We start from the raw sequence: 54,685 nt of genomic DNA on the forward strand, positions 1-54,685 counted from the left end.
CAAGGGTTAATTAATTTCTATTTTTCGAAAGAAGGTGGTAATATACTATTTTTGCATGAATTATATGTCTATGCAATTAACCTATGAAAGGGGTTGTATCCTATGTCCTAGAAGGTGTGGTGCCGATAGGTCGTTACATGACTTAGGATATTGCCAATCATCTGTTGATCCAGGAATATCCTCCGTTTGCCTTCATCATGGAGAGGAGCCGGTGCTCTCTGGAGAGGTAGGGGTATGTAACGTCTTTTTCCAACATTGCAATTTGCAGTGCATTTATTGCCAGAACTACCAGATTAGCAATAACAAGATAAAGGAAGGCTCTGCCTATACGGTTTCGAAAGCTTCCGATGAAATTGAGCGTTTGCTCGATAAGGGGGCTACCATAGTTGGATTTGTATCGCCATCGCATCAGGTTATAGCTATGGTGAACATAGTAGAAGAGCTGCATAGGCGAAATAGGCAACCTCTAATTTTATACAATACCAACGGATACGATAGTGTAGATACTTTAAAAGAGCTTGAAGGAATAGTAGATATTTACCTACCAGATATTAAGTATGCTTCCAACGATCTTGGCGCTCTCCTGTCGAATGTGCCGAACTATTTTACGGTAGCATCTGCGGCATTAAAAGAAATGTATCGCCAAAAGGGGAGTTACCTGAGCCTCGATGAGCACAATGTTGCTGAAAGCGGCCTGATTATTCGCCATTTGGTATTACCTGGTTACATTGAGAATAGCAGGCACGTGCTTGATTACATAGCAGAGGAAATATCTGTAAATGTTCATGTTTCGCTTATGGCACAATTTGTTCCACCTTTAAGCTTACCTTCTGATAGTCCATTAAATTGCCTGCTTAGCCAACAGGATTATGCTAGTGTTGTGGAGCATTTTTATGCATGTGGGCTTCATAAAGGTTGGATGCAAGATATGGAAAGCGCTTTCACCTATACTCCCGATTTTACAAAACAACAGCCATTTGAGAACTAATTTTTAATTTATTGCACTTTTTTTAAGGTTTAAAGATGAAATATTTAACATTGTTCTTAAATTTACCTAGTTTCGTATTTAGTTCATCACTATAATTGACTTGACCATGAAAAGAATTGTGACAATAATCCTCGTTGCCTCCTTGTTTGCGGGGCTAGGAAGTTGTAATTACATGAAGAAAAAGGGGTGGATTAAAGATAAGAATAGCGAAATGGCTGCAGCAGCTAGGGTGGATAGCATACGTGCCGATTCACTTAAGCGTGTAGAGGCTCAGCGGATGGAAGCAGAGAAGGCTGCTAAGGAAGCAGCTGATTCGGCTGATGCTGCTGAAAAGGCTAAGTTGCAAGGTTTTCATGTTATCATTGGCAGCTTTAAGGTTGGACAATACGCAACTTCCTTTGCAAAAGAGGTAGAGACAATGGGCTATAAAACAACCATAGTAACCTCACCTAATGGTTTTAACTTAGTTTCGATAGGTAAGTATAACAACTATTCTGCGGCCTTCAAGGAAATTAGGCGTATAAATGAGGGTAGTGAAACGCCAATGGAAATGTGGGTTTATTCTGCCAATTAGTCAATGACTATTTAAATGCTTTTTCAGTTTTTGTTCAGTTTTTGTTCCCGACGTTGTCCTTCGACATTGTCGGGATTTTTTTTAAATAAGCGAAAACAATATGCGGTTTCTGAGTGGGCATGGTATATACATAACAAGGATAGCATTGGTCATCATTGCATGAATAATACGGCACGTTTACTTTCATACTGGTGGAATGTCACCTCCAAAGCCGATACTGGAGAGTCTGTAGTTTTAAGATAGTAGCATGATGGTATTTTTTGTGCGTAGGCTATCAAGGTATTCCGTTCCTTATTTTCCTTTCCATTCAAGAGATAAAAATTAAAAGCCCTGAACTTTCAGGGCTTTTAATTTTTATGAATTGCTTAGCTTGCTAGTTTTTAATATTGGGTAACTCCAGACCATAACCCTTCTTTCTATCTTCTGCCTTAAGCAGGAAGGCAAACAGCAGCGAGAGTATGCTCAGCGAGGTAAAAATTACCAAATCGAAGAAGTAATCGTACCGAAGGTTCAACTTAGTTTTTGCAATTATTGGGTAGATTGCTTCCGCTGTTCTCATTTCGATTTCCTTCTTGAACTTTCCTTTATCTTCTCCCTGGTTAATACCAGACAGAGCGATAGCTGTGTTTGCAGCAATACTGCTTTTTAGGCTTCCCATGTCAACCGATGAGGTTGGAACAGCCTCGTATATGGTATTTTGCACCAGCGAATCGATGGTGCGGCTGCTTGCTTTTTCGGCGAGCTGCGTAATTTCCTTACCGGTAAGACCGTAAGTTTTATCGGATAGCACCTGTAGGTAACCACTTGCAACGGCATCCTTTATAACCAGCTTGTTGGGGGTTACCTCCGGATTGGTTGCATTCAGAACTACACCCAACAGCAAAGGAATTGCCCACAGGCCAATATTCTGAATCCAGAAAATTACCGCATACGCGGTTCCGAGCTGCCTTTCAGGAATAATTTTGGGAACCGAAGGCCACATGGCGGCCGGAACCAACGAAAAACCGATTCCAAGGATGATTACCATTGCTGCTGCCAGCCACCATGCATTTAGGAAAGGAACGGTGAGGATACCGTGAACAAAAATCAGTATCAGCGCTCCAATAATCATGATTGTTGCCCCCTTTCCCTTCTTGTCGTAGAAAGTTCCAAACAGGGGGGTGAGGAAGATGGTACCAAAGGGGAGCAAGGCCGGAATTGCGCCTGCCAGGTTGGGGTTAACGTGGTACTTGTTAATCATCAAGTCGGTTGCGTAGAACAAAAACGGGAACACGGCCGAGTAGAACAGCACGCAGAGGATGGCGATATACCAGAAGCCCTTGTTCTTTATGATGAAGAGGATATCCTTCAGCTCGAAAGCCTCCTCCGCATCGTTTCCGTTGCTGCTCTGGGCTAGCGAAGCATCCAGCTTCTTATCCATAACCATGTAGATGATGAAGGCGGTTAGCGCAATCAGCATGAATACAAACGCTAGCAATACTGGAGAGGAGTAGGAGTAGGTTGTTGCCAGCGGCAAGGCAATGCCAAGCGCAACGGCGGTTCCCAAACGGGCAATGGACATCTGCATACCCATGGCCAGGGCCATCTCCTTGCCCTTAAACCACTTTACAATAGCCTTGGAAACGGTGATTCCTCCCGCCTCTGACCCAACGCCAAAGATTCCAAACCCAATTGCGGAGATTACTACCTGCGTTTTAATTCCAAAAATCATGGCGCCATCGGGGAACACGTGTATCAGCGCCCAGTAGTTAAGCCCGGTGCCAATAACCATCATTAGGGTGGCCATAATACCGGTAAAGCGGATGCCCATCTTATCGAGGATAATTCCGCTGAAGATCAGCATGAACAGGAAAACGTTGAACCAGGTGTAGGAGGAGGTATATATCCCGAAGTCGGAGCTGTTCCATCCTAAAATGCTCTCCAGCATCGGCTTAACCGGCGAAAGGGCATAGTTAAAATAGTATGCACCAAACATTGATAGCGATACTATTATCAGCGCGGTCCACCTCGCCTTTTTCGAGTCGCGTAATGTAGTAATCAGGTGTTCCATAAATACATCAGTTAATTGTTAATTTTTGGTTGGTAAATTTAGAAAATAAATTGAAGCAAAACCTATTATTACACTAAAGTTTCCCAACCTTGAAAACATTGAAATACAAGCCTAGGCGAGGGTAGAGACGTATTGAAGAATGATGTAAATTGCTAATTGTTAATTGGATAAAAATACTATTGTTGGTTTATAATTAGATTACTGCAAGTGAAACCAAAAATTCCAACTTGCCCGAAATGGAAAGTGCTTTGTGAAGCGTTGAGAAGATTTTGCAGGGAGATTTCCTACTTTATCTCAACCGTCACATAAAACTTTTTTTGTTTCAATATTATTTGTAAGACATTCTGCTCCTGTAAAGAAATTTAGATGAGCATATGAAAAAGGAGCGGGTTAAGCCCGCTCCTTTTTCATCCAAATATTGATTTTGGTCTATTCTTTAGGTCGAAATATAGTGGCTTCCCTGTCTGGTCCAACCGATATAATGGTTATGGGAACCTTAGTCTCAGCCTCAATAAACTTAACATACTCCATCAAATTTTGAGGTAGTTTGGAAACTTCATGAAATGAAGCTATCGGGGTATCCCAACCTTTGAATTCCTTATAAACAGGTTCAATTTTAGCCTCGATATCGTAGGGCAATTCTTGGGTTTCCTTACCATCGACCTTGTAGGCAACTGCAACTTTAATAGTGTGGAAGGAGTCAAGCACATCGGCCTTGGTCATAATTAGCTGGGTAACACCGTTGAGCATGATGGCGTATTTGAGGGCTACCAAATCGAGCCAGCCACAGCGGCGAGGGCGACCAGTAGTAGCACCAAATTCTGCTCCAATTTTCCGAAGTTGCTCGCCAGTGGCATTTTCTTGCTCGGTTGGGAATGGCCCGCTACCAACTCGAGTGCAGTAAGCTTTAAAGATTCCAAAGACTTCACCAACCCTGTTTGGTGCAATTCCGAGACCAGTGCAAGCACCTGCACATACTGTATTTGAAGAGGTGACATAGGGGTAGGAGCCAAAGTCGATATCGAGGAGCGAACCTTGAGCACCTTCGGCAAGAATGGTTTTATTATTCTCCAAATGGCGGTTTATCTCGTATTCACTGTCTACCAACATCATCGATCTAATTACCTCAATGCCTTGCATCCATTGTGTTTCGTATTCGGAGAGGTCGTAGTCGTAGTTGTATTGGCGAAGAAGATCTTTGTGCTTGTTAGTAAGAAAGGCATACTTCTCAGCAAAATTTTTAGAAAGAATATCCCCAATGCGAAGCCCGTTTCGGCCTGTTTTGTCCATGTAGGTTGGGCCTATTCCTTTGAGCGTTGATCCAATCTTAGTTTTCCCTTTGGCCGCTTCAGATGCGGCATCGAGTATCCGATGAGTTGGCAGTATTAGGTGGGCCTTTTTTGAGATGTAGAGCGTTTTCTCGGGTACTACCCCCATTGCCTGCAGTTTGCTGATTTCATCAGCAAATATTACTGGGTCTATCACCACTCCATTACCAATGAGATTTACCACCCCCGGCCTGAAAATGCCTGAAGGAATAGTGTGTAGCACATGTTTAATGTTGTTAAACTCAAGCGAGTGTCCTGCATTAGGACCTCCCTGAAAACGTGCAATAACATCGTAATGCCCAGCAAGCACATCCACAATTTTACCTTTACCCTCGTCCCCCCATTGGAGGCCAAGAAGAACATCTACTTTCATTCTCAACTCTGTTATTAGTATGGTGTAACTCTAATTGCTAACAATAGAAACTGTGCAATTGGTCCAACGATTGTTAATATGGAGGCTTTCTTATGATTTATTCGCGTTAGTGCCTGATCTTCAACACTATTCCGTTGGGAATTGCAGCCCAAGTTAGCGATTTTTTGTCAAATTGCCAGCATGTTTTTGAGCAGGGTAAAGGGATGTATCTTTTAGGACTAGCAAAGACCTGAGATCTAGATGATCGTCATTTTTTCTTGTCCATGCAATCCTTGCAGAGCCCATAAAAGTATAGGGAATGGTAAGAAATTCTGAAGTTCATAAGGCTGCCTGCCGTTTCCTGAATTTCCTGAATTCGGGGGTCACAAAACTCAATAACTGCGCCACAGTTGGTGCATATAAGATGGTCGTGCTGGCGGCATTCGTATGCTTTCTCGAATTGGGCCATGTTTTTGCCAAACTGATGCTTGGTAACTAGGCTACATTCCAGAAGTAGCTCGATGGTGTTATAGAGAGTTGCTCTTGAGACCCGGTAATTCTTATTCTTCATGAAGATGTAGAGAGTCTCAATATCAAAGTGCCCATCGCGAGAGTAAATCTCATCCAAGATGGCAAACCGCTCCGGAGTCTTTCGGTGGCCACGTTTTTCAAGAAAGTCGGTGAAAATCTTTTTTACTGTTTCTTTGGAATCGATGCAAATCATGGCGTTGCTCCTGCTTTTCAATATCCGAATGTAGTAATGTCACTACAAACCTAATGCTAATTTAGATTTATTTAAAGAAAGAACACCAAATATTTACAAAAAGTTTAGCGAGGGCAGCATAGTTTTGATCAATCTTCTATCTTTTCGATTCTCTTTACGGCATCAATACCCTTGATTTTCATGACGTTCATTATAAGATTGTTCAGGTCGCTAGCGCTATGAACATAGAGGTCGATAAAACCTTCAAAAATTCCATCATGGCTATCGATGTGGAGCTTGCGAATATTTACGTTTAATTCGTCAGATATTACCTTGGTAAGCTCTGCAACAATTCCTATGCGGTCGATTCCTCGAATCTCTATGCTTGTAAGGAAGGAGAGGATTTTATGAGTAGTCCACTTCACGGTAAGCATTTGGTCACCATATTGTGAGGAGAGCCTTACTACCTCGGAGCACTTGGTGTTATGAACAGAAACTTTCCCATCGCTGTCGATGAAGCCAATGACGTCGTCACCGGGAATGGGGTTGCAGCATTGAGCAATGCGATAATCGAGGTTGTCGTCGGAGATGTCTTTTAGAAGAAATGGTGTTTTTTTATCGATTTTTGTGGGCATGGTGGGGGTTGCCGCCTCAGAAATTTTGCGCTTTCTGGGGTTGTTGAAAAGTGATAGGCTCCAGTAACGAATCCATTTGTTCTGGGCGTTCTTTTTGAGGATCTTCTTCAGGTCATCAAGGTTAATAATGCCGGCGCCAAGCTTACTGTAAAGCTCATCTTTGGAGAGACATTCGTAGGCAGGAAGAAGCTTTCGAAATACACGGCTACTTGGCTTTACACCATTTTCAAGAAGTTTCTCCTCAAGCATCTTCTTGCCAACTCCAATTCTATTTTTCGTATCCGCCTTAAGCGAATTCTTGATGGCCTGCTTAGCTTTGGCAGTTGCGACAAATTCCAACCATTCTCGCTGTGGCCGTTGCAACTCTGCGGTAAGAATTTCTACTTGGTCACCGCTCTGCAGAGTTTGGCTGAGGGCAGCCAACTTGTGATTCACCTTGGCGCCAATTGCCCTGTTGCCTATTTCGGAGTGAATCTCGTAAGCAAAATCGAGCGCAGTGGCACCTGCGGGAAGTGTTTTGGTTTCCCCTTTAGGTGTGAATACATATATCTCAGCAGCGAAAAGGTTGAGCTTAAACTCGTCGAGGAATTCTAGGGCGTTCGATTGAGGGCTCGAAAGGGTTTCCTTTATTCGAGTAATCCACTTGTCAATCTCCGATTCATAGGATACGTGTTCCTTGTACTTCCAGTGTGCGGCAAATCCTCTTTCGGCAATGTCGTCCATACGCCTCGACCTGATTTGCACCTCAACCCACGTGCCTCCTGGTCCCATAACTGTGAGATGGAGCGCTTCGTAGCCGTTTGCCTTTGGGGTGCTTACCCAGTCGCGAAGCCTATCTGGTTTTGGCTTATAGATGTCGGTTATTATGGAGTATATATGCCAACATTGCGTTTTTTCAGGAATACCTGGATAGGGATCGAAAATGATGCGGATAGCAAATAGATCGTATATTTCCTCAAATGGAACATTCTTGGTTTGCATCTTCTTCCAAACGGAGTAGATGCTTTTGGGTCGGCCGCTTATCTCAAACTCAATACTGCTTTCCTCTAATTTTTGAATAATGGGAAGCGAGAACTTGTTGATAAACTGCAGGCGACTTTTTTCGCTTTCAGCAATTTTGTTTTTTATCTCCTCATAAATGTCTGGGAATCGATACTTCAGACTTAGGTCCTCCAACTCTGTTTTAATGGCATAGAGGCCGAGTCGGTGAGCAATTGGGGCATAGAGGTAGACTGTTTCGTTGGCAATTTTAATCTGCTTATGTCTTGGCATGAATCCAAGAGTGCGCAAGTTGTGCAACCGATCGGCCAACTTTATGAGCATTACCCTTACATCGTCGGTAAGGGTGAGCAGCATTTTGCGAAAATTTTCTGCCTGGAGGGAGGAGTTTTTGTCAAATACCCCAGATATTTTGGTAAGCCCGTCAATGAGTGAGGCAATCTTATCGCCAAACATGTTGCGCATGTCCTCAAGCGAATACTCGGTATCTTCCACTACATCATGCAGAAGAGCAACAGTAACAGATTTAGCTCCTAGGCCAATTTCTTGAGCACAAATTTTTGCGACTGCAATTGGGTGCAGAATATAAGGCTCGCCCGATTTCCGTCTAACTCCCCTGTGTGCTTCGTTGGCAAGATTGAAGGCTTTGGTTATCAGCTTTACATCTTCTTCTGAATTGCACCGAACGCAAGATTTTAAAAGGTCTTCAAACTGTTCCTGAATCAGCTTGCGTTCACTTTCAGTTTGGAGAGAATGCTCATCACTAACTTGTAATTTCATATTCTTGGTAAGGCTCGCAAAATATTACTGTTTACGGTAAACAACATTCACGGTTCCGTTTTTTTCCACCACATCACCATTAGGGAGAGTCACTTTTAGCAAGTAAATGTAAGATCCTGGTCTTGCAAATTCTCCATGGTTAATACGCCCGTCCCAACCGGTTGTTCCATCGTAAAGAAGCTTTCCGTTACGGTCGAAAACCTGAAGCGTGAAATCTGCCGTAAAACCAATAATTGGTTCGAATCTATTGCGCCGTTTATTGGTGGTCGGATTTATCATCTCACTCAATGGGTCAATTGCATCGGGCATTATTATGTCGGGTGTAATAACCGCACACTTAACTTGAGATTGGCTAATAGTTTGAATATTGTTCTTTTGCCAGTGTGCTTCAATTTTGTAGCACACCTCAGGGGCCATGTTTTGACCTTTGAGCGATGTGAGATCGTCGGTGTAAGTTTCAATGGAAAGGTTGTTGGCAAGTTCAATAAAGTCAGGATCGACGGAGGTTTTACGCCATACTGAGTAGCTGTAAGTTCCGCCCTGGCTTGGATAGGGTAGCCAGAAGAGAATGTTTTGTTCGCCGGCATTGCGTATGGTTAACGATTCACTACGGGCAGTGTCCGATTTTGCTACCACGTTGCCGCATGCGTTGGTGGCGGTGAGATAGTAGTAGTATGTTCGTCCTCTAGCCAAATTTTGGTCAGTAAATTCAACCTCAAACTTGTCGGAGAAGGTATGAATGTTGCTGAATAAGTTTGCGAGATTATCGCTCCTGAAAATTTCAAAATTGGTCACCTCTGTTTGACTGTCGATGTTGTAATGCAGCCTAACCTTTGTGTCCAGTGAAACAAGAGAATCAAAGGCAAGTGTTGCGGGAGGAAGGGGCATGTGTGTGAACTTGGAAAAGTGATTCGACCAAGAGGAGATGCTATCGACATCATCCTTGACGGCCAAGATGGCGAAATGATACCATTCGTTTTCGGTGGCATTTGTCAATGCGTAAGAGGTATCGGTGCCAGCTACAGTAGCTATTTTAACAAGGGAGCTCGGATTGAAGTTTTGAGCACCATTGCTGGAGTAAACGTAATAATGCTTGATGCGATTGCCCCAGCCAATGTATCTAGTCCATCGAATGTTTAGGGTGGCTTTGCAGCTGTCATACTGGGTAATGCCCCACATGGTTGTGTGGAGATCGGTGAGTTTGCTTGGTTCGGTTTTTCCCTTGGTCGCCATCTTGTAGGTTTCAGACTTCAAGGAGCCATCAACGTTTATATCGGTATAGGTAAAAACATTGCTAGCAACTGAGTCGATGGCAATATAGGCCATGTTGCCGAGCTGGTCTGTTTCAAGATGGTAGATAATATATCCGAAAATTAATGAATCGGGACTTGGGCTTCGGTTCCACCCCAAGGTAATACGACCAGTGGTGAGGTTGTTGGTAATATACTTAAAGACTGGAGGATCAGGTTTTTGCGCAAAAGCGCATTGCGTAATGGCGCTCAACAACAGGGCTACTGCTGTAACCCTAATTTGGTTCGTTACTTTTTTGTTTAGCCGGCGAACCCATGCTTGTGCTTGGTGTGCTTCCATGGCATACTATCCTACAATGCAAATTTTTAAATCGTTGGGCGAAAGATACTGCTGGGCAAGCAGTAATAGCTCATCTGCAGTGACAGCCGCCGTCTCCTTATAAGCCTCTGTAAGGTAGCTAAAATCTTGATCAAACATACTCAAACTTTCAAGAATTTCTGACAGCGCCATTGGGCCGTCCACGCTGCGAATCATCTCTCCCGCTATGTAGTTCTTAACTAGGACTAACTCTTCATCAGAAATTTTTTCAGTCCGCAAGCGTTCAATTTCTTTCATCACCTGATCGATGGTGTCTTGCTGATACTGTTTTCCGACCTCAGTGCTGATTACAATTATTCCTGCTTCCTTGAAAGGTACAAGTGAGGCGTATATCCCGTAAGTGTATCCTTTATCTTCCCTAATATTTTTCATTAATCGTGAGCCAAAATAGCCACCCAAAACTGTTATTAAAATACTCAGTTTTACGTAATCGGGATGATTTTGGGTTATGGAAATTTTGCCTATTCTGATGGCCGTTTGAACAGCGTTATCCTTTGTAAACGTAAGCTGCTTTTCCGATGCCGATGAGGGAATGGGAAAGCGTTTGGGCATGCCGGGCGTTGTCTTTAGCCATGCTGCATTGCCAAAAAAGTGTTCGAGTAGTGGTATCTGCTGGTGGCACGACTTTCCTGCTAGAATAATAAGACACTCTTCAGGCTTATAGTACTCTTTATGAAAATTGACTAGATCCTCGAGCATAAGTTTGCTATAGCTTTCTGGCGTAGCATATGAACCATAGGGATGCTTTTCACCAAAAAGCATTGCTTGGTGCTGCTCTCTTGCCAGATAGGCAACCTTTTGTCGCTCAACAGTTAGCTGCTGCATCCTCTTGTTAGTTAGAGTTTCAAACTGTTTAGCAGGGAATGTTGGGTATAAAAGGATCTCCTGCAGCAATGGTAGGAGATTCGGTACATACTTCCCCAAACAGTATAGCGAGATTCCTGCTTTGTCGCGGTCAATGCCTTGATCGGTATAGGCTCCATGGTATTCCAACAATTCTGCTAGCTGATTGGCCGTGTGACTTTTTGTTCCTTCTGTGAGCATCGATAGGGTCGTGGCTGCAACCAAAGGTTTAGTTTGGTAGCGCGTTCCAGCATTAAACAAAAAGGTAATTCGCAGCACATCCTGCGTGCCTCCTTCCACCATGTGAACAGGAATTCCATTGCTCAGCGTATGGCTATGGCTAGAAATTATATCCAGTGATTCAGGTAGGGAGAAAATGGGGGCTATAATTCTATTGAGCATGGCGGTCGTTTGAGTTTGTTTCAGGTAAATAATAGAGGATAGAACACTTCTCCGTTTTAAAGATGCTTTGTGAAACGCGGACGATGTCGGCAACGGTAATGTTTTGGTATAGTTCTACCTCGTGGTTGATAATGTCTGCATCACCAAGTAGCTCATAAAATCCAAGGTTCATTGCTTTGGAAAGAATGGTTACCTCCGAAAACATGATGCTTGATTCAAATCGGTTTTTTACCTTTTGCAGCTCATAGTCTGATGGTGGATTGGTGCTCATTCCAAAAAGTTCATCCCACAGCGCTTGCTCTGCCGTCTCCATAGTAACTCCATCGGCTAAACGTCCAGTAACAACCAGCAATCCCGGGTCAATATCGCCAGTAATAAAGGCATTTACTTCGGAAAAAAGTTGTCTGTTTTGAACACAGTTAACAAACAGCCTTGAGGACTTTCCGTTCGAAAGAATATCGGATATTAGATCTGTAACTTGGTAATCCCTGTTTTTTCTACCCGACATAGGAAAGGCCATGTAAATGGAAGAGTAGGGTACATCCCTGGTAACCTTGAGGTGTCGAGCCTCCGCTTGTTCTGGCTCAGGGGGTAGGTTGCGTGGTTTAACGTTGCGATGCTCAATGTTTCCAAACCATTTTTCTACAAGGCTAAAAATCTCTTCTGGGTTTACATCACCTGCCACCGTAAGAATGGCATTGTTGGGTGCATAGTGCGAGAAGAAAAAGTTTTTCACGTCCTCGAGCGAGGCATCTCTAATGTGATCCACTGATTTGCCAATGGTTGCCCACTGGTAAGGATGCACCTTGTAAGCAAGTGGGCGGAGCAATAGCCAGACATCACCGTACGGTTGGTTTAAGTAGCGCTGGTTGAACTCTTCAATAACGACGTTTCGCTGAACCTCCAAACTCTTTTTGGAGAAGGCAAGGCTTAGCATACGGTCGGACTCTAGCCAAAATGCAGTTTCTATATTTTCCTTGGGAAGTGTTATGTAGTAGTTGGTAAGGTCGTTGTTGGTAAAGGCATTGTTTTCGCCACCCACCAGCTGTAATGGTTCATCGTAGGATGGAATGTTAACCGAGCCACCAAACATAAGGTGCTCAAACAAGTGGGCAAACCCAGTTTTGTCCGGAGCCTCATCCTTTGAACCAACATTGTAAACAATGTTCACGGCAACGAGTGGTGACGAGTTGTCGGTATGTACAATAACAGTTAAACCGTTGGAAAGTATTTTTTTTTCGAATTCGATCATGCGTTAATGAGTAAAGTTGTATTTGCTACTGTTGGTCAAATCGTAAAATGCTACTTTGTAATCGTGAAGCAACTTGCCAAAGATTTCACCTGCTGGAAGTATTTCGGTAAGAAGCGCGGAGATTTGTCCTATTTCCAATTCTCCGTTCACCATATCACCCTCAAAGATACCTTTTTTTGCTCTCCCCTTTCCAAGCAGCTGCGATAGTTCTTCAGCCTTGGCTCCATTCGCTTCAGCCTGAGTTACACTTTCGAAGAAAGCATTTTTTATCAGCCTTACTGGTGCTAACTTTTTGAGACAAAGCATGGTGTCTCCCTCGGTAATGTCAATTACTTTTTGCTTGAATGCGGGACTAGCAGAGGATTCTTTTGCAACGGCAAATGCCGACCCGATTTGAACGCCATCGGCACCCAGAAGCATGGCAGCCAGTATTCCTTCTCCAGTACCAATTCCACCTGCTGCCAGAAGTGGAAGATTTGTTGCTCTGCGTACGGCTGGAATGAGGGTCAAAGTGGTGGTCTCCTCCCTGCCATTGTGACCTCCTGCTTCAAAGCCTTCAGCTACAATGCCGTCTACGCCGGCCTCCTCAGCTTTCTTTGCAAACTTGGCGCTCGATACTACATGCACTACCGTAACACCATTCTCTTTTAGCTTTGAAGTCCACGTTTTTGGATTTCCAGCAGAGGTAAAAACAATTTTAACTTTCTCCTCTATGACAATGTCTATTAACTTTTCCACTTCAGGGTAGAGGAGCGGTATGTTTACACCAAATGGATTTTGAGTTGCTTGTTTCGCCTTTTGAAGGTGTTCTCGCAGGGTGTCGGGATGCATGGAGCCAGCGCCTATGAGGCCAAGACCTCCGCTTTGGCTAACTGCGGTGGCAAGCTTATAGCCGCTGCACCAAACCATTCCACCTTGGATGATAGGATATTTTATACCAAAGAGGGTACAGATTTTGTTTGCCATGGTTAGTTTTTTTGCAAACTTACTAAAATAATAGTGTTGGGACCTCAGGCATCACGTGAGCATGTCGGGTAACATATTCACAAATTGGTTTGATAATGCTACCTTTGCTGTTTCAAATTTTTAATCTGCAATCTGTGCTGTTCCTAATATGATAAGGGTAAAAAGTGTGTTTATAAGATTGCTCTTTGTGCTACGTCGGACTGAGCCAAAGCGGTTAATCCTTATTTTGAGTTTTGTTGTAGGTATCTTAAGCGGGTTGGCTGCTGTTATTCTCAAGAACCTCATTCATCTAATACAGCACCTTCTTATCAGTTGGATTCCTATCGATCATGGGAGTTTGCTATTTCTTGCCTACCCAATGCTAGGTATTTTGCTTACCGTTTTTTTTGTTAAGTACTTTGTCAAGGATAATATTTCGCATGGCATAACACGCATTTTGTATGCCATATCGCGCCGCGACTCCCGCCTAAAGAGGCACAATACTTACACATCGATGGTGGCCTCGTCCCTAACCATCGGTTTCGGAGGCTCGGTAGGTTCTGAGGCACCGATTGTGCTTACCGGTGCAGCTTTGGGCTCGCAGGTGGGACAATATTTGGGTCTCGACTACAAAAAAATAACGCTATTAGTAGGTTGTGGTGCTGCTGGAGCAATTGCAGGGATTTTTAAAGCTCCGCTGGCAGGTTTGGTATTCACCTTAGAGGTGCTTATGCTTGACCTTACCATGGCATCTATTATACCCCTACTTATATCAGCGGTTTCCGCTGCTACCATTTCAAGTTTTTTGCTTGGAAGCCAGGTTCCTTTTGAGGAGAATCTTCTGGAACCCTTTCACATGTCCAACATTCCATTATACATTATCTTGGGAGTGGTTTGTGGTTTGGTTGCCTATTACTTCACCGAAACAACGTTAAAAATTGAACGCAGCCTATCTAAAATTGATAGCTGGGTAAAACGGTTGCTAATTGCTGGAGCCGCATTGGGGCTTCTTATCTTTTTATTTCCGCCACTTTATGGAGAGGGTTACGATACGCTAGAGGCCTTTTTTAATGGTCATGCAGTAAACGTTTTTGAAAACACTTTTTTCTATGCCTACCGAGATAATTTTTGGATAACCGTCATTTTCTTAACGCTAGTGCTGTTCCTAAAGGTTTTAGCTATGGCATTTACTAATGGCGCTGGTGGTGTTGGTGGTATATTTGCACCATCCCTATTCATGGGTGGTGTGGCTGGATTTGTCGTAGCAACTATCATAAATGCTACTGGCTTTGTGCAGGTTTCTGTGGTTAACTTTGCAATGGTTGGCATGGCCGGTATGATGTCGGGGGTAATGCATGCACCGCTGACATCAATGTTTTTAATAGCTGAAATTACGGGTGGTTACGAAATGATTGCTCCGCTGGCAATTACTGTCACACTTGCCTACATTACCATTATTTACTTTGAGCCTCACTCGTTGTATACCAAGAGGTTGGCTCAACAGGGCGACCTTATTACGCATCACAAGGACAAGGCGGTGCTCACCTTGCTTCGATTAGACAAAGTGGTCGAAAATGATTTCTTACCGGTTAACCCCAACGATACTTTAGGTGAGCTGGTGAAAATAGTTTCTAAATCGAAACGGAACCTTTTCCCCGTTCTGGATGATGATAAGCTGCTTCTTGGTATTGTGCTGCTCGATGATATTCGCCATATCATGTTTGATCCTGAACTTTACCATACCATGCTGGTAAAGGAGTTTATGACCCTCCCGCCCGAATGGGTGAGCCTTGATGAACCGATGGAATCGGTATTGAAGAAATTTGAGGAGACTGGAGCTTGGAATTTACCAGTTGTTACTAAGGGTGAATACCAAGGATTTGTTTCAAAGTCGAAAATATTCTCGGCCTATAGAAATATGCTGGTCCAGTTCTGTGACGAATAAGCCTAGTTAAGCGTTTGTAAAAATATTAAAGGGAGGGTAGCCATAAGGCATCCTCCCTATTTTATTTGCGTTAACGGCTTACTCGTCTTTTCCAAGAAGATGAAGCATGAATGCGTAGTTGAAAGCAACTTCGTGCAACGACTTGAACCGTCCCGATGCACCACCATGTCCAGCATTCATGTCAATTTTGAAAAGCAAGAGGTTGTTGTCCGTTTTCATATCGCGGAGCTTTGCAACCCACTTTTCCGGCTCAAAGTACTGCACTTGAGAATCGTAAAAACCACTGGTTACAAGTATATTAGGATACGCCTTCCTCTCAATGTTGTCGTAGGGTGAATATGATTTTATGTAGTCGTAGTATTTCTTTATTTTGGGGTCACCCCACTCGTCAAACTCCCTGGTGGTTAGAGGTATGCTTTCATCAAGCATGGTTGTAACTACATCAACAAAGGGAACTTCGGCAATTATTCCCTTGTATATGTTGGGATCCATGTTAGCAATGGCACCCATGAGTAAGCCTCCTGCACTACCTCCTTCGGCAAATAGTTTGTTGGAACTGGTGTAGCCTTGTTGTATCAAGTATTTTGAACAGGCGATAAAGTCGGTGAATGTGTTTTTTTTATGGAGAAGTTTACCATCTTCATACCACTGCCGGCCAAGAAACTGTCCGCCACGGACATGAGCAATGGCATAGACAAAACCACGGTCGAGAAGGCTAAGGTAGGAGGCACTAACGTATGGGTCAATCGTGAATCCATATGAACCATAGCCATAAATAAGAGTTGGGTTGGAGCCATCAAGTTTTATACCCTTGCGATAAACAATGCTTATTGGGATCATGGTTCCGTCTGGAGCTTTGGCCCACAACCTTTTTGCTTCATAGTTTTCAGGTTTGAATTTGCCCCCAAGTATCTCTTGCCGCTTTAGCAACTCCTTCACACCCGTGTTCATGTTCACTTCATAAGTTGAGTTTGGTGTTGTTAAAGAAGTGTAGCTATATCGGACTTTGTCGCTGTTGAAGTTTGGGGTGTAGTCAAGATAGGCGGTATAGGTTTCTTCACCAAAAGTTATTGTTTTTTCCGCTTTTGTTTTCCAGTTAATTATTCTAATGTTTGCCAACCCTTGCTTGCGCTCTTGGACTACTAAATAGTTTTTGAAAATGTCGATATTTTCGAGAAGAACGTCAGTTCGGTGGGGAATTACCTCTTTCCAGTGCTGCTTTTGAGGAGCTGCAATAGGCGTTTCCATCAGCCTGAAATTTTGAGCATCAAGGTTGGTTATGATGTAAAACTTATTTCCAAAGTCTTGGACGGAATAGAGGAGGTCTCGCTCTCGAGGTTGAACAACCGTAAATGGCATATCTGGGGTGTTGGCATCTACGTATTGATATTCCGTTGACATGGTTGAGAATGATACGATGTAGACGAACTTGTCAGTCTTGGATTTATCCAAAGAAAGGTCAAACGTTGAGTCCTTCTCGTAAAACACGAGCTTGTCATTCGCTTCGTTGGTTGTTGTTAATTTATGCTTAAGGATTTTAAAGGGACGTAGAGACTCGTCTTTGATACTATAAAAAATGGTGTTGTTGTCGTTTGCCCAAACTGTTTCCCCGGTGGTGTTCGCAATTTTTGTTGGAAGGAGCTTACCCGATTCAAGGTCCTTGAAATAAATGGTGTATTTCCGCCTACTCAATGTGTCTATACCATAGGCTAAAATATGGTTGTTGGTACTCACCGATAAATCGGCTACATCACAAAAACTATGTCCTTTAGCGAGGTCATTCACGTTGAGTAATACCTCTTCGGGTGCAGCCAAACTACCTCTCTTCCTACAGTATATGGGATATTCCTGATTTTTCTCAAATCGTGTATAGTAATAGAAATCTTTGTAGAAGTATGGCACGGTTGCATCCTCCTCCTTTATTCTTTCCTTCATTTCGTTGAAGAGTTTTTCTTGAAGATGTTCGGTTGGCTTCATCACTGCATCGGTGTAGACATTTTCGGCCTTGAGATTGGCAAGAACCATTGGGTTGTTGCGCTCGTTCATCCAAAAGTATGGATCAACCCGCGTGTCTCCCATAGTAACCATCATGTGGGGTATTTTCTCTGCAGTAGGAGGTTTTACTCTTGCACAAGAGAAAAGAATTCCACCAATTAGGAGCAGCGTGATAGTTTTTAGGTTAGCCCTTGTCATTGCCTTAGGTTGAGGTTAAAGAAAATTACAGATGCTGCGAATCGTCTGTCAACTTACCAAAGTTAGTGCAAGCGATGTTACGGGTCAAGTTTAACAGAGATTATGTTCTGCTTCCTTCCTGATTTCCTTGTTTTATTTCTGCTTGTATTTGAGCCTATTCCTCTCACCATAAATGGATGGAAGCGGTTAACCTGTGGTTTTGATGAGAACACTAGGCTTGCTAATTTGAAAACTTAAATAAAACTTCCCAAATTCGTTTTGTGAGGCATCCTTTTAATGTTTTTTGCTTTATATTTGGGTAGGTTCTAGCTATTCGTTAACAACATCTTCGGTAGGTTGGGGCTAAATAAATTCGTTTGTCAATCAAATAAATCGATTAGCCAAAATGCATCGATTGTATGAGTTATGTGATTTCAATTTGTCGTTGTATAAGAAGCTATCTGCTATTTTTGCGGCAGTTTGCTAAATAAGTATTTATTCCCTAGAAGGTTGACGGAAAAAGAACAGAGTGAGAAGATAAAGTATCTTGAGCAGGAACTTGCTGCATTGAGGTATAGAAATCATTCGATTACTATGGCACTGGACGAATGTCCCGAAGCCATTGCCATTACCAATCCGGATGGCCATATCGAGTATGTTAATCCAGCCTATACAGCAATTTCAGGATATTCTCGAGCAGAGATCGTAGGCAAAAATACTTCCTTTCTGATTAGTGGTGATAACAATGAATTGGTATATGCAGATTTATGGAAGACCGTTTTAGAAGGTAACCGCTGGGAGGGAGAGATTTCTAACCGGAGAAAGGATGGGACCACCTACTGGGAGAAAAACACTATTGTTCCCTGCAAAAATGAAAAGGGCGAAATAACTCATTTCGTTTTCACCAAGGTTGATGTTACCCCATTTAAGGACAAGGTGTCGGGACAGCAGGAGACGCTCTTCTGGCAAAAAAAGATTTTAGAGACACTCCCTATTGGAATGGCTATTGAATCGGGCGGAAAGATTATTTGGGTAAACGCTAATTTTGAAGAGATTACCAGCATTAATGTGGATGCAATAATCGGCAAACCAATAGAAGAACTTTTTCCAGTGCGCAAGAGGCTAGAAAATCTCAGCACGCGGGCGAAGGAGGAAATCACCAAGGGCAGAACATTTCAAACTGAGCTTAAACTCAAGCATCAAATTAGTGGGGAAATATGGTGTGGACTTAAGGCTATTGGGCTTAATTACGACAACCTTCAGGTAGAAATTGTTTGGCTCCTTCAAGATATAACCAATCGAAAGCAGGTAGAGAAGAAGTTGAGTGAGAGTGAGGAGCTGTATCGTAATGCATTTAGTCGCAATGCCAGCGCCATGTTTGTGGTTTCTTATCCCAATGGTAAAATCTTGGAGGCTAACGATGCTTTTGAAACGCTTACTGGATTTCAGAAAAAGTATGCTATTGGACGTACTACCAAGGATCTTTATATCTGGAGCAATCAGGGTCACCAGACTATCTACTCTCAAATTGAAGCACAGGGCATTGTACGCGATTATGATGCTCACTACTACACCAAAAATCGGCATAAACGAAGCTGTCGGCTTAATGTAGCCTTGGTCGATAACCATAACGCCAGGCGGTTATTTGTTTCATTTGTAGATACCACTGCACAAAGGCAAGCAGTTAAAGCACTCAAGGAGAGCGAGGAGATGTTTCGCTTTATGGCGGAGGGTATTAGCGATGTTATCAGCTTGCATAATCCGGACATGGCAGCAACCATAAACTATATTTCGCCGGCAATAAAACAGATAACAGGACGCAGTCCAGAAGAGCTTATAGGTAAATCACCTGAGGTATTGATTTTCCGTGACGATTGGATCGACAACGTTACAAATGCTATGCTTCGGATGTATACAGGTGGTAGCCTTCTCGAACTGGTTGAGTTTAGAGTATTCACCACCGGCGGAGATATTCGATGGGTTGAATCTACGCTTAAACCAGTGTCGGATGAGAGTGGGAAAATTACATTGATTATTGCTGTATCGCGAGACATAAGCCATAGAAAGGAGATCGAACAACAACTTCGGGAAGTGAATAGCATGAAGGACAAGTTCCTTTCAATCATCGCCCATGATCTTAAAAATCCATTCAATGCCTTACTGGGCTTCTCCAGCCTGCTCCTAAGTAATTTAGCGGAGTATGATCGTAATAAAATCATGGAGTTTGTGTCTGAAATTCATGATGCCGCACAGGGTGGGGTAGAACTTCTTGAAGAGTTAATGCAGTGGGCCATGGTGCAGTCAGGGGCAATGACCTTTGCACCCGAATTGGTGAAGTTGTCAGATATATCAAAGGAAGTCTTTGAACTTGCATCCATTCAGGCGGCTACAAAGCATCTATTCTTAGTCGATAATATTTCCGAACGATTTGAAGTGTTTGCTGATAAGCGAATGGTTGCAACTATCCTCCGAAATCTTGTGACAAATGCCATTAAGTTTACTAAGCCTGGTGGTGTTGTGAGAATTACAGCCGAAAAGATGGATACGCAAATTGCAGTCACAGTAGCTGATTCTGGCGTTGGTATTCAGCAGCACGACCTTGAGAAACTCTTCCGAATTGATGTTAAGCCAAGTGAAATAGGTGCCAACTCCGTGGGGAAGGGCACCGGTCTTGGACTCATTCTGTGTGATGAATTTGTGAAGAGACACGGAGGAACAATTTCTGCCAAGAGCGTTTTTGGACAGGGTGCCGAATTCACTTTTACTCTGCCAGCTCCTCCAAAAGAACCATTGTTGTTGGTTGCTGGCAAGAAGTTATAGCTGCTACCGTTCTCCACTGCTGATGCCAATCAGAAAAGCAGCATCCCAACAAAATTCCACTTTTCAGTCACCATTTTCCTCGCATTTATAATAATCATCGGTGTATCGATATATGTTAACTTGTATATGTCGTCGATATCTTTATTTTTGCATTTCTAATCTGTAGAATTGAAGGCATAATAGAACTTTCAAAGAAGTTTATTGTTTAAGATTTGAATTCATTTGAACGACAATCGCAGAACTTTTTTTGAAATAGTTGATATACAGAACAAATTCACTGCATTATGGTTTTCGACATTGAAATGATAAAGTCGGTTTACCGCCGACTACCGGAAAGAGTTACAAAAGCACGTCAGGTGCTTGGGCATCCTCTTTCTTTAACTGAAAAAATTTTGTATTCACATCTATGGGAAGGAATTCCCTCCAAACCATTTGCCCGTGGTAAGGATTATGTGGACTTTGCCCCAGACAGGGTAGCCATGCAGGATGCTACGGCTCAAATGGCGTTACTTCAGTTTATGCAGGCGGGAAAAAGCAAGGTGGCGGTTCCTTCTACTGTCCATTGCGACCATCTCATTCAGGCAAAGCACGGCGCCATTGACGACCTTAAAGTTGCATTGACTACCAACGAAGAGGTTTACAGTTTTCTGGCATCGGTTAGTAATAAATACGGTATTGGCTTTTGGAAGCCCGGTGCTGGAATCATTCACCAAGTGGTTCTTGAAAACTATGCTTTCCCAGGTGGATTAATGATTGGAACCGACTCTCATACGGTTAATGCAGGTGGTTTAGGCATGGTGGCCATTGGAGTTGGTGGTGCCGATGCGGTGGACGTAATGGCTGGTATGGCCTGGGAGTTGATGTTTCCGAAGTTCATCGGCGTTAAGCTTACCGGAAAGTTGAGCGGTTGGACATCTGCCAAGGACGTAATTCTAAAAGTTGCTGGCATTCTTACTGTGAAAGGTGGAACTGGCTGTATTCTTGAGTATTTTGGAGAGGGTGCCAAGTCTATTTCTGCCACAGGTAAGGGGACCATTTGCAATATGGGTGCAGAAATAGGTGCTACTACCTCACTGTTTGGCTACGACGATAAGATGAAAAACTATCTTGCAGGTACTGGTCGCAAGGAGGTTGCTACTCTTGCTGATGGAATTGCTGAACATCTTACTGGAGATGCGGAAGTTTATAGCCATCCTGAAAAATATTTTGACCAGATAATTGAGATTGATCTTTCAACCTTAGAACCACACATTAATGGACCATTTACTCCAGATAAGGCATGGCCGCTATCACAGTTTGCCAAGGCCGTAAAGGAAAATGGCTGGCCACAGAAGCTCGAGGTTGGTTTGATTGGTTCCTGCACCAACTCTTCCTACGAGGATATTACCCGGGCAGCTTCAGTTGCAAAGCAAGCACTGGCTAGTGGTCTTAACGTTAAGTCTGAGTTTACCGTAACTCCTGGTTCGGAGCAGGTGCGCTACACCATTGAGCGAGATGGACTTTTAGGCGTTTTTGAAAATATTGGAGGAACGGTTTTGGCAAATGCCTGCGGACCTTGTATTGGGCAGTGGGCAAGGCACAATTCCGACAAGGGCGAGAAGAACTCAATCATAACCTCGTTCAATCGGAACTTTGCAAAGCGTAATGACGGGAATCCGAATACCTATGCATTTGTTGCATCGCCTGAGATTGTCACTGCTTTTTCCATTGCTGGCGATTTAGCGTTTAATCCAATGACAGATTTTCTAACCAATAAAAAGGGTGATAAGATCAAACTTGCCGAACCAGAAGGGATTGAAATGCCACCTGCTGGTTTTGCAGTAGGCGACAATGGCTATCAATCTCCCGCAATTGATGGTTCTGCCATTCAAATTGCAGTTTCTACAGATTCAAAACGCCTTCAACTGCTAACGCCTTTTCTAGAATGGAACGGGAAGGACTTTCTTGGCTTACGGCTGCTCATTAAGGCAAAGGGTAAGTGTACAACCGACCATATTTCAATGGCTGGCCCATGGCTGAAATACAGGGGGCACCTCGAGAATATTTCTCAAAATATGCTAATTGGAGCAGCCAATGCCTTTAACGATAAGGTAAATCTGGTGAAGAATCTTCTTACTGGCGAATATCTTCCCGTACCAACTGCTGCGTTGGCGTACCGTAATGCCGGTATTGGCTCCATTGTGGTTGGTGATGAAAACTATGGCGAAGGATCATCTCGCGAGCATGCTGCCATGGAGCCTCGCTTCCTAGGTGTGAAGGTGATTTTGGTTCGGTCGTTCGCTCGTATTCACGAAACGAATCTCAAGAAGCAGGGGATGCTTGCGCTGACCTTTGCCAACAAAGCCGACTACGACAAGATTCGGGAGGATGACGCCATAGATATTGTTGGGCTAGAGCATATTGTGCCCGGCAAGAACCTCGTGGTTGTTTTGCACCATGCCGATGGTTCCACCGAAAAATTTGACGTTGTTCATACTTACAACGAAAATCAGCTGGAGTGGTTCCGTGCTGGTAGTGCCTTGAACTTGATAAGAAAAATGGAAAAGCATTAAAGTAACTTAAATCACGAATAGCTATGAATAACCTTGAGCATTGGGCCTCTTTGGCCGAAAAGTCTAGCACAATAGATAACGATCTTTACGCGAAATTTGACGTTAAGCGTGGATTGAGAAACGCTGACCAAACGGGTGTGCTTGTTGGACTTACTAACGTTGGTACCGTTGTAGGTGTGGAAAAAACAGAAGCGGGTGCTGTCCCAGTCCAGGGCCGCTTGGAATACAGGGGAATAGGCATAGATAAGATCGTCCATGGATTTCAGCAGGATAAGCGACAAGGCTACGATGAAACCGTGTATCTGCTTCTCTTTGGCAAGTTGCCTACTTCTGGTGAGTTGGCTGAGTTTTCGGCATACCTTGCCCAGCAGCGGTACCTTCCAAAATACTTCACCAAGGATATTATTCTGTCATTCCGTGGTCGTGATGTTATGAATATGCTTGCCCGCTCGGTACTTTCGCTATATACGCAAGATGACAACCCCGATGATGTATCCACAACTAACCTTTTACTCCAGAGCTTAAGCCTCATTGCTAAGTTTCCTGCGATTGTGGCCTACTCATTCCACGGCATGCGTTACCACTACATGAACAAAACGTTGGTAATTCGTCATCCAAAGCCGGAGTTGAGCTCTGCTGAAAACTTCCTTTACATGCTCAAAGGTGGCAACAGATACTCTCCACTCGAAGTTGAAATTCTTGACCTCATGCAGGTTTTGCATGCCGAGCACGGTGGTGGTAATAACTCATCCTTCACTACACACGTGGTGTCGAGCTCGCTTACCGATACCTACTCAGCCATTGCTGCTGCACTTGGTTCGCTCAAGGGACCTCTTCATGGCGGTGCAAATATCAAGGTTATGGCCATGGTAGACGACATAAAGAGTAACGTTCGTAATTGGGATTCCGAAAAGGAAGTTTCTGATTATCTGCGCAAGATTTTGGACAAAAAAGCTTTTGACGGCTCTGGTAAAATTTATGGGTTGGGGCATGCAGTTTATACCCTCTCCGATCCACGCGCAATTCTGCTAAAGGAAAAGGCTAGAGATATTGCTAAGGAAAAAGGTAAATCGGATGAATTTGACCTTTATGACTTGATTGAGAGGATTTCTCCGGACCTTTTCACTGAGCGCAAAGGCGACGGTAAGGTAATTGCCCCTAACGTGGACTTTTACTCTGGCTTTGTAAATTGTGCTCTCGATATCCCACCACAAATTTACACTCCTCTATTTGCTATGTCGCGTATTGCTGGTTGGTGTGCACATCGTATTGAGGAGATTAACAGCGCCAAGCGTATAATCCGTCCCGCTTACAAGGCTGTTGGGCCAAAAATTGACTACGTTGCACTAAATAAAAGGTAGACATTTTAATTTTTTTTGCCGGTGAGCTTTAACTACAACCGGCAATTTTTATTTATCGATTAATAAGTTGACAAGATGAGTAGTAAAATACAGATGAAAAACCCTCTGGTGGAGGTCGATGGCGACGAGATGACCAGAGTATTATGGCCCATAATTAAAGAGAAACTTATTCAGCCTTTTATTGATCTTAAAGTGGAGTATTACGATCTCGGTATCGAAAATCGTGATGCTACCAACGATGAAGTAACCGTTGAGGCAGCCAAGGCCATTAAAAAATGGGGTGTTGGTGTTAAAAATGCAACCATTACTCCAAATGGTGCACGAGTAAAAGAGTATAACTTAAAGAAGCAGTGGTTGTCGCCTAATGGAACAATTAGGGCGATGCTTGATGGAACTGTGTTTCGCAAACCCATCTTGGTGAATAATATTGAGCCATCAATCAAGAGTTGGAAAAAGCCTATAATTGTTGGCCGTCATGCATATGGTGATGTTTATAGGGCCGTGGAAACATTTGCTTGCAGGGCTGGTAAGGCGGAGTTGGTGTTTACCGAAAAATCGGGAAAAGAGAAGCGCGTGACCATTCATGAGTTTGAGCATGCTGGTGTTTTGCAAGCAATGCATAATACCGAGGAGAGCATCCAAAGTTTCTCCCGTAGCTGCTTTAACTATGCACTTGATCAGAAGATGGACCTTTGGTTTGCAACAAAAGACACCATCTCCAAAACTTACGATCAGCGTTTCAAAATTGTTTTCCAGCGGGTATTCGAAAAATACTATGCTGAAAAGTTTGCTGCGCTGGGCATTCATTACCACTATACCCTTATCGATGATATGGTGGCTCGCCTAGTTAAGAGCGATGGTGGATTTTTGTGGGCTTGTAAGAACTACGATGGTGATGTGATGAGCGACTTGGTTGCTTCCGCATTTGGATCGCTGGCTATGATGACCTCTGTACTCGTTTCACCGAAAGGCTATTTTGAGTATGAGGCTGCCCATGGAACAGTTCAGCAGCACTACTATCGCTACTTAAAGGGTGAAAAAACTTCTACTAACCCAACAGCGCTGATATATGCCTGGACAGGAGCGCTTCGAAAGAGGGGAGAGCTGGACTCCATTCTCGCCCTGCAACAATTTGCCGATAAGCTCGATAGAGTCTTGGTAGAGACTGTGGAGGAGGGTGTCATGACAGGTGATTTGGCTCGTCTTTGCAATCCTCCTGCTAAAACAATTCTTTCGGGAGAGGACTTTATTATTGAGCTAGGTCGTCGCATGGCTTTATAGCAATACTACAATTCCAATACTAAAACGGCAGTCCCTTTTTAAAATGGGGCTGCCGTTTTTATATTTAGTTGTTTGGTGCTGTTGAAACTATTCTTGTTTCAATAGAAATTCCAATGGAATATTCAACCGATGGTTCCAAGACCTTTCTGAATGGTTGTCGCCCGTAAATTTTCGAGTAATCCAGTTAACGTTTGAATACCCTTTGCTTGCAATAATTTTATCTGCTTGGAGTTGGTAGGGCTCGTAAAGGGAATCTAGCGTTTTGGTTCCATAGTCGAAGTATAGCTTGTGCGTTTTTGGAGAGGGTAAATGACTTTTCATATAGGCCAAGAAAGCCTCTGGTATTGGATTGTTCTTTGTGGAAAAAGTTCCAATCCAGTGAGTGGAAAGGCCGGCAGCCCCACCAAAAACTCTGGGGTATTCACAAATGGCATACATCGAAATTAGCCCGCCCATGCTCGATCCGGCAATAAACGTATTCTCTCTATTGGTGAATGTCGAGAAATGGCTGTCGATGTAGGGCTTTAATTCTTTTACTATAAACTTCAGGTAGCTATCTGATCTTACCTTGCCATCGAAAAGGGCACTCTCACCGTTGCGCTTGGTGGAGTTTATTAGGGAGTCCTTAAATGTTTTTGGGAGCGATTCGAATGGCTTTTGTGGGAGGTAGTCGGAATGCCGTCCCTTCCCTGAGTTCCATATACCTATAACAATACAGCTTCGAATCTTTCCCTCATTCATCAACTTACACATGGTTTCGTCAACGCCCCACTCCTGATGGTTCCATGTTATGGTGGAGTCGAATAGCATTTGACCATCGTGCATGTAGAGTACGGCGTATTTTTTAGCAGAGTCGTAGCTCTCTGGGAGCCAGACATCTACATTGCGGGCAGCGATGTATTTTGATTGAAAATTCTCTATTTGAATGATCTTTCCACATGATGCAGTAGGTACTTGACCTTCGGCAATGATTGTTGCAAGCGCAAATGCAGTAAGGAGGGGAATAAACTTCTTCATACTTAAAAGATTGATGTTACTATTGTGTGCAACATAGAGTTAATTCTACAAAGGTATTTATTGTGTTTAATCGGGAAGAGACAACCATTATTTTCCTTGATTAAAAAATAGGATGCACATATTGAACCTTAATTATTGCGCTATTCACTTTCATTGAGTTTGTGGTATTTCTAGCTATTTTTACCATCTAAATAGTAGGTATGACAACCTGGCTTAGCGGTGCAGTAATTTATCAGGTTCTGGTGGATCGGTTTGCAAATACTACCGAAATGAAACCTGATAGAGGCGAAAATGAGTTCCTTGGGGGAACTCTTAACGGAACACGAGATAAACTACCCTACCTGCAGACCATGGGCGTTAATTGCCTTTGGCTATCGCCTTTCTATCAAACAGATGCATACCATGGATACCACATTACCAACTTTGATGAGGTTGATCCTCATTTTGGAACGCTTGCCGATTTAAAGTCTTTAGTTGACGATTGCCATAGGCGGGGAATGAAAATAATTGCCGATTGGGTTCCCAACCATTGCTCAACTCAGCATCCCTTTTTTCAGGCAGCGCTCAAGGATAAAGATTGCCCGTATCGGGAGTGGTTTTACTTCAACAAGGGTACCAAGAGCTATCGATATTTTTTGCATTATCCAGAGTTGGCCAAGCTTAATCTAAATAACCCTATGGCGCGCCGCTACATGCTAAACAATGCTCGTTACTGGCTTAGCATAGGTCTTGATGGGTTTCGTATCGACCACGCCATTGGGCCAGGAATGGGCTTTTGGAAGGCGCTTCGCCGGTTGGTAAATAAGGAGTTTCCTGCGGTGGTTCTGTTGGGGGAGGTGTGGGGTGCCGGAATTGCTCCAGCCGATTTCTCAACACTTGGAATGCTGCACAAGCAGCGTCGCCGCCGATGGGGCATTAACCAGCAAGAACTTCAGCTGGACTACCAGGCGGTGTTCCACGGGGTGCTCGATTTTCATTTCGCCCACCTGCTGCGCACCCATTTTTCAAAACAAGGCAAGGTTAATGCAGATTTAATGGCTGCCTGTTTGGACCATTTTTCGTTAGGCTATTCCAACTCGTTTCTGCCGGTTCTCTTTCTCGATAATCACGACCTCGATCGCTTTTTGTTTGAGTGCGAAGGAAAAAAAGCTAGGTTGGAGACCGCGTTGTCGTTTTTGTTCTCATTTCCTTATCCTCGAGTAATTTATTATGGAACGGAGGCATTGATGACCCAGCGTCAATCCATTCTTCTGCCTTTGCCCAATGCCGACTTACAGGCACGTCAGCCAATGGATTGGAAATCAGTTGATACCAACATGGTAGATCTTATCCACCAATTGACCTCCATCACTTGATATTGGATAAACATATTTTCAAGTATAATGCATAGGCTAATTAATTATCGCAATCGATGGAAAAGGCGGTTAATCTGTTGTAAAAAATCTTTTTATAGTTTCAAACTCGAACCAAAAACTATACTTTTACCTCAAATTCAAAAGTAGTAAACATGACTAGAGATACGCAGATATTTGATCTTATTGCTAAAGAGCGCGAGCGTCAAATGCATGGTGTTGAATTAATTGCTTCTGAAAACTTTGTGAGCGAACAGGTGCTGGAGGCAATGGGCTCTGTGCTTACCAACAAGTATGCCGAAGGTTATCCGGGTGCCCGTTACTATGGCGGTTGCCAGATTGTGGACCAAACTGAGCAGCTGGCTATTGACCGGTTGAAGAAACTTTTTAATGCCGAGTATGCCAACGTACAGCCACACTCCGGTGCACAGGCAAACATGGCCGTATTCATGGCCTGTCTAAAGCCTGGCGACACATTCTTGGGTTTAGACCTTTCTCACGGCGGTCACCTTTCACATGGTTCGCCAGTAAATATGTCGGGCATTCTCTACAATGCTGTTTCCTACGGAGTAAAGGAAGAGACAGGTCGTGTTGACTATGAGATGATGGAGCAAATGGCCATTGAGCATAAGCCAAAACTTATTGTGGGTGGAGCCTCAGCCTATTCTCGCGAATGGAACTACGAGCGTATGCGTGCAATTGCCGATAAGGTAGGTGCGTTGCTCATGATTGACATGGCCCATCCGGCCGGACTTATTGCAGCTGGTTTGCTCGACAATCCGCTCAAGTATGCTCATGTTGTTACCTCCACCACCCATAAAACGCTGCGTGGTCCAAGAGGTGGCATCATTTTAATGGGTAAAGATTTCCCTAACCCCTGGGGTTTAACCACACCAAAGGGTGAGATTAAGATGATGTCGCAGGTGCTCAACTCTTCTGTTTTCCCTGGTATTCAGGGTGGGCCGCTGGAGCATGTAATTGCCTCCAAGGCGGTTTCGTTTGGTGAAGCATTGCTTCCCGAGTATAAAGTTTACCAAGCACAGGTTAAAAAGAATGCCGCTGTTATGGCAAAGGCATTTATGGATCTCGGCTATAAGGTAATCTCCGGTGGAACCGATAACCACTCCATGCTCATCGACCTTCGGACAAAATTCCCGGATATTACTGGAAAGAAGGTTGAAAATACCTTAGTGTTGGCCGACATCACCATTAACAAAAATATGGTTCCTTTCGATAGCCGCTCACCTTTTCAAACCAGCGGATTACGCGTTGGAACACCGGCTATAACCACCCGTGGGTTGAAGGAAGCCCATGTGGAAAAGGTTGTTGAATTTATCGACACTGTAATTGCAAATATTGATAGTCAGGCTACTCTCGATTCTGTTAGGGCAGAGGTGAATAAGCTAATGAACGATTTTCCGCTTTTTGCTTGGTAAAAATAGTCTGTATTGCAAAATTAAGAACCGGGTATTTCCCGGTTCTTTTGCTGATAACCCATTCATAAGATACCCTTATCGTGTAGTAATTAGGCTGGATGTTGTATAATCTCTAGCATTTTTTTTAAAAGGGAAAAAATCTTCACATAATCAATAAGTTAGAATCAAATTCTCTAAAGGTTGAAATAGTTAAACATCGTTTATCTGTTTAAGAAGTTTTTTCAATAACTTAGAGTCCTTAAGCAAGGCTTGCATGAAGCACATTCTACACCATCGCATGATTCGGATTTCACTTATGCTGCTTGGCTTTTTGCTATTGCAGACAAATACTTTTCCACAGAAAGTGGGCGGTAATGGCTATGATTATTTTGGCGAGTTTGTCAATGGACGGGCATTTGTTTACTCAGGAGGTTACTGGGGCATTATCGACGAAAACGGGAATGAAATAGTTCCCCCAAAGTATACTAAAATCTATCCGTTCTATAAAGGTCGTGCAAATGTGCTGGTTAATGGTAATTGGGGAGTCATAGGTGAGGATGGAAAGGAGATAATTCCACCCATCTATACAAAAATATATCCCTTCGAAAATGGAAGAGCGTTGGTGTTGGGTGATGGTAAGTTCGGCATTATCGATGAAAGCGGAAAGATTATAGTTCCGGTAATATATGTTCGTATTGCGCCATTTGTAAGGGGGCGAGCTATGGTATACCGCGATAAGCATTGGGGGATGATTGATTCCCTAGGACGGGAGGTTATTCCGCCAAAATATGATAAGGTTGGTCCGTTTAAGGAGGGATATGCCGAGGTATGGCTAAATATGAAGGTTGGTTTGGTTGATGAGATGGGTAAGGAAATTGTTCCTCCACAGTATGAGAAGATAACCGAGTTCCAAGGAGGTAAAGCTTTGGTATTCATCGAAGGCAGAATTGGAGTAATTGATCAAACTGGCAAAGAGTTGGTTCCATCGGCTTACAATAAAATTGGTCCATACGTTAATGGACGGGCCATAGTAGTTAAGAGTGGCAAGTTTGGTATTCTTTCTCAGGATGGGAACGAGATACTGCCTCCAATTTACGATAAGATTGGTCCATTTGAAGATGGTCGTGCAGTGATTTATAAAGATGGTCTATGTGGAATTATTTCGGAGGAGGGCAAGATCACTGTTTCGCCCCGTTACGATAAAATAACCTTTATTAAGAACCATCGTGCCAAGGTGCTGCTGAATGGGCGTTACGGAATTATTGATGAGGCCGGAAACGAAATAATCTCTCCAAGGAAGAAGAAGAAAGAATATTAGTTCATGGAGTGGTATACCTACCTCTTAATAGTGGTTGCTGGCTTTATTGCTGGATTCATCAATACGCTTGCCGGTGCAGGATCGTTGCTCATTTTACCCTTGCTCATTTTTATTGGATTGCCGGCTACAGTTGCGAATGGAACTAACCGCATAGGAGTTCTACTTCAGAGCATAGTGGCAACAAGAAGTTTTAAGCAGAGGAAGCTTTTTGTATGGTCAGAAGCGGTAGAATACCTAATCCCCGCTTCTGCTGGGGCATTAGTGGGTGCCTCACTGGCTGTATCGCTCAACGAGCATTTAATGCAGCGCATTATAGGTGGGTTGCTGATATTCATGTTTTTTGTTGTGCTCCACAAGCCTGAGCGGTGGATATCTGATGCAAAACCATTGAACTTAAATCCGTTAATGCGTATTCTTCGCGGAGGGGTGTTTTTCTTGGTGGGTGTTTACGGTGGATTTATTCAAGCCGGAGTAGGATACTTTCTTTTAGCTTCATTTGTTTTTCTTACGGGGTCCAATTTGGTTAAATCCAATGCACTGAAGGTACTTCTTACCATGGTTTTCACTGTATTTGCCTTGGTGATATTTATGATCAATCACGAAGTGGACTACTTTATTGGTTTACTACTTGGGGTAGGTAGCATGACCGGTGCTTGGCTAGCTGCAAAATTGGCAATTACTAAAGGAGCAATTTTTGTTCGATATTTTCTGTTGGCAACGTTGCTCCTGTTTTCAGTAAAATTGCTCTTCTTTTAGTTGCATAAAATTATAGAGACTAAAAATCCAGAAGATTAGGGATTGGTTTGTTAACCTCACAATTTTTTTTGGAAAATGCTATTGCAATCTGAAGTTGTAGGTGATAGTCCCAGTTTGATATGGTGGGGCATCTTGTTTTACGTTAAACTTTGCTTTTAACGCGGCATCCTTAGCTGCTTCAAAAAGTTTTTCATCCTGCACAGTGGATCCTTTGATGGTGGGACTTGCCTTTACCACATTACCATTTCTATCAACGGTGATTTCAACCACTACTTTGCCCTCGGCTTGTGAATTGTATTTTGGTGAGGGCAAGGTTAGGTAACCTCTACCCGCAAGGCTAAACGAGGGAACATTACCATTTCCGCCACCAATTCTGTTGCCAGTAAGCGGTGAACCATTGGGGTCGCCTTGGTTTCCTTTTCCACCAACTTCACCTTCGCCTTGGTTACCACCGTCGCTCTTCTGTCCCGGAAATAGTGCTTTGGGATTAACCTTTGGCTGAGGTTTGGTTTCGGTATCTTTGCTTTTATTAGTTTCAGTAGGCTTTGTAGCTTCCTTCGTAATTTTCAGTTTTGGGTTTTTCTTTGTTTGCTGTTTTTTTACTATAACTGGCGCATCTTGGTAGTCCTGAGTCATTGGAGTTTCTTCGTCGGCTGGCTTAACTGCTGCAGCAACTGCTAGTTTTGGCTGAACATCGGTTGCTGGTTCAATCCGTCCTAACCCAGTATTGTCTGTGCCAAAGTTGATGAGAATACCAGCATTATCCTGTGGCGGTGTTGATGCGCCAAGGTTTATGAGAATAAGTATTAGCAGCAGTGCCACATGAAAGGAGATGGTGGCTGCTAACCCTTTAATTCTGTCAACTGGTTTTGTCTCTGTCATGCCTATTGTTCTGCGCTAGTTGCTAGTATTAGTTTGTAGCGATTGTTTCGAGCAATATTCATTACCTTAACTACCTCATCGATGGGCACGCTCTTATCTGCATGCAAGGAAAGCGTTGGATCTTCATCATTCATCAACTTCTGTTGAATAACGCTTTCCAACTGAGAAAAGGGAACGGGGGTGGACTCAACATAATAGGTCAAATCCTTGGTGATGGAGACGGTGGTCATAGGTTTCCCCTTCACCTGGCTATTGCTGCGAGGAAGCTGCAACGGCAAGGCGTTGGGCGAAATAAGGGTGGAGGATAGCATGAAAAATAGAAGTATCTGAAACACCATGTCCGACATGGCAGACATACTAAACCCACTTTCAATCTTTACACTTCGCTTTAGTCCCATTGGAAAATAATTTAATCAACCGGTTCATTCAGGAGGTCCATAAACTCAGTGGTGTTGCGCTCCATATTAAAGACTACTTTTTCAACCTTAGCAACAAGGATGTTGTAGCCAAAGTAAGCGAAAATACCAACGAATAGCCCACCAACGGTGGTAACCATGGCAGTATAAATACCACCAGACAATAGTCCCATTTCAATATTACTTCCCGCTTTCGACATTTCAAAGAAGGCCTGGATAAGACCAATTACGGTACCTAAAAATCCAAGCATTGGTGCTCCACCAGCAATGGTTGCCAAGGTTGGAAGGCCTGCCTCCAACTTGGATATTTCGAGGTTACCCACATTTTCTATGGCAGTGTTTACGTCGGGAAGTGGTCGTCCTATTCGCTGAATTCCCTTCTCAATCATTCTGGCAATGGGTGTTTCCTTCGATTGGCATAAGGCTTTTGCTGCATCAATCTTATCGTCGTGAATGTATTCCTTTATCTGGTTCATAAAGTTGAAGTCAACCTTTTGAGCCTTGTAGATGGCTGAGTAACGTTCGCTAAAGATGTAAACAGCAATTACCGATAGAACGGCTAGCACAATCATTATCCATCCGCCTTTTACGGCTAGATCCCAAAGACCAAGAGTGTTTTGGCTTGCTGGAAGGCTTGTCGCTACCTGTGTAAGTGGTTGCGCTTGAAGCAATAACAAAGAGATACTCATATGTGTAGTTGTTTTTAATTGCACGAATTTACAAAAAAAACGACAGTTTAACGTTTTTATTTTGTTCCAACACCAGTGGTGTCTGCGCTGCTTTGGTCTTTAACTCTAGGCTCTACCGGTAACGTCCCATTTTGATTGGTTGTGTCGGCTGGCGGAAGGTTTTTCTTGGCTTTTTTGTCTTTTTTACTTCCGAAAATCTTCCTCCTTAAATCGCCAAGGTTGTTGAACTCCTCCCGGTAGGAGATACCAATGCCTTGAGTATTGGGTGAACGCTCATAAATTAGGTTGTCGTTGGACCGTGTAAACCCCTTTACACTAAGTTTCGGGGTAATTTTGTATTCAATGTCAAAGTCGCCACCTAGTCCATTCCCTGATGTTTTGCTATTGCCACCCATATCCACATTGCCGTTAACGGTCACCCGATCGTTAAATAGCTGGGTGGAGATGGCTACCTCAACCTCGTCGTTAGTTACTTGGTCTCCTGGGCGATACTTGAATCCCACATCGAATGTTTTGCTTAGCTGTGAGAGCCAGTTGCTCAGCTGATTCGATAGGAACTCGCTTGCGGTTACACTTACGCTGGCTGCTCCAAAACTTTGGCCTGATACTCCGTTCTGGTTCTGCATTTCGTTGAAGGCCATGTCGGGAAAAAAGCTATTGATGACCAGCAGGGAGAGGAATTGTTTACTAACTTTTTCATCGGTGTTCAGCGCATTCAAAACCTTACCTTGGGTTTCTGCATCAATATTTGGAATGTTGATGTTGAATTTAATGGTTGGCTGCATTAACTTATCGGTCATCAGAATTTGGCATTCCACAGGTATCCGACGTTTATACACTGCGCTGGTATCGTTGAGCAAATCGCTTAACGCCGCTTTTAGCTTATACACTGCTTTAATGTCGACGCTGGCATTAGAAGCGTCTCCATTCCAGCGAAGGGTGCTGCCGTTATCAATTTTAAAGTGTTTGTTAATTACGTTCTGTAGGGTGAAGAGGTAGTCTCCTTGGTCGATAGTGTAGTCACCATATATCTTGAAGATGTCCTGATTAGGGTTGATCTCCATCTTTAGATTGCCATTGCCGGTAGCCTTGATTATGTCACCAACTTTTGGGTCGATAATGATCTGGGCCTCTGCGTTCGTATTAACGTTCAAGTTTAAATTAATATTTAGCTGCATCTGATCTTCCGCTTTTTCCTCCTTCTTTTCCTCTATAACAATTTCATCAGTTTTTGGTTTTACAATAGTTAAGAAGTCGGAGTTGCTTACCTCGTTGGCTGAATTAAGCGGAATCATCATACTGGTGTTCTTATCTGTAGTGGCATTGGCCTCTATGAGCAGGGCGTCGGCATTTCCCGATATTGTTGCTGTTCCGCTTGCGTATGCAAGGCCATAGAAAAGTTCGTTGTTGCGTTGGGTAGTGTTGATGCACTGTAAGTTTTTGAGGCCTAGATTGATTTTGTAAAAAATATTACTGAAGTTATTATGGGTAAAAGTTGCATCCAAAGAGGCCTTGCCCCCCTTAGAATCTAATAATTTCCCATTTTTTATGGACACCTGTCCATTCCTGATCTCAATTGGGGCATCAACTTTGTAATGCGTATTGAGGTAATCCACCGTGAATCCAAGGTTGTTCGTCTTTAGGTTGCCATTGATTACCGGTGACGAAAGTTTGCCAGTAACGCTTATTTCCCCTTCAAGCCCACCTTCAGGTTCAGAGAGAATGTCGGCAAGGAATGGGCTGAACCTCTCCATCATAAGTGAGTGAATTTCTGCTTTCAAATTCAGGTTATCCTGCTTGGGCTCGTAGCTTCCATCCAGCGTAAAAAGGGTGGTGTCGTTTCTCACTGTGGTTACGGTAACCATAAACTTCTGCGATTCATCATCCCAAAGGCTTTGGATTTGAGATGTGCCCACCAATTTGTCGTTTACTTTAAGATCTTTGAGATAAAGGTTCGAGGAAAATATTGGATTGTCAAACAAATCTCCAATTTTAGCATAGCCGTTAATGATACCCTGGAAGTTGTAGCCTGTTGATTCTGTCAGAAAATTGATGTTTGAAATGTCGATGTTGTTAAATGAAACCTCAATGGAGTCAGTTACCATGCCACCGGCCTTTCCGGAAATGGCAATGCTCTGATGCTTGTTGTATAAATTGATGTTGTGGAAGGCGATTAGGTTAGAGTCAAGGTCAACGGAGGAGCCTCCAATGCTCCATGTAGTATCGTTTAATATCAAGTCAGATGGATCGAAGGTGATTCTTGCTAAAGGTTTGGTTGAGTCACCTCTTTCTAGGAGGTTTATTCTACCCAATATAGTTCCACTATTTTTTTTGTCACTCTGATTATCCCAGTCTAATTTGAATTTTGAGATATTATTGGCGGTAGTGGTGGCAAAGTTCACCTGCTGAATTTGAATACCACCAGCGTCGAGTTGATTTGCTGTAAAGCCAACTTTCAGCAATGAGTCAACTGTTTGGGCTGTAATGGTGAGCTCTTTCATTTTATTGTCGTCGAGGCCAATTTCGGGAAATCGAGCTCTGATATTGACGGTCTGGAGAACAGGGTTGTAGATAGAAAAAATTGTTGAGTTGCTGCCAATCAAAAGGCCGGGCACAATGTCGCTAAGCATTTCGCTACCAGCTTTTTTGACATTTATTCTCAGCATGTAAGTTTGGTCGGAATTTCCCTCTTCAGATTCGGCTACAGTAGGTGGTTGTGAGCTTTGCTTAGCTTGCATGGCCGGTAAGTACTTCTGAAAAAAATTGACCAATGATACAGAGATGTTTGCAAAGCTATATTTGCCCCGAAGTTCTGCATCAACCATGTCCGATTTAAGGCTCAGGCTATGGCTGAAGGCACTGCTGGCTGCTTTGAGCTCAATGTTGCCAAGCTTATGGTTATGGGAAGAGGAGCGATAAATTGGGTTCTGAATACTCAGCTCCCCGTTGAGGTTGTCGAGGCTGTTGCCCGATAGTTTGGAGGAGAGGCCAAACGACAGAAGAGACAAGGTATCTTTGTCGTACATATTAAGATGGAAGAGGTCGGCTTTTGCCAAAAAGAGAGAGAAATCGAATACCGGCAGCTCCTTTGAAAAATCGATTTTACCGTTCAGGTTAAACTTTAAATTGGGGTCCTTGCTCACAATACTACCATCAAACGAACTTTCAGTAGCCTTTCCATCGAAGAAAATGTCACTATAGGAGTATCCTTGAAGATCGAGTCTATCAATTTTGGCAGTTACATTGGCTTCAACGTGCTGCTTGAAGTAGTAGCCTTTTCCCTTAATACTGGCCGTTACCTTTCCGAGCAGTGTGTCTGCCAGCAACTTTTCGGCATCCAACTCCTTAAATTGTAGGCTTCCATCAAAAATTGTTCTTTTGTTTTGAGGCTTCATGTAGAAGTTGGCGCTCAGAAGGCCAGCGGCACTGTTTAGCTCTCCAAAGGTTACAAAGTTTTCTATGTAGCCGTTGAAACTCCACGAGAGATTGAAGGGGCTGTCCTTTTGTAGGTTGTTGGCAAACTGTATTCCATTTCCTGGTATTAGGTTATTGAGGATGGTCTCAACCTCTTTGGGTGTTGATGTGAGCGATTCAATGTTGCATAGGATGAGCGTGCGATCAATGTCGGGTAGCCCTCGCATGATGAAAGAGGTTTCGAGAGAGGTTTTTTGAAGTGTTCTGACCTTCACCTTTTTAGCGTTAAGGTTTGCCACAGGACCATCCACATCGAGGTCGATAAAGTAAACACCTTTTATCTTTTCAAAATCAGGAACGAAGTAGCTAAGGGTTTTCATATCGAGCACCGACTGTGGTATCAGTCCTCTCATTTTTACCTTGTTCACAAAATCATCAAAGTTGGCGAGGCTGTCGTAGGAGAATTTTAGTTCTTGTAGATGAAGGGACGTGTTACCCGCAATTAAATCTCCCTTATAGATCGACATCGATTTTGGGGTCATTAGGTAAAAGCCGGAAAGCTTATCGAGCTTAAATCCCGATTTTTCTTCCAAATTGATATAGTCTATGTAGCACGAAAGGCTATCACCGCTTGTTCTAAGGTCAGAAATATTAAGGTTCAGGTGGCTGACGCGTAGGTCATCATAGTTGACTCCCCATTCTGGTTTATCGTTATTTTGCTGTTTGTATACAAAGTTCAAATCCTCAATGGCGAGGCTATTTAGCTCAATTTTCCAGTTGGGGTTTTCCTTGGAGGTTGAGGTGGTATCGCTCGGAGAGCTGAGGGCATCCACCAGAAAATCAAAATTTGTCTTGCCTGTGGAGTCAGCATAAAGTTTTCCGGTGGTCGATTTTAGGAGAATGCTGCCAAAGGTAACGCTCCTCTTTTTGAAGTTAATGCGTGTTAGTTTTGCTGCTATTTCTTTGGAAAAGAGCAATGTATCCCCGTTTTGATCGGCTACAAAAACATTTTTCAGAACAAGGCTGTTGAATGGTCGAAAGCTTACTGCTCCAATGGTTATGGTTGTATTAAGCCGGCTGCCAAGCCCCTCAGCAATAGTTTTGGTGAGATATGTTTGAACCTTGGGACTCTGGAGAAGCAGGAAGCTCCCCCCTGCTAAAAGCAGGATGATGCACCCAAAGGTAATGGCCGAAATTCTTAGAATTTTTTTGATACTTTTACCAAGTATTAACTTTACAAAAAAAGCAAAAAAAAAGGTAAACTGAACCATGATTAGTAGTGAAAAGTGTGTTGTTGTTCTAGGTATTGAGAGTTCGTGCGACGATACCTCTGCTTCGGTCCTTCGCAATGAGTATATTTTGTCAAACGTGATTGCCAACCAGGACGTGCATAAGCAGTATGGTGGCGTAATTCCAGAGCTCGCTTCTCGGGCACATCAGCAAAATATTATACCAGTTGTAGATCGTGCATTGAAGTTGGCAGGGGTTGCACATGAGGAGGTAGACGTTGTTGCGTTTACTAGAGGTCCTGGACTTCTTGGATCGTTATTGGTAGGTACATCCTTTGCAAAGGGGTTGGCGCTCGGTTTAAATATACCCATGGTGGAGGTTAATCACCTTCAAGGGCACATTTTGGCTCATTTTATTAAGGAGGAGGGAAAGGAATTGCCCCATCCCAAATTTCCATTTATTTGTATGCTCGTTTCCGGAGGTCATACTCAGCTGGTGCTGGTAAATGATTACCTCAACATGGAGATTTTGGGCCAAACCCTTGACGATGCTGCCGGAGAGGCTTTTGATAAGTGTGCTAAGGTGATGGGACTACCTTACCCGGGTGGACCAGTTATTGATAAGCTGGCAAAAGAGGGAAATCCCAAAGCATTTGTTTTTAATAAACCGTCCATCAAGAATTTTGATTACAGCTTTAGCGGTTTGAAAACATCGTTCCTCTACTTCTTGCGTGATGCTGTGGCTACCAATTCCAACTTTATTGAGGAGCACAAAGCCGATCTTTGTGCATCGCTGCAGGCTACAATAATTGATATCTTGTTTGACAAGTTGGTGAAGTTGGCGAAGGAAAAGAATGTTAAGGACATTGCAATTGCAGGTGGAGTGTCTGCAAATTCTGGTATTCGAGCAAGACTAGTTGAGGAGGGAGCAAAGCGGGGATGGAATGTTTTCATACCTGAGTTTCGCTATACCACCGATAACGCTGCTATGATTGCCATTGCAGGATACTACAATTATCTCCAAGGCAACCGCGCGGGGCTTGATGTTGCACCACTGGCCAGAATGGCTCTTTAACGGTTGTTCTCGTTAATTTTTACAGAAAATTCCAGCAACTTTTGAAATAGTTCTTCCTGTATTATGGGTTTTACTATGTAGTCGTCGCATCCAGCCTCTAGGCAACGGTAACGATCCTCCTCCATGGCGTAGGCTGTTTGAGCAATGATTGGCAAGTTGGGCTTCTCCTTTTTTATCATTCTGGTAGCGTCAAGGCCATTAATTTCAGGAAGTTTAATGTCCATCAACACCAGCTGGATCTGGGGGTTAAAGAGCGCAAAGTCGACAGCCTCACGACCATTTTTAGCAATAATGACAGTGGCACCCCTTTTTTCGAGCATAGCCTTCAGCAAAAGGCTGTTGCTGGGATCGTCTTCAACCACCAGAACAACAAGTTTTTCGAGCATTTTGTATGGGTAAACCCCCTCTTTGGGCTGCGGGTGTTGCTGTGTTGCAGCGATAAATGGAATGGAAATGTAGATTGAGGTTCCATTTTCGGCGCTTGTTTCGAACCATATGTTTCCGTTGAGCAACTTAATGAGTTCCCTCGATAGCGATATGTTTAAGCTGACGCCCTCCGCTAACGGTTGCATTGGTTCAGTGTAGACATTCTGGTCCTCGAGCAGCTGCCGCATCTCGTTTTCGGAAATTTCTTTATTTACTTCGCGAAGAATAAAAATTAGGTTGCCCGAATCTTCTTTTATTAGCAGTGAAACTTCTCCTTCTTCAATAATGCGAGAAAAGGAGTTTGCTAGGTTACATATGGCTTGTTTAAGTCGTCGCTCATCTGTTCTTATGTAGATTGGATTTGAAGGTGCCTCGATCTTAAATTGGACCTTGTCACGCAGCAAGGGCTCAACCTCCTCGTGGAGATAAGTAATGCACTCCTGCATAAGTTTGTCAATGCTGATTCTGCTTAGGCTAACCTTTAGATTCCCTGTTTGGATTTTTGATAGGTCAACAAGGTTATCGATAACCTTAAGTAGGTTTAGGCTGTTTTTTTGAATTATATCAAAAACCTCATGATACTTATCTTCTTCAATCTGACCCTTTTGCACAAGGTTGGAAAAACCTACGATTGCATTCATTGGGGTTCTAACTTCGTGTGAAAGGTTTGCTAGGAAGGTATCCCTCTGTTCGGCAAACCGCTTACCATCATGCATATGTAGGTTGAGCTGATTTCTCGACTGGAGAAGTTCTGCCATGGCCTTTTCCTTGTCCTTGCGTTCAACCTTGAAAAGAGCAATAGCTCTTCTCATATCTTTTCGGGTATTTTTTGTGGCAAAAAAGTAATAAATGGTCAGACCAATGGCAAGTAACATTAACCCGAAAAAGGTAAGGCTCAGTGGTATTAAATTTTTTGCGCGGCGTTCGTCTTTTTTAACGTAAATGAACTTGTCGAGCGACTTGTCCGATTTTGCTAGGCCAAGTTTATAGTAGGTTTGGGCTATCTTATTCCATCGCTTCTTATCCATGTGTCCAACTTCAATTATTCCCGGCATAATGTACTTGTCCAGCGTTTGAGCCTCAAAAAGCAAATGGTCCTTGATCTTTGTTGGGTTATATTTTTCAAGAATTAAATCGGCCATCTCCTCCTGATGGCTAAGCGCGTAATCCCAACCCTTCAGTGAAGCTTCAAGAAATTTATCAGCAGTATTGGCATGTTTACTGATGTAATTTTGGGTGGTAAAGAGGCAATCAGCATAAAAATTAATACCGTAATCATCGGGTGAAATGGTTACGTAGTCGATGTCGAACTTCTGCAAAAAGTAAGGTTCGTTAGATACATATGCATTGAGCGCATCTACCTTTCCCGAAAGTAGCTCGTTTAAGCTGAAGGATGGAGGTACAACTTTGTAATCCCCTTTATTAAGTCCTGCTTCCTTAAGCATGGCAAATATTTCGCCCGCATAGCCCGTTTCACCGACCATGATTGTTTTTCCTCGAAGATCCTTTGCCGAGGTAATGCCCGATGATTTTTTCACCAACAGCACCGAAGGTGAACGCTGGCAGATGGCGGCCATTACTACCACTGGCTCCCCGTTGAGGTAGTGCACAACAATACCTGAATTAGCTATACCAAAATCGTAGTTGCCCTTAACTACCTGATCAATGGTGTATGCTTCCGAGTCAGCCTCCTTAATTTCAACATCAAGACCGGCTTTCTGGTAGTATCCCTGAGCAATGGCTGCGTAGTATCCTGCAAACTGGAACTGATGCTTCCATTTAAGCAGGAGCTTTACCTTCTCAAGCGCGAGTGAGTTGGATGGGATTAGAGCAAGAAAAAGTGCTATAAGCGCTACAAAAACATGTTGTTTAAACTTTGTAGCAATAGACAATAAGTGGATATTTATTAACTTTCGTGTGAAGTTTCTGTTTCCCATGGGAACGTTATATCAACGCTAATTATTTGGCAAGCAAAATACTAAAAAAAGCTATGTTGACAATTTTATCACCGTCAAAAACAATAAAATTCACACCTCCAGAATATAAGGTTTCGGGGTCTCAGCCTAGGTATTTGCGCTATGCAGCAAGCCTAGTTCAACGAATGAAATCCATGGATATGGATGAAATCTCCACTCTCATGCAGATTAGTCCTGACCTTGCCCGACTTACTGTTGAGCGGTTTCAGCAGTGGCATACTCCTTTCACGGAGGCAAATGCTACTCCAGCACTCTTTACCTTTAGGGGTGACGTGTACGAAGGGTTCGAAGCCAACTCGCTATCTCTGGAGGATGTAGAGTTTGCTCATGGGTCAATTCGAATACTTTCTGGGCTGTATGGCGTTTTAAGACCGCTCGATTTTATGCAACCCTACCGATTGGAGATGGGGCGCAAGGTCACCACGAACGGCTTTGCCAATCTTTATGAGTATTGGGGCAATATGCTGGTAAATGATTTACTAAAAGAATTGGAAAGCCAAGTTATACCCGTGCTAATAAATCTTGCGTCGCAGGAGTATTTCAAATCCGTTGCGCCCATTGCAAAACAGATAAGGGTAGTTACCCCCAACTTTTATGAGTTGACTAGCGGAAAACCGCGAATGGTGGCCATTTATGCAAAGAGGGCCAGAGGGCTAATGGCGCGATTTGTCGTGAAGGAGCGTATTGAAGATCCTGAGCAACTTAAATTTTTTGAGGAGGAGGGTTACGTGTTTAGCCCAAATATCTCCAACGGCGACGCTTGGGCCTTTATTCGCTAGCACCTTGCTTCTTAAAATCCTTCTCTGTTGATTTATCTACAATTGCCTCACTTAACTATTCAACATACACTACCAATCCTTTAAGGTATTCTCCCTCAGGATGGTAAATGTTGATGGGATGATCAGCAGGCTGCGATAGCTGATGTAGAATACGCACCTTACGGCCAGCAATGGCGGCAGCCGTAAATACGGTATTCCGAAAATGTTCCTTGGTAACTACCTGAGAGCAGCTGAAAGTGAATAAAATTCCACCCGACTGGATTTTTGAAAGCGCAATGGTGTTGAGCCTTTTATACCCTTGGAGCGCATTGCCCAATACTTTGTTGTGCTTTGCAAAGGCGGGTGGGTCGAGTACAATGAGGTTGTATTTTTCCTCCTCCTTTCGGAAAAAGCTGAAAGCATCCTCCGCGAAAGCTTTATGTTGGGAAGCGTTTCCAAAGTTGCGTTCTACGTTGGCATTGGTCAGCTCAATGGCTCGCTTGGAGCTATCCACGCTATGCACTAGGTTGGCTTTGCCACGCAGGGCATAAACAGAGAATCCACCAGTATAACAAAACATGTTGAGCACGTTTCTTCCGGCACTGTAGCGTTCGAGCAACATGCGGTTTTCCCGCTGGTCGATATAGAAGCCGGTTTTTTGTCCTTCAGCCCAGTCAATGTCAAAATGCAAGTCGTTTTCTCTTGCCCACGAGGTTCCCAACTCACCAATAAGGAAGCCATCTTGTGGGTTGAGCCCAGCGTTAAAGGGCAGGGTGGTTGAACTCTTATCGTACACGGACTGAAGCTGCATCTCCGGAATGGCCATCAGCGATTCGGCAATGATTTGGCGGTTGCGGTACATGCCAACCGTATGGGCTTGTATTACGGCAGTGGTATCGTATATGTCGACGATTAAACCAGGTAGCCCGTCTCCCTCTCCATGGATAAGCCGAAAGGAGTTGGTGTGGCTGTTTTGCATTAGGCCTATTGCCTTACGCAGCTTTATTGCTTCCACAATTCTTTCGTGCCAGAAGTTATCGGTGAACTTTTCGGGTTCAAAGGTGAGCATTCTCACAGTTATGGAACCAATTTGGTAGTGTCCGGTTCCGATGAAGCTGTTTTCAGCAGTGAATACCTCTACTAGATCACCTTCAGCAGGACTTCCCTCAATGCGGGCAATTGCTCCAGAGAATATCCAGGGGTGAAACCGGAGCAGCGACTGTTCCTTGCCTCTTTTTAAGATTATGGTGGCTATCATGCAGGGGTAACTTTTTTATAACAAGAAAGTTTATTGTAAATCTGTAGGCACATGTATGCATCTGTTGCTGCGTAACGTTTTTGTGCCTCGGTAAGCGTGGTGTTTTCCCAGTTGGTGAGCTGCTGCGATTTAGAAATTCGCACGCCAAGCACAATGGCTGAAAGTTTCTTTAGGCTCTTGCCTTCAATACCAAAGGGAGTGCTGTAAGTTTGCAGTTCCATAAAGCCTCCTGGCGAAAATTCGGAAAGAGCACGCAGCGATCGTATATCATCTTTAATGCCTACGCCAATTTTCAGGATATTATTGCTGGCGAGCACTTCCTTTAACTGTTGAGGCATACCAGTGCTTCCTAGTTGAAATAGAAAGGCCTCTTCGGCTGTAGATAGCTGTAGAAGTGCCACATGGTTGTTTGTGCCTTTTCGAAAAGAGGGTCGAGTTTCTGTATCGAACCCCAGAGCGTCTTTTTCTAGCAGATAGTTAGCGGCACTCACAGCCTCCTCGGGCGTATTAATAGTTATGATTTTGCCTTCGAAGTGAAAGAAGGGTAGCAGCTCTAACTCCTCTTTCTCAATATTTTGTTTAAAACCTAGAACCATTATTTCTTTTTATACTCTTCTTGTTTCCTTGAGATTATCCAGTTGCTGGTGTCTTGCTCAACATTTTTTGCTTCTTCAGAACTAGAAAGGCTTTCTGGATTTTCGAGTAGCCGGTGTATGGTGCTCATGGTGGAGAGTACCTTTATACCCCAGTATCGCTGAAAATTATATTTAATCTCCCAGAGAGCATCGTTCATTATTTGCTCAGCTCCAATTTGGAAGAGGGAGCTGTAGTCTTTCAAGTCTTGGTATATGTCGGCAAGGTTTTCCGAGATAGAGGATACCTTGGCCTCATCGGTTTCGCTCTCCTCGTCCATGAGTTCCAAATAGCTGTCGTATTTGCCAATAATTGCGAGCAGACGATTGTGGATTGCTTGCCACTCTTCTTCTGTGACAAACTTTTCGTTGCCATCATCAAAGAGCAGCTCTGTTTGAGGAAGAAGCGTTGCTTTCATATATAGGAATGGCAACACTTTCTGGAGTGTGCTTAGTAGAGAGGCAACCTCTGTGCTCGTGGGATTTTCAATAAATTTACAAACCTCATTAGCAACAGTGGTAAATTCCAACACTGGCTTTGAATATACTAGCTGCCCGGCCCCTTCAAATTCTGTCATTATTCATTTTTTTATGGCGGCAAAGATACAAAACTATTGCGGATTACTCCAATGAAGATGGTTGTTGCTGAGTGTTAGCTTCTCATGGTCAAGTAGCCAACGAATAACTTTGGTGGTTTTATCTGAAGGAAATGCAAGGCTATCGGTTAGTTCCTCCACCGTTTGGCTTTTTGCAGCAAGGGCATCCTTAATTCCATTGAGGATGTTGTCGAATTCAACCTTGCTGAGGTCTATCTCGTTGCGCTGCTTGCATACATCGCACAGCCCACAGCGGTAGCTTGTATTTTCACCAAAGTAGGAGAGCAGCTGCTGGCTTCGGCATTTGGTAGTTGTCTCAGCATACTGAAGCATGGCTTCAATTCTGCCCTGGTAGCGTGTTTTGCGGTTCAGGTAGCTCTCTGGAGAGATGCGCAGGTTTTTATCGTCAAGCCGTTCCTCCTGCATAATCAGTAATGGAGTCCTTTTTTGTTGAAAGTAGCTAACAACGTGCAACTTATCAAGCATTTTTATCAACTCCTTCATCTCCAAACCTGTAATGCTTGCGCGCTTTGCAAGCGTATCTTCCTCTATTCTCACAAATCCGGAGAATAGGCCAGGGTAGGTTCTCAGCAGGAGCTTAATAACTTTGTCGAGGGCGGGGTTTGTTACCTGCAACTTGTAAAGCTCATTACGCTCCATAATAAACATCAACCTAGAGGGGTTGTCAATCTCTTCGGTTAGTTCGAGGTAACCCTCCATCTCCAAAATCTTGAGCGAGTTGAATGCTCTGAGTGCATTTAGCTTGTATGAGGATGCGAAATTTTGCAACTTAAAGTCGTGGACCGTCTCTTTCCCTCCGCCTAGGGGTAGCTGCAGGTAGTTACCCAGCGCATGGTAGGTGCTCTTTACCTCCTCAATGGGAGGGAAGGTGGTTTCAATCCGTTGTTTTAACTTTAGCTTGTCGCTAGGGCTATAGAGCAAAATGGCAAAGGCGGTTTTCTCATCACGGCCTGCTCTTCCTGCCTCCTGGAAATAGGCTTCTGGAGAATCGGGCAAGTCGGTGTGGACAACAAATCGCACGTCCGACTTATCGATGCCCATGCCAAAGGCGTTGGTAGATACCATGATTCGGATTTTTCCCTGCTTCCACTGATCCTGCTTAATACTTCGGGCGTCGGAACCTAGCCCAGCGTGGTAGTAATCGGCGGAGAACCCATGGCTGACCAACAGCTCAGCCATGTCCTTTGCCGACTGGCGATTCCGTACATACACCACACCGCTGCCGGGGATTTTCTCCACCAATTTAACAAGCAATTTTGGCTTATCTTCGGTTTCCCTTACTACATAAATTAGGTTCTTTCGCTCAAAACTTTTTTTCAACAAATTCTTCTTGCTGAATTGGAGCCTTTCCTGAATATCGATGGACACCTCTGGCGTTGCAGTAGCGGTGAGGGCTAGGATAGGAACATTAGGTATATAGCTCCTTATCTCCGCAATCTTCATATAGCTGGGTCGAAAATCATAACCCCACTGCGAGATGCAGTGTGCCTCGTCTACCGCGAGGAGGTTTACATTCATTCCCTTCAACTTGTCGGTAAAAAGTCTGGTACCCAGCCGTTCGGGCGATAGGTAAAGGAATTTGTAATCCATGGTAGCCGCTTTTTCCAGCACGTTGTCAATTTCGCGACGGCTCATGCCAGAGTGCACAGCTAATGCCTTAATACCCTTTTTTGCAAGGCTTTCTACCTGATCCTTCATTAGGGCAATGAGAGGCGTGATTACGAGACAAATACCCTCCTTGGCTAACGCTGGAACCTGAAAGCAGATGGATTTACCCCCGCCAGTTGGCAGCAGGGCAAGGGTGTCGTTGCCATCGTATACCGACTGAATTATCTCCTCCTGAAGAGGACGAAAAGAGGCGTAACCCCAGTAGCGTAATAGTATTTGGTTGAAGTTGTCCATTAATCACAAATGTAGGGTTTAACCACAACTTGAGCAAGAAGGATCAAGTGTTAAAAATAGTTATTTTGGGTTGACTCCAAGGCCTTTTATGTCAAGGAGGAAAATGCTTTGCGTATTTTTTTGTACTTTAGCGCAATTTTTAACAAAAACGCTACCCATGTCATTCCTTAACGAAAAGTTGGTGGGCGAAGGGCTAACCTTTGATGATGTTCTTTTAGTTCCTGCCTATTCAGAAGTTTTGCCTCGAGATGTAAGCGTTGCTACTCGCTTTAGTAGAAACATTGAGTTAAATGCTCCAATTGTTTCTGCTGCAATGGATACCGTTACCGAAGCGGCTTTAGCCATTGCCATTGCAAGAGAAGGTGGAATAGGTGTTGTCCACAAAAACATGAGCATTGAAAAGCAGGCGGCCCATGTTCGTATGGTGAAACGTGCTGAGAATGGGATGATTTACGATCCTATCACCATCAATAAGGATGCCAATGTTGGCGATGCTCTCACCCTAATGCGAGACTATAAGATTGGTGGAATTCCGGTCGTTGATGAAGCTAAACGGTTAATTGGCATTGTAACCAACCGCGACCTTCGCTTTCAGGAGGATATGAAGCGTCCGATTACTGAAATAATGACCAAGGATAATGTCATTACTACTGGTCCGGGAACCGATTTGTCACGGGCCTCTGCTATACTACAGCGGCATAAGATTGAAAAGCTTCCGGTGGTTGACGAAAACAATAAGCTGGTTGGGCTGCTAACCTATAAAGATATAACCAAAATTAAAGATAATCCAAGCGCTAGCAAGGATAGCAAAGGGCGTTTGCGCGTTGCTGGTGGTGTAGGGGTTACCTTCGACACCATGCTTAGAGTTGATGCGCTAGTTGAAGCACAGGTAGATGCCATTGTGATTGACACCGCTCATGGTCATAGCATGGGAGTGGTGAATATGCTGAAAGAAGTTAAGGCAAAGTATCCACATATCGATGTGGTGGTGGGGAATATTGCAACAGCAGAAGCAGCCATTATGCTTGCTAAGGCTGGTGCTGACGCAGTTAAGGTGGGCATTGGTCCTGGATCAATTTGTACCACTAGGGTTATTGCTGGTGTTGGGGTGCCACAGCTTACCGCAGTTTACGATGTTGCCAATGCGCTTAAGGGAACTGGCGTTCCTGTTATTGCCGATGGTGGAATAAGATATTCGGGCGATATTGTTAAAGCACTAGCCGCCGGAGCCGACACAATCATGGCTGGTTCCCTTTTTGCAGGAACGGAGGAGTCACCCGGCGAAACCATTATTTACAACGGAAGGAAGTTTAAGTCCTACCGGGGTATGGGGTCTGTGGAGGCAATGCAGCTGGGCTCTAAGGATAGGTATTTCCAAGATGTGGAGGATGATATAAGTAAGCTTGTACCGGAGGGAATTGCTGCACGCGTTCCATACAAGGGTATGCTGGCTGAAGTTTTCTACCAGATGATTGGTGGGTTGAGGGCCGGCATGGGATACTGCGGTTCACCGAACATTCCGGCGTTAAAGGAGGCAAAGTTTGTAAGGATTACCAACTCAGGAATAATGGAAAGTCACCCACACGATGTGACCATTACGCGTGAAGCTCCAAACTATTCAAGATAGACAAAGAAATAGAATTGCTTTTTTCTCGTTTTGGGAAGAAAGAAAAGCTTTATTAGCCTTATGCTGAAAAAATTTGTTGCCCTTTCAATGTTCACCTTCTGCCTGATTGGCATCGCCAGTTCACAGCCGTTAGATAAGGTGGCATTAACCATTAATGGAAAGCCAATCACCTTGGCCGAGTTTAACTACCTGTTCAGCAAAAACAGGGATGTCAAGGCATCGGTTGATAGTGCACAGGTTGCCGATTATGTCAACCTTTTTGTGAACTACAAGTTGAAGGTTGAAGACGCTTTGGCCCAGAAGCTCGACACAGCCTCCTCATTTAAAGTTGAACTTGCCTGTTACCGCAAGCAGCTGGCGGCTCCATATCTTACCGATACTACTGTTGATCAGGAGGTGCTGCATGAAGCATACAACCACATGCTTTTCGACGTTAGGGCGTCGCACATCCTCATTCCGCTAAAGGCCGATGCTACCCCCGCCGATACGCTTGCTGCCTACACAAAGGCAATGGAGGTTAGGAAGCTTGTTCTAGAGAATCGTCCTTTCGATTCTTTAGCAGTGGCATACTCCGGCGATCCTTCCGCCAAGCATAACGGCGGCGACCTTGGATTTTTTACAGCATTTAGAATGGTCTATCCTTTCGAGGATGCAGCCTACAAACTTAAGGTGGGTGAAGTCTCCCCGCCAGTTCGTACTCGTTTTGGATACCATATTATAAAGGTTACCGATAGGCGTCCGGCCAGAGGTGAGGTTAGGGTGGCGCACATTATGGTGATGGTTCCCAAGGGTGCTACTGCTCATGAGTGGAGCAGTGCACGTGCTAAGATCGACGACATTCGCGATTCGGTGATGTATGGTGCCGACTTTGCCAAGATGGCCTCTACATACTCCGACGATAAGGGTACTGCTAAAAATGGTGGCGAGATTGCTCCATTTGGCATTGGACGCGTTATCCCTCCTTTTGAAGATGCTGCGTTTGCTTTGACATACGTGGGCGAGGTTAGCCAGCCTGTACAAACGCCCTACGGTTGGCATATCATCAAGCTGCTGGAGAAATATCCCACACCCTCCTTCGATGAGGTTCGACAGAAAATAAAGGAAGGCATCAGCCGCGACGAGCGCAGCGCTGCGGGGAGAGAGGCTTTTGTTGAGCAATTGAAAAAAGATTATAGCTACAAAGCTGACCTTAAGAACGCGTTGGCGGTTATTAACCTAATTGACTCCTCTTTTGCCACTAAAACTTGGAGCGCTCAGGTTGCAAAACGTATGTCCAAACCAGTATTCTCCTTCAGCAAGAAAAAGTTTACCCAATACCAGTTGGCACAATACCTGTCGGGTCATGAGGGGAGTATGCCAACGAATAGGACCTCCTTTGCAAATGAAATGGTAAATGCTATGGCCAACGATAGCCTGCTTGCCTATGAATCATCGAAGCTTGAGAGTAAATACCCGCATTTTCGTTTTCTCATGAAAGAATACCACGATGGCATTTTACTCTTCGATATTTCTACCCGCTTGGTTTGGAATAAGGCTTCTGACGATACCGTAGGCTTACGTCAATTCTATCTCGAGAACAAGACAAATTACATTCAACCTTTGGTGGAACATGCTGCCATTGCGGTGTATTCCGATTCTACCTTAGCTTATGGGGCTAAGCATGTTGTGGATTCAATTGGTTTCGCTCATATTGTTGTCGATTCGTTAAAAAAATCCTTTGGTAAGGCTCTCAAGCCGGTGAATTTTGCCAGCGGCTGGTATCGTCCTGCTGATCATGTTTTATTGTCGAAGCTGCCGGTTGGGCAAGGAGTTTTTGTTGTATGTAAGAAAAATGCATCTCCGGCACTTGTGGTTATCGATGGTGTGAAGCAGAATTACCTACCTGACCTAAATGAAGTTAAGGGTATGGTTACCTCCGATTATCAGGAAAAACTTGATAAGGAGTGGGTTAAGCAGCTAAGGGCAAAATATCCAGTCCTAATTAATTGGGCTGTTTTGAAAACCCTCATAAAGAAATAGGATAGACCTGTTTAACTTCGTTACTTTGAGCTTTGATTCATAATTAATGCATTCTGATGTGAAAAATGTTTTTGTAGGAATAGTGCTATTCTCTTTACTGGCTAGCTGTAGCCTTTTTACGAGGAAATCGGTGGAAAAACCAATTGCCCGTGCCTATGGGAAGGACCTTTTTCTATCCCAAATTTTGGAGATTTTCCCCAAAGGAATCAGTAAGGAGGATAGTATTCAGTTCTTGAAAAACTATACCGAGAGTTGGGTTAAAAGGCAAGTGACCTTGCAAAAAGCGGAGGCCAATCTCACTACTTCGCAAAAGAACGTCGACCATCTGCTGGATGATTATCGCACCTCGTTGCTTATTTACAAGTATGAGCAGATGTTTATCCAGCAAAAGTTGGATACCGTGATCACCAATCAGGAAGTGACGGATTTTTATAACAACAATAAGAGTAACTTGGTGCTCTTGAATTCCATTGTAAAAGCGCTATACATCAAGTTGAAAAATAACTCTCCTGTACTTGAGAAAGTAAAGGCTATTTATCGCTCGAACAAGAGTGAAGACATTAAGCAGTTGGACGATTTATGTCTTCAGGGAGCCGAAAAGTACGATTACTTTAACGAGCAGTGGGTTCCTTTTAGTTTGGTGTTGAAAGAGATTCCTTACCAACCCGATAATCAGGAGGATTTTTTACGGCGCAACCAAAATTTGGAGTTTAAAGATAGCCTGAATACCTATCTTGTGAACATAAAGGACTACAAAATGAAGGGCGAAGTTGCCCCATTAGAGTATGAGGAAGAGAATATTAGGATGATTATTCTGAACCAGCGCAAGCAGGTTCTGATTAAAGATTTGGAGTCGAAAATTTACAATGAGGCTCTAAACCATGGACAATTTAAAGTATTTGTACAATAGAGGAAAAAATGATGAATAGAGTTACAAAGTTGTTTGTAGGATTTAGCGCCATTGCGTTAGTCTCCTTTTCGCCAAAAGCCTTTTCGCAAAAGGTAATCGTTGACCAAGTAGTAGCCGTTGTAGGGTCAGACGCCATTCTTGCTTCCGATGTTGAACAGGAGATACTTCAAATGCGTGCCGAGGGTATCCCCGTGAACGATAATACTCGTTGTGAGGTTTTGGAAAATCTGATGACGCAAAAAATACTTCTCAACCAATCCAGAATCGACTCTGTTTTTCCAAGCGAATCGCAGGTAGAGTCACAGCTAGAGCAACGTCTTAGCTATTTCTCCAATCAGCTGGGGTCTCAAAAGGCGATTGAAGATTACTTCAAGAAATCGATTTACGAGATTAAGGCGGACTTGAAGGAGAGCCTACGGGATCAAATTCAAACGCAGCAAATGCAGGCTAAAATTACGGATAAGGTTACTATTACACCGTCTGAGGTGAAGGCTTTTTATAAGTCGATGCCCGTGGATAGCTTGCCAATGATAAACCTCCAGTATGAGATTGAGCAGATTGTAAAATATCCATCCGAGGCCTCCCAGGCTAAGTTTGAGGTGAAGCAGAAGCTGCTTGCGCTGCGTCAGCGTATTTTAAATGGTGAAAAATTTGCAACTCTCGCCATTTTATATTCCGAAGACCCGGGATCTGCCAAAAGAGGTGGAGAATTGGGCTTTCGATCGAGAGGCGAATTGGTTAAGCCCTTTGCCGATGTAGCGTTTAACCTGAAGGTAGGTCAGGTTTCACAGATTGTGGAGACAGAGTATGGCTATCACATCATACAGCTCATTGAAAAGAAGGGTGACAAGGTAAATGTTCGTCATATTCTCATGAAACCCACTTTCTCCCCAGACGATGAGATTAAGGTTCAGCAAAACCTTGACAGTATTGCAACCGCCATTCGCCAGGATAGCATTACCTTTGAAAATGCAGCTCGCAAGTATTCGGACGATAAGAACACAAACCTCAACGGAGGCATCATGGTAAATCCGCAAACCGGTTCCTTCCGGTTTGAGAAGGATCAGCTAATGCCAGCTGACTACTTCGCCATTAAGGAGTTGAAGGAGGGAGAGGTTTCAAACGCCTTTGAGTCGAGGGACGAATTGGCCAACATGGTATACAAGATTGTTACCGTAAAGAAAATTATACCAGCCCATCGTGCAAACATCAAGGATGACTACGATGTGATTCAAGCAATTGCTCTGCGTAAGCGCCAGCATGAGTTTTTTCTTAACTGGCTCAGTCAGAAGAAGAAAACCATGTTTATTCGCATAGATCCACAGTTTGCTAAATGTAACTTCCGTCAGGAAGGCTGGGTAAAATAAGTTATTGATTGAGAAATATGCGGTTTAGCATTCTTCGCCTCACAGCATTCTTAGTTTTTAGTATTCTTGCATTGCCGCTCTTTTCGCAGGGCGATAATGTGCTAAGCATTGAGCATGCCGATAATGCGTTTGGAATGAAAGGTGCCAATGGAGAATCGGTGCAGAAGCTTATTGGCCATGTTCGAATACGGCATATGGGCACGCTTATGCTGTGCGACAGTGCCTACAAGTATAGCACCGGTATGCTCATTGCTTTCCACAACATTAAGATCATACGTGACGCAGTAACGCTTTATGGAGATCGTTTAACCTACGATGGCAACCAAAAGCAAGGGGTTGTTACCGGCAAGGAGGTTCGCATGGTTGACGACTCTACCGTGCTGGTGACAACAGCCATAAATTTCAACACCCAGTATAATTGGGCTCAGTACTCAACCGGGGGAACCATAACCAGCCCAGATGGAAATTTGGTGAGCCAGTACGGCTCCTACTTTAAGGATGACAAAAAAGCGGTTTTTAAGGGGAAGGTTGTAATAGTTTCGGGGGATAGGGTTATAAAAACCGACTCCATAATGTATCTTACCGACTCTAAAACGGTAGTTTTTATTGCTCCTGCAGTGGTTACCACACCGAAGGAGCAGCTCACCTTCAACCGGGGGAGATACAACAGAGTTACCGGTTTAATGCAGGCCTTTGGCGATGCCAATCTGCTGGATGAGCATCACCGTGAAGTGTTGGCCGATACCATTAACTACTATAAGGAAAAGGAGCAGGCATTTTTGTATGGTAATGTTCAAGTTGCCGATTCTGCGCGTAAAAACTTTATCCTTGGCGATTACGGGTATTTCAACAAAACTCCTCAGGAGATTCTAGTTTCCAAGAAACCGGTGATGGTGTCCGTTTCAGGCGAAAACGATACGATTTTTGTAAAAGCAGACACCCTAAAGTCGCTGCTTACCTATGGCGAAAAGGGCGACACCATTCACAATGTAATTGCCTTTCATAATGTGCGCTCCTTTGGCAAAGATTTTCAGTCGAGCTGCGACTCCATGTTCGTTTCGGGAAAGGATTCCACTGTTACCATGTTCCAAGACCCCATCCTTTGGAGCGATAGCACTCAAATAACCTCAACCACCATTAAGTTCTTTTCGCACAACAAGAAGATGGTTAAGGCCGAGTTTATCAATGAGCCCTTTATTGCCCAACAGGTGGACAGCAGCAACTTCAACCAGCTGAAGGGAAAGAATATGACGGCCTACTTTACCGATAATAAGATAACACGGCTCGATGCCATCGGGAATGGGCAAACCGTTTACTACATGGTGGATAAGGATACCGTTGTCGCTGTAAATATTTGCGAAAGCCAAAACCTGTCGCTCTATTTTGCCAATAGCAGAATACGCCAGATCACCTTTCGTGCTAAGCCCGAAAGCCGCATATTGCCCATAGACAAGCTCGATAAAAGTGATGCTCAGCTTAAGGGGTTTGCATGGAAAGATTCCCTTAGGCCCAAGTCGAGGAATGACATTACCCTGCGTCATATTCGCTTGGTGGGTGAGAAGATGGCAGTTAGCCCTGAGGTAATACCTGCTGCACAACCGGTAATTAAGCCCGCAGCCGAAGCAAAGAAGCCTGAGACGCTGCGGGAACTGAGGAGGGAAAGGCGTCGAAAAGAAAAGGGTAAGCTAAAGAAGTAATCTCCCTATTCCTCTATTATTTTAATTTCAGCTGCGCTGTTGGTAGTGTTATTACCTGAGGATAAGTTCTAGTGCTGGGCAACTTGGCTGCATATTCTGCAGTCATTGTTTCTTCCAATCGAAAAACCATTAACTTTGGTAGTAACCTATAGCTCTTAGCCATGACAAAAAATGCCATAAAAAGAATTGAATTAGGCATTTAAGTAATAAGCATTTTATAGGAATGCGGTTGTATGGTCAGCATTCTGTCTAAAAGGTTGTCAAATAGACCTTTCCCCATAAAGCTACGGTTAAATCGGTAGGTATACTCATCGATATAGGA

Annotated in this window: 38 protein-coding genes; 18 read left to right on the forward strand and 20 right to left on the reverse strand. The window is 43.7% G+C overall.

Annotated elements, in window-relative coordinates:
• The first annotated feature begins 70 nt into the window (after positions 1-70).
• Positions 71-988 (forward strand): radical SAM protein, encoded by a 918-nt coding sequence (locus VMW01_15890; GenBank protein ID HUW07731.1) that lies wholly within the window; start codon positions 71-73, stop codon positions 986-988.
• Between the two features lie 106 nt (positions 989-1,094).
• The gene (locus VMW01_15895; protein ID HUW07732.1) at positions 1,095-1,562 is read left to right on the forward strand and encodes an SPOR domain-containing protein; all 468 of its coding nucleotides are present in this window, start codon (positions 1,095-1,097) and stop codon (positions 1,560-1,562) included.
• Between the two features lie 373 nt (positions 1,563-1,935).
• Here the strand turns inward: VMW01_15895 and VMW01_15900 are convergent, their stop codons facing one another.
• The 8 genes from VMW01_15900 to VMW01_15935 form a co-directional block, all read right to left on the reverse strand.
• A complete protein-coding gene (locus VMW01_15900) occupies positions 1,936-3,612 on the reverse strand; it encodes an MFS transporter (protein HUW07733.1) in 1,677 nt (558 codons plus the stop codon).
• A gap of 429 nt (positions 3,613-4,041) precedes the next feature.
• Positions 4,042-5,313: an adenylosuccinate synthase gene (locus VMW01_15905; GenBank protein ID HUW07734.1), complete on the reverse strand. Its 1,272-nt coding sequence runs from the start codon at positions 5,311-5,313 to the stop codon at positions 4,042-4,044.
• Between the two features lie 247 nt (positions 5,314-5,560).
• The gene (locus VMW01_15910; protein ID HUW07735.1) at positions 5,561-6,037 is read right to left on the reverse strand and encodes a transcriptional repressor; all 477 of its coding nucleotides are present in this window, start codon (positions 6,035-6,037) and stop codon (positions 5,561-5,563) included.
• Between the two features lie 107 nt (positions 6,038-6,144).
• Positions 6,145-8,409 (reverse strand): bifunctional (p)ppGpp synthetase/guanosine-3',5'-bis(diphosphate) 3'-pyrophosphohydrolase, encoded by a 2,265-nt coding sequence (locus tag VMW01_15915; protein ID HUW07736.1) that lies wholly within the window; start codon positions 8,407-8,409, stop codon positions 6,145-6,147.
• Positions 8,410-8,433: 24 nt separating this feature from the next.
• On the reverse strand, positions 8,434-9,999 hold the full coding sequence (locus VMW01_15920) for a hypothetical protein (protein ID HUW07737.1): 1,566 nt from the start codon (positions 9,997-9,999) through the stop codon (positions 8,434-8,436).
• Between the two features lie 6 nt (positions 10,000-10,005).
• Positions 10,006-11,283, reverse strand: a complete 1,278-nt coding sequence (locus tag VMW01_15925) for a pitrilysin family protein (GenBank protein ID HUW07738.1) — start codon at positions 11,281-11,283, stop codon at positions 10,006-10,008.
• Positions 11,273-12,535, reverse strand: coding sequence for a pitrilysin family protein (locus VMW01_15930; GenBank protein HUW07739.1), 1,263 nt, complete (start codon positions 12,533-12,535; stop codon positions 11,273-11,275). The genes VMW01_15925 and VMW01_15930 overlap by 11 nt, the downstream gene beginning before the upstream one ends.
• A 3-nt stretch (positions 12,536-12,538) precedes the next feature.
• Positions 12,539-13,501, reverse strand: a complete 963-nt coding sequence (locus VMW01_15935; protein ID HUW07740.1) for a nitronate monooxygenase — start codon at positions 13,499-13,501, stop codon at positions 12,539-12,541.
• 148 nt (positions 13,502-13,649) lie between these two features.
• Between VMW01_15935 and VMW01_15940 the strand changes: the two genes are divergently transcribed.
• Positions 13,650-15,425 carry a chloride channel protein gene (locus VMW01_15940; protein ID HUW07741.1) on the forward strand — a complete coding sequence of 592 codons (1,776 nt, stop codon included), beginning with the start codon at positions 13,650-13,652 and terminating at the stop codon, positions 15,423-15,425.
• Positions 15,426-15,503: 78 nt separating this feature from the next.
• On the opposite strand, the gene VMW01_15945 is transcribed toward VMW01_15940, so the two are convergent.
• Positions 15,504-17,618 (reverse strand): S9 family peptidase, encoded by a 2,115-nt coding sequence (locus VMW01_15945; GenBank protein HUW07742.1) that lies wholly within the window; start codon positions 17,616-17,618, stop codon positions 15,504-15,506.
• Between the two features lie 489 nt (positions 17,619-18,107).
• Here VMW01_15945 and VMW01_15950 point away from each other — a divergent pair, with 489 nt between their 5' ends.
• From VMW01_15950 to VMW01_15965, 4 genes are all read left to right on the forward strand, one after another.
• Entirely contained in the window at positions 18,108-20,417 is a 2,310-nt protein-coding gene (locus tag VMW01_15950; protein HUW07743.1) for a PAS domain S-box protein, read from the forward strand.
• Between the two features lie 284 nt (positions 20,418-20,701).
• Complete coding sequence (locus tag VMW01_15955) at positions 20,702-22,969, forward strand: aconitate hydratase (protein ID HUW07744.1); 2,268 nt, start codon at positions 20,702-20,704, stop codon at positions 22,967-22,969.
• Positions 22,970-22,992: 23 nt separating this feature from the next.
• The gene (locus VMW01_15960) at positions 22,993-24,330 is read left to right on the forward strand and encodes a citrate synthase (protein ID HUW07745.1); all 1,338 of its coding nucleotides are present in this window, start codon (positions 22,993-22,995) and stop codon (positions 24,328-24,330) included.
• Positions 24,331-24,405: 75 nt separating this feature from the next.
• Positions 24,406-25,611 (forward strand): NADP-dependent isocitrate dehydrogenase, encoded by a 1,206-nt coding sequence (locus VMW01_15965; protein ID HUW07746.1) that lies wholly within the window; start codon positions 24,406-24,408, stop codon positions 25,609-25,611.
• An 87-nt stretch (positions 25,612-25,698) separates the two neighbouring features.
• On the opposite strand, the gene VMW01_15970 is transcribed toward VMW01_15965, so the two are convergent.
• Positions 25,699-26,628 carry an alpha/beta hydrolase-fold protein gene (locus tag VMW01_15970; protein ID HUW07747.1) on the reverse strand — a complete coding sequence of 310 codons (930 nt, stop codon included), beginning with the start codon at positions 26,626-26,628 and terminating at the stop codon, positions 25,699-25,701.
• 200 nt (positions 26,629-26,828) lie between these two features.
• Here VMW01_15970 and VMW01_15975 point away from each other — a divergent pair, with 200 nt between their 5' ends.
• From VMW01_15975 to VMW01_15990, 4 genes are all read left to right on the forward strand, one after another.
• Positions 26,829-27,983 carry an alpha-amylase family glycosyl hydrolase gene (locus tag VMW01_15975; GenBank protein HUW07748.1) on the forward strand — a complete coding sequence of 385 codons (1,155 nt, stop codon included), beginning with the start codon at positions 26,829-26,831 and terminating at the stop codon, positions 27,981-27,983.
• 152 nt (positions 27,984-28,135) lie between these two features.
• A complete protein-coding gene (gene glyA, locus VMW01_15980; GenBank protein ID HUW07749.1) occupies positions 28,136-29,416 on the forward strand; it encodes a serine hydroxymethyltransferase in 1,281 nt (426 codons plus the stop codon).
• A 253-nt stretch (positions 29,417-29,669) separates the two neighbouring features.
• Positions 29,670-30,713: a WG repeat-containing protein gene (locus VMW01_15985; protein HUW07750.1), complete on the forward strand. Its 1,044-nt coding sequence runs from the start codon at positions 29,670-29,672 to the stop codon at positions 30,711-30,713.
• A 3-nt stretch (positions 30,714-30,716) separates the two neighbouring features.
• Positions 30,717-31,469 (forward strand): sulfite exporter TauE/SafE family protein, encoded by a 753-nt coding sequence (locus VMW01_15990; GenBank protein ID HUW07751.1) that lies wholly within the window; start codon positions 30,717-30,719, stop codon positions 31,467-31,469.
• Positions 31,470-31,547: 78 nt separating this feature from the next.
• On the opposite strand, the gene VMW01_15995 is transcribed toward VMW01_15990, so the two are convergent.
• Genes VMW01_15995 through VMW01_16010 form a run of 4 tightly spaced genes read right to left on the reverse strand, consistent with a single transcriptional unit; the run spans position 31,548 to position 38,141 of the window.
• A complete protein-coding gene (locus VMW01_15995; GenBank protein HUW07752.1) occupies positions 31,548-32,351 on the reverse strand; it encodes a TonB family protein in 804 nt (267 codons plus the stop codon).
• 2 nt (positions 32,352-32,353) lie between these two features.
• Complete coding sequence (locus tag VMW01_16000; GenBank protein ID HUW07753.1) at positions 32,354-32,749, reverse strand: biopolymer transporter ExbD; 396 nt, start codon at positions 32,747-32,749, stop codon at positions 32,354-32,356.
• 11 nt (positions 32,750-32,760) lie between these two features.
• Positions 32,761-33,456: a MotA/TolQ/ExbB proton channel family protein gene (locus tag VMW01_16005; GenBank protein HUW07754.1), complete on the reverse strand. Its 696-nt coding sequence runs from the start codon at positions 33,454-33,456 to the stop codon at positions 32,761-32,763.
• Positions 33,457-33,512: 56 nt separating this feature from the next.
• Entirely contained in the window at positions 33,513-38,141 is a 4,629-nt protein-coding gene (locus VMW01_16010; GenBank protein ID HUW07755.1) for a translocation/assembly module TamB domain-containing protein, read from the reverse strand.
• Here VMW01_16010 and tsaD point away from each other — a divergent pair.
• Positions 38,140-39,174 (forward strand): tRNA (adenosine(37)-N6)-threonylcarbamoyltransferase complex transferase subunit TsaD, encoded by a 1,035-nt coding sequence (tsaD, locus tag VMW01_16015; GenBank protein HUW07756.1) that lies wholly within the window; start codon positions 38,140-38,142, stop codon positions 39,172-39,174. The genes VMW01_16010 and tsaD overlap by 2 nt on opposite strands.
• Here the strand turns inward: tsaD and VMW01_16020 are convergent.
• Positions 39,171-41,492 (reverse strand): ABC transporter substrate-binding protein, encoded by a 2,322-nt coding sequence (locus VMW01_16020; protein HUW07757.1) that lies wholly within the window; start codon positions 41,490-41,492, stop codon positions 39,171-39,173. The genes tsaD and VMW01_16020 overlap by 4 nt on opposite strands.
• Before the next feature lie 98 nt (positions 41,493-41,590).
• On the opposite strand from VMW01_16020, the gene yaaA reads away from it, so the two are divergent.
• Positions 41,591-42,355 carry a peroxide stress protein YaaA gene (gene yaaA / locus VMW01_16025; GenBank protein ID HUW07758.1) on the forward strand — a complete coding sequence of 255 codons (765 nt, stop codon included), beginning with the start codon at positions 41,591-41,593 and terminating at the stop codon, positions 42,353-42,355.
• Positions 42,356-42,410: 55 nt separating this feature from the next.
• Here the strand turns inward: yaaA and VMW01_16030 are convergent, their stop codons facing one another.
• Genes VMW01_16030 through VMW01_16045 form a run of 4 tightly spaced genes read right to left on the reverse strand, consistent with a single transcriptional unit; the run spans position 42,411 to position 46,743 of the window.
• The gene (locus tag VMW01_16030; protein HUW07759.1) at positions 42,411-43,592 is read right to left on the reverse strand and encodes a class I SAM-dependent rRNA methyltransferase; all 1,182 of its coding nucleotides are present in this window, start codon (positions 43,590-43,592) and stop codon (positions 42,411-42,413) included.
• Positions 43,589-44,188 (reverse strand): 3'-5' exonuclease, encoded by a 600-nt coding sequence (locus VMW01_16035; GenBank protein ID HUW07760.1) that lies wholly within the window; start codon positions 44,186-44,188, stop codon positions 43,589-43,591. The genes VMW01_16030 and VMW01_16035 overlap by 4 nt, the downstream gene beginning before the upstream one ends.
• Positions 44,188-44,802, reverse strand: a complete 615-nt coding sequence (locus tag VMW01_16040) for a DUF5063 domain-containing protein (GenBank protein ID HUW07761.1) — start codon at positions 44,800-44,802, stop codon at positions 44,188-44,190. The genes VMW01_16035 and VMW01_16040 overlap by 1 nt, the downstream gene beginning before the upstream one ends.
• Positions 44,803-44,835: 33 nt before the next feature.
• Complete coding sequence (locus VMW01_16045; protein ID HUW07762.1) at positions 44,836-46,743, reverse strand: ATP-dependent DNA helicase RecQ; 1,908 nt, start codon at positions 46,741-46,743, stop codon at positions 44,836-44,838.
• 157 nt (positions 46,744-46,900) lie between these two features.
• On the opposite strand from VMW01_16045, the gene guaB reads away from it, so the two are divergent.
• The 5 genes from guaB to VMW01_16070 are packed head-to-tail and all read left to right on the forward strand — an operon-like array spanning position 46,901 to position 54,363.
• Positions 46,901-48,370 (forward strand): IMP dehydrogenase, encoded by a 1,470-nt coding sequence (gene guaB / locus VMW01_16050; GenBank protein ID HUW07763.1) that lies wholly within the window; start codon positions 46,901-46,903, stop codon positions 48,368-48,370.
• A 60-nt stretch (positions 48,371-48,430) separates the two neighbouring features.
• Positions 48,431-50,389: a peptidylprolyl isomerase gene (locus VMW01_16055; GenBank protein ID HUW07764.1), complete on the forward strand. Its 1,959-nt coding sequence runs from the start codon at positions 48,431-48,433 to the stop codon at positions 50,387-50,389.
• Positions 50,390-50,447: 58 nt separating this feature from the next.
• Entirely contained in the window at positions 50,448-51,299 is an 852-nt protein-coding gene (locus VMW01_16060) for a hypothetical protein (GenBank protein ID HUW07765.1), read from the forward strand.
• Positions 51,300-51,307: 8 nt separating this feature from the next.
• Positions 51,308-52,666 carry a peptidylprolyl isomerase gene (locus VMW01_16065; GenBank protein ID HUW07766.1) on the forward strand — a complete coding sequence of 453 codons (1,359 nt, stop codon included), beginning with the start codon at positions 51,308-51,310 and terminating at the stop codon, positions 52,664-52,666.
• Between the two features lie 17 nt (positions 52,667-52,683).
• Positions 52,684-54,363: an OstA-like protein gene (locus VMW01_16070; protein ID HUW07767.1), complete on the forward strand. Its 1,680-nt coding sequence runs from the start codon at positions 52,684-52,686 to the stop codon at positions 54,361-54,363.
• Between the two features lie 199 nt (positions 54,364-54,562).
• Here the strand turns inward: VMW01_16070 and VMW01_16075 are convergent.
• The coding region (locus VMW01_16075; protein ID HUW07768.1) for an IS1595 family transposase at positions 54,563-54,685 on the reverse strand (123 nt) is incomplete at its 5' end.

The sequence above is a fragment of the Williamwhitmania sp. genome (assembly GCA_035529935.1).
In the GTDB taxonomy this organism is placed as follows: Bacteria; Bacteroidota; Bacteroidia; order Bacteroidales; family Williamwhitmaniaceae; genus Williamwhitmania.

What these genes read in the sequence shown, in the direction of transcription:
- guaB (HUW07763.1), top strand. Translation starts at nt 46,901, where the DNA reads ATGTCATTCCTTAACGAAAAGTTGGTGGGCGAAGGGCTAACCTTTGAT.
- VMW01_16065 (HUW07766.1), top strand. Translation starts at nt 51,308, where the DNA reads ATGATGAATAGAGTTACAAAGTTGTTTGTAGGATTTAGCGCCATTGCG.
- VMW01_15905 (HUW07734.1), bottom strand. Translation starts at nt 5,313, where the DNA reads ATGAAAGTAGATGTTCTTCTTGGCCTCCAATGGGGGGACGAGGGTAAA.
- VMW01_16070 (HUW07767.1), top strand. Translation starts at nt 52,684, where the DNA reads ATGCGGTTTAGCATTCTTCGCCTCACAGCATTCTTAGTTTTTAGTATT.
- VMW01_16005 (HUW07754.1), bottom strand. Translation starts at nt 33,456, where the DNA reads ATGAGTATCTCTTTGTTATTGCTTCAAGCGCAACCACTTACACAGGTA.
- VMW01_15945 (HUW07742.1), bottom strand. Translation starts at nt 17,618, where the DNA reads ATGACAAGGGCTAACCTAAAAACTATCACGCTGCTCCTAATTGGTGGA.
- VMW01_15930 (HUW07739.1), bottom strand. Translation starts at nt 12,535, where the DNA reads ATGATCGAATTCGAAAAAAAAATACTTTCCAACGGTTTAACTGTTATT.
- VMW01_16055 (HUW07764.1), top strand. Translation starts at nt 48,431, where the DNA reads ATGCTGAAAAAATTTGTTGCCCTTTCAATGTTCACCTTCTGCCTGATT.
- VMW01_15955 (HUW07744.1), top strand. Translation starts at nt 20,702, where the DNA reads ATGGTTTTCGACATTGAAATGATAAAGTCGGTTTACCGCCGACTACCG.
- VMW01_15900 (HUW07733.1), bottom strand. Translation starts at nt 3,612, where the DNA reads ATGGAACACCTGATTACTACATTACGCGACTCGAAAAAGGCGAGGTGG.
- VMW01_15935 (HUW07740.1), bottom strand. Translation starts at nt 13,501, where the DNA reads ATGGCAAACAAAATCTGTACCCTCTTTGGTATAAAATATCCTATCATC.
- tsaD (HUW07756.1), top strand. Translation starts at nt 38,140, where the DNA reads ATGATTAGTAGTGAAAAGTGTGTTGTTGTTCTAGGTATTGAGAGTTCG.
- VMW01_16010 (HUW07755.1), bottom strand. Translation starts at nt 38,141, where the DNA reads ATGGTTCAGTTTACCTTTTTTTTTGCTTTTTTTGTAAAGTTAATACTT.
- VMW01_16040 (HUW07761.1), bottom strand. Translation starts at nt 44,802, where the DNA reads ATGACAGAATTTGAAGGGGCCGGGCAGCTAGTATATTCAAAGCCAGTG.
- VMW01_15895 (HUW07732.1), top strand. Translation starts at nt 1,095, where the DNA reads ATGAAAAGAATTGTGACAATAATCCTCGTTGCCTCCTTGTTTGCGGGG.
- VMW01_16045 (HUW07762.1), bottom strand. Translation starts at nt 46,743, where the DNA reads ATGGACAACTTCAACCAAATACTATTACGCTACTGGGGTTACGCCTCT.
- VMW01_15890 (HUW07731.1), top strand. Translation starts at nt 71, where the DNA reads ATGCAATTAACCTATGAAAGGGGTTGTATCCTATGTCCTAGAAGGTGT.
- VMW01_15985 (HUW07750.1), top strand. Translation starts at nt 29,670, where the DNA reads ATGAAGCACATTCTACACCATCGCATGATTCGGATTTCACTTATGCTG.
- VMW01_15965 (HUW07746.1), top strand. Translation starts at nt 24,406, where the DNA reads ATGAGTAGTAAAATACAGATGAAAAACCCTCTGGTGGAGGTCGATGGC.
- VMW01_15960 (HUW07745.1), top strand. Translation starts at nt 22,993, where the DNA reads ATGAATAACCTTGAGCATTGGGCCTCTTTGGCCGAAAAGTCTAGCACA.
- VMW01_15975 (HUW07748.1), top strand. Translation starts at nt 26,829, where the DNA reads ATGACAACCTGGCTTAGCGGTGCAGTAATTTATCAGGTTCTGGTGGAT.
- VMW01_15990 (HUW07751.1), top strand. Translation starts at nt 30,717, where the DNA reads ATGGAGTGGTATACCTACCTCTTAATAGTGGTTGCTGGCTTTATTGCT.
- VMW01_15970 (HUW07747.1), bottom strand. Translation starts at nt 26,628, where the DNA reads ATGAAGAAGTTTATTCCCCTCCTTACTGCATTTGCGCTTGCAACAATC.
- yaaA (HUW07758.1), top strand. Translation starts at nt 41,591, where the DNA reads ATGTTGACAATTTTATCACCGTCAAAAACAATAAAATTCACACCTCCA.
- VMW01_16000 (HUW07753.1), bottom strand. Translation starts at nt 32,749, where the DNA reads ATGGGACTAAAGCGAAGTGTAAAGATTGAAAGTGGGTTTAGTATGTCT.
- VMW01_15920 (HUW07737.1), bottom strand. Translation starts at nt 9,999, where the DNA reads ATGGAAGCACACCAAGCACAAGCATGGGTTCGCCGGCTAAACAAAAAA.
- VMW01_16035 (HUW07760.1), bottom strand. Translation starts at nt 44,188, where the DNA reads ATGGTTCTAGGTTTTAAACAAAATATTGAGAAAGAGGAGTTAGAGCTG.
- VMW01_15995 (HUW07752.1), bottom strand. Translation starts at nt 32,351, where the DNA reads ATGACAGAGACAAAACCAGTTGACAGAATTAAAGGGTTAGCAGCCACC.
- VMW01_15925 (HUW07738.1), bottom strand. Translation starts at nt 11,283, where the DNA reads ATGCTCAATAGAATTATAGCCCCCATTTTCTCCCTACCTGAATCACTG.
- glyA (HUW07749.1), top strand. Translation starts at nt 28,136, where the DNA reads ATGACTAGAGATACGCAGATATTTGATCTTATTGCTAAAGAGCGCGAG.
- VMW01_15940 (HUW07741.1), top strand. Translation starts at nt 13,650, where the DNA reads ATGATAAGGGTAAAAAGTGTGTTTATAAGATTGCTCTTTGTGCTACGT.
- VMW01_15915 (HUW07736.1), bottom strand. Translation starts at nt 8,409, where the DNA reads ATGAAATTACAAGTTAGTGATGAGCATTCTCTCCAAACTGAAAGTGAA.
- VMW01_16030 (HUW07759.1), bottom strand. Translation starts at nt 43,592, where the DNA reads ATGATAGCCACCATAATCTTAAAAAGAGGCAAGGAACAGTCGCTGCTC.